Raw genomic sequence first — 57,671 nt, 5'->3', positions numbered from 1 at the left:
CCAATTTTGATTAAAATAATCACATTCACCGTTAGGATTGGTTGTCCATACAAGTTGAGGAATTGCCTCAGCCAAATAACGGTAGCGTTCTTCGCTTTGTCGAAGAATTTCTAAAATACGTTGGCGTTCAAGGATTTCTTGTTGTAATTGCTCGTTAGTCTTGGTAATTTCATTGGTACGAACAGCAACCATTTCTTCGAGATGATTTTGGTATTTTCGTAGTTCTTTTTCTACCCGTAAGCGTTCGCTTATTTGTGTTTGAAGTTCTTGATTTGCTTGTTCTAGTTGAGCAGGGCTAGGAAGTGCTAGTGCTTGGGGAACTAGAGGTATAAGTTGTACTGCTGTAACTACAGATATCATTGCAGTTACTGCTTTGACAAAACCTGATAGCCAATAGGTTGGATGCCAAAGCGTCCAAATCTCTATTAAATGAGTGGTGCCACAAGCTACAATAAAAGCACTAAACAGCAGAAAAATCCAATCAAAAGGCAAATCTTGTCGCTTGCGAACAAAGTAGAAGAGTGTAGCTGGAATCGAGTAATAAGCTAGTGCAATGAATGCATCAGATAATATGTGTAACGATACTAAATTCGTTTGCCATAAATAGCAGTGTCCATGTGGAATAAATGATCCTGATGTAAAAAAATTAGTCCACAATTTTGATATTATGTCTGACATAAAAACTAAGTTTTTTAATCTATAACAATCACTAATAAATTTATTTTTTAATTAGCCCAAGTTGTTTGCATATTTTAAATTTACTATTATCCTGTCTGAAGATAAGAATAAGAGAATGAGTAAACAAGACGCTATGCGATTGCGATAGCCTGTGGTAAGCCACTGACGCTCCTTCTCTGCGAGACGCTACGCGTAGCTTGCTTCTCCGTAGGAGTACGTCGCTACCGCTTCGCTAATGCGTCTACGTTAAAAAATTACTTTAATAAAGAGTTAAGCTGTAACTGAACTGTATTGGAAAATAATTAGGGTAGACACTGGTAAATTGCAAAACAAAAACCATTCTCCCGATTATGAGGGAAATGGTAAAAAATTAGGAGAAAGAACAGAAAATTTTATTCTCCGCAATTCTAACTTAACTTAATATCTACTAGACTTATCATTCATTTTATCTAACAGTTCAGTAATTTTTTTAGCTTTCTCGGGTTGGCGTTGTTTTTGCAATAAATCTTTAGCTTGTTGCAGGTTAATCTTAGCTTCATCTTCTCGCTCTTGTTGCATGAGGATATTTGCCAGACGCAAGTAAGCATCAGGATTTTTGGGACTACGACGAATCACTTCCCGGAATAATTCTGTTGCTTCTTGGATTTGGCCTTGTTGGTTTAAAACATCTCCCAAAAACAAGCGCACCACATCATTAGTAGAGTTGAGGGAAATCACTTTCCGAAATGCTGCTTCTGCACCTTGGTAATCTTTGGCTTGAGAAAGATTGATTCCTTTTTGAAATAAGTCTGAGGTAATTAAAGTTTTCCAAGCAAAATAGCCAAGAATTGACAGACTAAGAACAACTACAACAGTAGCAATAATAGAACTAGTAGGAAGGGTTTCTAGCATTGTCTAAGCCAAAAGACAGGCGATAGGAAAAATTAGGTATTCGATAAAAAATAGTTTCCAGATAAATTGGTAGAATTGAGCGATCGCACTTTTATCTTGTAAGTCTACTGCCGAACTCCGCAACCACATCCAAACTAGCAGGACTAAATGAGTAATTACTAGAAATATGGGGTTAATTGAGTCTACACGTAGCACACCAACTAAAATCATCCCCAGATAGCAGGCAGTTATCACCCAAAGAGCTAGATTAAACACAGCTTGTGAACCGAGTTTGATAGTGAAAGTAGAGATATTATAGAGGCGATCGCCTTCCATATCGGGTATATCTTTAAAGATTGCGATCGCAAAGGTAAACACCAAGATAAATAACGTTAGCACCCACACCACAGGCGGAATCACTTGGCTTTGTTTTAGCACCCAACTATAGTGCAAATACAACCCTAAATTAACAATCGTGCCGCGCACCGAAAAAATGCACAACGCTGCCCAAAATGGAAACTGTTTCAAGCGGATTGGCGGTAAAGAATAAGCAGTACCAATGGCCAAACTAATTGCTACCATGCCAAATAAGAATGGCCCAGTTAGCCACGCCACAACTAGCGCCAAAATCCCAGTCAGAGCAACAATTAATTGCCCCGTCTGTTGAGAAAACTCACCTGATGCCAACGGTAAATGAGGCTTATTAATCTTGTCAATATCAACATCTTCTAATTGATTCAGCCCCACAATGTAGACATTGCCACACAGGCAAGCAATCCATGCACCTAAAATAGGGAATAGGGAAACAGTACTATTACTAATTGCAACAGCAATAAAATACACACCTAACACACTCAGGCTTGTACCAATAATCGTGTGGGGGCGAGAGAATTTCCAGAAAGCGTATAACCAATGGAAATATGATTGAACGGGTTTGCGTGGCAAAGGGCTGTTTGGAAAACTCTGGCTCATGAGTACCTTAGATTCAGTATCCGGCTTATTTGTTAACCCTGACTTTTCACGGGATTTAGAAAACCTTACTTCTGCTCTCTCCTGTTGTTGAGAGGCTTTTAATTCTCCCGATTCCTTATTAGAGAAGGGGAGTTAGGTTCCGTGTTAATTTTTCCACATGACTTGAGTTGTCAGATTGTTAATCATTGTCACAGAATTTGGTCATTAACAAGAGCCAAAGCTTTAGACGTAGTGTATTTGTAGCAGAGGTAGCGGCAGCTTAAACCTTTGCCACAGCCCGCTCTAATGTTACTCAAGAGAACCAATCTACTTTATGAAAGAGGCTTTATCCCGAAAAACCTAACAATCAACTATGAAAATACCTCTTCCCGATTCTCCTCTGCTACTCTCCATAACGGTACAATCTATCAGAAAAGTAAATGAATAGTTAAATTATGACAGCTAATTTGACATCTAAAGCGACATTTGACTTTGTGAATGTGCTATCCCAAACTGCGGCTGCGTATCAAGCACAGGAAGGCACACCCCCTAGTGCTGAAATATTAGTAAATGCGTTGCTACAAGCAGAAAAATCTACCAAGCAGGAACGGTTAACTTATCCGTTTGAGTCTCTTCGAGGCAAATGGCAACTTTGCTTTGCCACTGGTACTAAGAAAGTCAGAGAGCGTGGCGGAATTGTATTAGGCAAGGGTTTATATGTACCCAAGTTTATCAAAATCCATGTTTCCTTTAATGCCACTTTAGAACAGGATTCAGACAGGGGCGAAATTAATAATCAGGTTGAATTTGGCCCAGTTTTGTTGAACCTTACGGGGCCAGTGAAATATTTCAACAAGAAAAATTTATTGGCGTTTGACTTCAACCGAATGCTTATTAGTCTATTTGGTCGTGTTGTTTATAACAGATCAATGGGTTCTGGTATTCAAGTAGAAGATTTCTACAACCAGTCCATAGCTAAACTCCCTTTCTTTGGTTTCTTTTTGGTGACGGAAGATTTTATTGCAGCTCGTGGCCGGGCTGGAGGATTAGCATTTTGGATTCGAGAAACTTAAAGACAGGGGAAGTTGGAGGATTGGCATTTTGGATTCGAGAAACTTAAAGACAGGGGATTTCACATTCACGCGAACCATCAAACTGGACGAAAACTAGACAAAATACTGTGCATATTTACTACTTGCCCAATGACTGCGATCGCAGGCGCACCAAATCCAGTTTGCTCTACCTCAACTGTATTGAAATTAGACCGATAGCCTCTAATAATTTTAGTAACCTATGCCGGAATTTATATTAAATTCAGCAGAGATTGCAAAGAAAGCAATGGATAGTGTTGATCCATCACTTAGCGATAAATTTATAATGGTCATACGATTTCTTTCGGATAACCCTGCTGCGGCTTCACCGCGAAAGGGTAGAAATCAGCCTATCGTCGGGACAGAAGAATATATTATTGCTAGTGCTACAAATTTCAAAACAGGTCGTGACCCAAGAACACCCTTGCCACCTAGTACAATACCGGATGAAATGGTAAGTATCATCCTGAATAAGTATTTTGAAGTTCCGTATGAGGAATTGGGAAAAGCTGAAGAATTGCACCGCCTATCAATGGGGGCTGAGAACATTGTAGGGGATTTGCTAGAAAGGTACGTTGCGACAGTTATTGAACCGCATGGATGGATATGGTGTTCTGGTTCTATAATTACAGCAGTTGATTTTATATATTTTGATAACAAAAATGTCTGGCAATCGCTACAAGTAAAAAATAGAGATAATACTGAAAACTCTTCTTCTGCCGCTATCCGTAAGGGAACCCCAATAAAAAAATGGTTCCGAAGTTTTTCTAAAAAAAAGGGGGACAACTGGGCTAAATTCCCCTCATTGGAAGGAAAAGAAGAGCTTTCAGAAGAAGGCTTCAGATCGTATGTCGAAAAATACCTTGCTGCTTTAAGAGAGATAAAGTCCTAACTCTTATACAGTCTATGCTGTTGCTGTAAAAAGCGAACTTTGGATCGGTTTTATCTCTTCTAACGACTCACTAATTTTAGCTTCCCATAAAACATCATCGTTACCTTTATAACGTGAAAATGGGAAGTTCAAGGGGGGATGTTTTATCTTACCACTCATGTGTGCAAGGATCGCTTTACCTATTGCTTCTCCAAAACCGACAGGTACAGCATTCCCTATCTGCCGATATTGCTCGATGAGGGAACCACATACGACCCAACTATCTGGAAATTGCTGAATACGTTTATATTCCTGAATACTTAACGGGCGCAGATGTTCTGGGTGACAGATATCCGTTGCTGGCATGGCTGGAGATGTCACTAAAGTACAGCTTGGTCTATCCCATGACAAGCGTCTAAAGAAACCAGTTTTCCCTCCACCTGAGTAATAGGATTTACCTAATGCTTCTTTCTGCAATTCTTCAGGTAGATGTTTCCAGTATTGACCCTCTTTTAACATTCTGTAATACTTTAGCCTCCCTTCTGGGAAATCGATATACTCTGCCTCACTTTGGCTTAAATCTGCAATAGATTCACGTAGGGTTATCCACCGATCAAGACCAAAATCACCATTTTCTGAATGTGTGGGGTATAAATAAGGAACCTTTTTCTCTCCACGATGGCAGATCATGACCACTCTTTCCCTAATTTGGGGGACACCATAATTTGCCGTGTTGTATAAGTTAAAACTGATACTGTAACCACCTTGACGAAGTTTATTCACAATATATTTCAAAGCACCACCTGGCATTTCTTCTCTGGATAAGGGAACACAGCCGCTTCCTCTTTCTGAGTGAGGGCGGTGCAGTAATGGTGCTGAAAGAAAACCTCTTACATTCTCGATGACAGCGTATTTTGGGCTTATTTCTAAGATAAGTTCAATGTACTTTAAGAATATATTGCCCCTCTCATCTTTGAAACCACGCCTTGCCCCTGCTGTGGAAAAAGCTTGGCAGGGTGGCCCGCCTAACATAATATCTACATCTTCTTTGGCTAGTTTGGCATGAACCAGGATATCCTGAGCAGTGTAAGACGCTATATTCCCCAAAAGTGCAATATCTGGCTTGTTTGCAACTATGGTCTGTCGGCAGTGCTTATCCACCTCACACGCAAGGGAAATTTCGATACCTGCTTTCTCAAAACCAAGATCCAGTCCCATAGCGCCTGAGAAAAAAGAAATGGCTTTAACTGCTTGGTGATGATTTTCCTTGCTCGTCCTATCTACAGGATAATTTCCCTTGATCCGGTTAATGTAATCTTCAACTGCCTCCGGCTCCATAACCCACACTTTCCCTACCTGCTGTCCCTTGATATCCCCACTACGCAATAGAGTACGAACCCTTTGCTCAGAAATACCTATTTTTGAAGCTGCTTCCTTTGTGGACAAATAGGGACAGTTTTTCATTTCGCACTCGAAACTTTTTTAAACCATAGATACCATTATCAAGCGGTTATGTCAACCGCTATTAAGTATAGAGATTAAGTATTCGCAAAACCGACCGTTTGCGAGAATGATTTTATGTGCAGGTCAAATGTTGGACAACCTTCAAACTAACCATCAAACTGGACGACAACTAGACAAAATACTGTGCATATTTACTACTTGCCCAATGACTGCGATCGCAGGCGCACCAAATCCAGTTTGCTCTACCTGCTCTACAATTGTTTCTATAGTCCCAATCAATTCTTCTTGTTCTGGGCGCGTACCCCAGCGCACCAAAGCAATAGGTGTTTCTAAATTCAACCCAGCTGCACTTAACTGTTCCACAATATAAGGCAGATTGTGGATTCCCATATAAATTACAATGGTTTCGGAACCGTGCGCGATCGCATTCCAATCCACCTTCGGTCTATACTTACCCGCCGCTTCGTGGCCAGTCACAAATGTAACAGAAGAACTATATAGCCGATGAGTCAATGGGATACCTGCATAAGCTGCGGCTGCAATACCCGATGTAATACCAGGCACAACTTCCGTTGATATCCCAGCGTTGACTAATTCTTCCATCTCTTCGCCACCGCGACCAAAAATAAAAGGATCGCCACCCTTTAAGCGCACCACAATTGCATGATCCTGCGCTTTCTCAATCAGCAATTGAGTTGTTTCTTCTTGGAAGAGCGAATGTTTCCCCCTGCGCTTACCAGCGTTAATTTGCTCGGCTTGGGGATTAATCATTGCCAGAATTGCCGGACTCACTAAAGCATCATAGACAACTACATCTGCACATTCCAATAAACCTTTTGCCTTCAAGGTAATTAGTCCTGGATCTCCTGGCCCCGCACCTACTAAATAAACCTTTCCCAAATACTTATTCTCCTGTTTTTCTGTGCGGTTCATCTATCTGTTAAATCCCAAATTAGTTCGGCTAATTCTGCACTTGCTCCCAGTGGTTCTGCCAATTGGAAATTCACCGCAGGAAATTGTAATTTTAGCTCCTCTATTGAGGCCGCGATCGCATCGGTTATTCCACCTGCGAATAAAAAGTATGGCAAAATTGCAATTTCTTTATAACCAGCAGCTACCAACTCTTTCACTCGTGATTCTAAACTAGGAGGATTAGCCCAATAAGCAGCTACTATTCCTAAACTCGCTGCCATTGCTTCCACAGTTTCTTTAGAACCTGGGCGACGGCTACCATGAGCTAAGAGAATCCATGCTTCTGTTTTTATAGCAGCTATTTGTTTTGCCAGCAATTTATCTAAATTGGGATGAGAGCCTAAGTATGGTTGCAACTCAATCATGATATCTTGACCAATAGCCTGTTGTGCTAGTGCTACTTCGCCAGGGATATCTGTCATTACATGGACTCCCGGCAGCAGAAATAACGGTACAATTTTGAGGCGATTCTGGTTTTGAGATGGTTGGCGCTCACAAAAAGCCCTATTCGCAAATTCTTGAATCTGCTGGTGTAAAGGCTGAGGATTCATTTCCAAAGCAGCTATACCAACCTGATGTACACTATTTAATGCGTTGTGGTTTTCTGACAATTTGTTATGTACCAGCTTTGCTAGTTGTTGCATGGCAATTTCTGGGCGGCGATCGCGGCTTCCGTGAGATACTAGCAGATAGGCAGATGACATCGGCAAAGCTTGAACTCTCAGTGACTAATTATCATATCTTACTTAATATTAAGCTGGTGGTAATAAGTACTGTTGTGATTATTGAAACTATTATCAATTAATAAATAGAAGTATTTTTAATTACTTTTATCGGGAACTCCAAAAATTAAATTACTCAATTCCTACATCCAAGACAACTATCAGCTTCTGCTTCCCCTGCTCCCTCATCTTCCCCTGCTTCCTCTGCTCCTTACCTTATTGTTTCTCAGCAGTGTAAGTATAAAATTGATCAAAAGCTCCCACCGTTTCAAATTTGTAAGAAGGTATCCAAGAGTTTATTTTTAAATCTGTACGGTAAATGCTAAAAATAATATAATTTTGTCTTTCTGTAGTCCTGGCAATAATTTCTTGGATTTGCGGGTTAGCCGAGTCAACCAACTTATCACAATTAAAACGAATTAAATTTTCTATAATATTGGTAGTTTTTTTGCATACATCGGTTTTTAAGTATTCTGTCAGCCGTTGCACTGCATATTCTTCATACTCAACCTGACTGGGATTGGTGTTCGCCATTGTCATACCCAAGGCGGCGAGTCCTGCTGCTGCACCAGTATATGCAATGATCGTTAAGGGTTTCATATTTGCCAAAAATTCATTATAATTGTTAGATTTCAGAGACTCTAAATCAACTAAGTCCGTTCCTTAAATAAAAACCCTTGATCGCTTGCCAAATTATTGCTATAATCAAAACTGTTGAATGGCGAGCGTAGCCAAGTGGTTAAGGCAGTGGTTTGTGGTACCACCATTCGTGGGTTCAATTCCCATCGTTCGCCCTAAATAATTTCATATTAATATTTATACTCCTGTAAAAGGTAGGTTGTGTGGTGTTAACACTCATAACCATCACTTTAACAAGGATCTGTCATTTATAGCTTTATAGACTTGGAAAGATTGTAAGGCGACTATAATTCATTAGCTTATCTTATAAAAAATGATGTACGTAAGCAACATCTGTCGTTAGGATAAGACAGGGGGCAGAAGGCAAGAGAGTTTTAGCCTCGTTTCAGCCGATCGAACGAGTCCTCAATCCCTACTGCTCGATTACTTTGGCGAAGCATGAGCGAGGGAATGGATGCTGAATTTTCAAACCTTATTTGAATCGATACCGGGATTGTATATCGTCTACTCACTCGACTTTGTGATTGTCGCGGGAAGTGATGCTTACTTCCGGGCAACGAAGACAAAACGAGAAGAGGTCGTTGGTCGTCATCTATTCGAGGTTTTTCCAGACAATCCCGACGATCCGAATGCAAACGGCGTTCAGAATTTACGTGCCTCGTTGTCTAATGTAATCAAGCATCGCTTGCCTCACACGATGGCAGTGCAGAAGTATGACATTCGCCGCCCGGAATCAGAAGGGAGTGGCTTTGAAGAGCGGTACTGGATGGTAACTAACTCGCCAGTCTTTGGTGAAAACGGTGAGATGACGCACATTATTCACCGAGCCGAAGATGTTACCGAGTTGCTGCGGGTGCAGCAGCAGCAAAATGAACAGCATCAACTCAATCAATCACTCCAAACTCGTAGCGAGCAGATGGAGATGGAAATATATGCCAGAGCGCAGGAGTTAAAGCAGGTCAACGAACAACTGCAAGTCAGTGAACAGCAGCTTCAACTCATCCTTAAGACCAACAAACTCGGCTCCTGGCAATTTGATCTCAAAACAGAGGTTCTGTCTACTTCTGACCAGTGCAAAGTCAACTATGGTTTACCCATTGAGGCTGATTTCTCACACCAAGTTCTGATGGAGCGGATTCATCCAGAGGATCGGACTTGGGTGCAAGCGGCAATTCAAGACTCGATTACCAACCGCACCGATTACAATGTGGAGTACCGCACCCTTTGGAACGATCGCAGCACGCACTGGGTACTCGTTCGGGGTTGTGTAATTGACGATGAGGCGGGCAATCCTGAGCGGATGATCGGGATTTCACTCGATATTAGCGATCGCAAAATTGCCGAAGCTGACCTACGGGAAGCCCATGTGCAATGGGAGTCCGCTTTAGCGGCAGGAGCGATTTACACATGGCGGTGGAAGATTCCCGATAATCTGGTGACCGTGAATGCAGCCTTTGCTCACTTGTTTGGCGTTGACTCAGCAAAGGCGACGACCGGCTTACCAATTGAACTATTTATACAGGCGATACACGAAGAAGACCGCCCACGAGTAGTTGCAGCCATTAACCAAGCGATTGAAACTGGCGAAGAATACATAAGTGAGTACCGCATTTATACGGCGATGAGCGAGGAGCGCTGGGTTGCGGCACGCGGTCGCGTTGAATATGCTGCTGATGGCAAAGCGATCACTTTTCCTGGGGCACTGGCAGACATCACTGAACGCAAACAAGCCGAATCCGCTTGGCAACAGATTTCTGCCGAACTCGAACGACAACTGCGAAAGTTCGATGCGCTCGCCTCTTCTGTACCCGATTTTATTTATACATTCGATCTGTTTGGACGGTTCACTTACATCAATCAGCCATTGCTTGACCTCTTACAGAAAACATCGGCCCAAGTCCTCGGCAAAAACTTTTTTGACCTGGATTATCCAACCGATTTAGCAACCCGACTTCAAAATCAGATTCAGCAAGTCATCAAGACGGGTCAACCGCTCAAAGATGAAACGCCGTACACAAGTGCATTAGGCACGCGGGCTTATGAATACATTTTCGTCCCGCTTTTGGGCATAAATGGCGCAGTAGAAGCGGTGGCAGGTGTGACGCGAGATATTAGCGATCGCAAGCAAATCGAAGCGACTGTGAAAGCCAGCAACGAACGGCTGAAGCTGCTTTCAGAAGTTGCCAACGATCTTTTGCTCAACCAAGATCCCAAGCAGTTTTTAGCCAGTTTGTTTCAAAAGATTTCAACTCATTTGGGACTCGAAGTTTATTTAAATTACTTGTTTGAAGAAGACCAGCAACGCCTTCAGCTAAATACTTATGGGGGCATCTCAGAGGAGATTGCTTTATCTGTTAAATTTTTGCAGTTAGGGCAAGGGGTGTGTGGTTATGCGGTGCAACATCGCCAACCCGCTGTTGTTGAAAATGCGCTCTTAACAAACAATTCCTTCGCCATTCCAGTTCAGTCAATTGGTATCAGAGCTTATGCAAGTCATCCACTGATTGTGGGCGATGCCTGCGGCGGGCAAGGCCAACGCGTCTTGGGCACTCTGGGACTAGGAACTCGTCAGCGCGATCGCTTTACCCGTGACGAACTTGACCTCATGGAAACAGTTGCCAATCAAGTCGCTGCTGCCTTAGAACGATCGCACTTGGTTGCAGAGCTACAGGCACGCGCTGAAGCATTAGATCAAACTAATCGCATTAAAGATGAGTTCCTGGCGGTTCTTTCCCATGAACTGAGAACGCCCATGAATCCAATTCTGGGTTGGTCAAAGCTGTTGCAGCAGGGAAAGCTAAATGCAGAAAAAACGAATATTGCGATCGCCACGATCAAGCGCAACGCCCAGCTTCAGGTGCAACTGATCGATGACTTGCTAGACATTTCCCGGATTCTGCAAGGCAAAATGAGCTTATCAACCTTACCCATTGACCTGAATACAGTGATTCGGGCGGCGCTGGAAACGGTTCGGCTAGCCGCAGAAGCCAAGTCAATCCAAATTCAGATGATCGTCTCACCTGTTCTAGGAGTGGTAGTCGGGGATGCAGGGCGATTGCAGCAGGTCGTGTGGAATCTGCTGTCGAATGCCATTAAGTTTACTCCTATTGGGGGGCAAGTCACGATTGCGCTATCCCAAGTTGAAAATCATGCCCAAATTCAAATCACTGATACCGGAAAAGGAATTAGTGCCGATTTTCTGCCCTACGTGTTTGAACATTTCCGGCAAGAAGATAGCGCAACCACCCGCAAATTTGGCGGGCTAGGGTTGGGACTGGCGATTGTACGCCAAATTGTGGAAATGCACGGTGGAACAGTCACAGTAGACACTCCAGGTGTTAAGCTAGGAGCAATATTCACAGTTCAAATTCCGCTTGCACCTCAATTAACTGAAGCACCAATCTTAAAACAATCACCCGTTAAGGAGAGTGATTTGAGCGGCATTCACATTTTAGTCGTCGATGATGAAACGGACTCGCGGGAGTTCATCGCTTTTGTTTTAGAGCAACATGGCGCGATCGTCACTGCTGTTGCATCTGGGGCTGATGCACTACAAGCATTTACTCAATCCATTCCCAAGCTCATCATCAGTGACATTGGGATGCCAGAGATGGATGGTTATATGCTGATCCGGCAAATTCGCGCCCTTCCACCTCAGCAAGGGGGAAAAATTCCCGCTATTGCCTTAACAGCTTATGCCGGAGAACTCGATCAACTGCAAGCGATCGCCGCCGGATTTCAACGTCACGTTGCCAAACCCATTGATCCAGAAGTTTTGGTGGCGATCGCCGTCAAAATGTAGACTTGTATGCTCTTCCCTTAAATGATATTCTAAAAATTAGATCAAGCAGTTGAGGGCGTGACAGGTTGTGCCCAAATTGTTATAGAGTTACTTAATAACATCTATCAAAAGAAATAAAAATTGTATACCTTTAGTTAGAGCAAAAAATACTGAGTCATAGATACTTTAGGTAAAGAAGAACACGGTTTAAGTGCCTGCTGAAAAGTTGATAATTGTAGGTACACAGATAAATACAATTTATCTGTGTTATTTCGTGTTTATATATGGTCTAACAAAAGGTAGTGGCTTATTTGCCTTGCCTTGAAAGTCAACAATGCAAACATCGTCATCTAATGGAGTTGCCATGTCTGAATTGCTTCAAGCAGTCTTAGATAGTGAAGAAAAAAGTGATTTGCGTTCCTTTCTTAGTGAATTACGCCAACAAGAAAAGAAATACTTGCTGCGGAACGACATACTGAATGTATATAGTGAGTATTGCTCAAAGTCCCAGAAACCCGAGGAATTTTATACTACCTCTGAGTTAGGCAAACTGATTTACTATACTCAAGAAATTATTCAGGAGGACTCAAACTTTTGTTTCATTATCCGTTCTAAGATTGCCAGCCAAGAAGTTTATTGGTTGACATCAGACTTAAGCATTGAGGCGATGACTGTGCAGGATTTGCTCGATCTGCGCGATCGCTTGGTGAACAAATATCATCCCAACGAGGGCGACCTGCTAGAATTGGACTTCGGCCCGTTTTATGACTACACTCCAGTCATTCGCGACCCCAAAAATATTGGTAAGGGGGTACAATTTCTCAACCGCTATCTATCCAGCAAAATATTTCAAGACTCCAAACAATTGCTAGATAGCTTATTGAATTTCTTGCAGCTGCATCACTATAACGGTGTGCAACTGCTGCTTAACGATCGCATTCAATCACAGCAGCAACTTTCCGAGCAAGTTAAGAAAGCTATCAGTTTTGTTAGTAATCGCCCCGAAGAGGAACCTTACGAACAATTCCGGTTTCAATTGCAATCAATGGGTTTTGAACCAGGTTGGGGTAACACCGCAGCGCGAGTCCGGGAAACTTTAAGTATTCTCGATGAATTGATTGATTCTGCCGATCCTCTGACCCTAGAAGCCTTTATTTCTCGTGTCCCGATGATTTTTAGAATCGTTTTGGTGTCAGCTCACGGTTGGTTTGGACAAGAGGGAGTGTTGGGTCGTCCTGATACCGGCGGTCAGGTAGTTTACGTACTTGACCAGGCAAAGAGCCTAGAGAAGCAGCTACAAGAAGATGTTCTGCTTGCGGGTTTAGAGAAATTGAATGTTGAGCCAAAGGTGATTATTCTCACCCGCTTGATTCCCAATAGTGATGGCACCCTTTGTAATCAACGGCTAGAAAAAGTCCTTGGTACCGAAAATGCCTGGATTTTGCGAGTGCCTTTACGGGAATTTAATCCCAACATGACTCAAAACTGGATTTCCCGGTTTGAGTTTTGGCCTTATCTAGAAACTTTTGCCATTGATTCAGAAAGAGAACTACGAGCAGAATTTCACGGCACACCTGACTTAATAGTTGGAAACTATACTGATGGAAATTTAGTAGCATTCTTGCTGGCGCGACGGCTGAAAGTTACCCAATGCAATGTTGCCCATGCTTTAGAAAAATCTAAATACTTATTTAGTAACCTCTACTGGCAAGAATTAGAGGATAAATATCATTTTTCATTACAATTCACAGCTGACTTGATTGCAATGAATGCTGCTAATTTTGTGATCAGTAGCACCTACCAAGAAATTGTGGGAACACCAGATAGTGTGGGACAGTACGAGTCTTATAAGTGCTTCACCATGCCAGAGTTATATCATGTGACTAATGGCATTGAATTATTTAGTCCCAAATTTAATGTCGTACCGCCTGGAGTAAACGAAAATAATTACTTCCCCTACACCCGGACTAAAGACCGAGTAGAGAGCGATCGCCAACGCCTTGCAGAAACACTCTTTACTCTAGAAGACCCCACGCAAATCTTTGGCAAACTCGACGATCCTAACAAGCGCCCTCTCTTCTCAATGGCGCGTCTTGACCACATCAAAAACCTCACAGGTTTAGCTGAATGTTATGGTCAAAGTAAAGAATTACAAGAGCATTGCAATTTAATTTTAGTGGCGGGTAAATTGCGCGTCGAAGAATCAGGCGACAACGAAGAACGTGACGAAATTATCAAACTTTACCAAATCATTGAGGAATACAATCTTCACGGCAAGATTCGTTGGTTGGGTGTGCGCCTGACTAAAACTGATTCTGGTGAAATTTACCGAGTCATTGCCGATCATCAAGGGATTTTTGTACAACCAGCTTTATTTGAAGCTTTTGGTTTGACAATTTTAGAGTCGATGGTTTCAGGATTACCGACTTTTGCTACACAGTTTGGTGGGCCACTGGAGATTATTCAAGATAAGGTTAATGGCTTTTTGATTAACCCTACAAATTTAGACGAGACAGCCACAAAAATTGTGGATTTTCTCACTAAATGCGAACAAAATCCTAATTATTGGAATGAAATTTCGCAGCGAGGAATTGATCGAGTTTATAGCACCTATACTTGGAAAATTCATACTAGCAAGCTGTTATCATTAGCACGGATTTATGGCTTCTGGAACTTTAACTCGAAGGAGAATCGGGAAGATTTATTACGTTATCTTGAGGCTTTGTTCTATTTAATTTACAAGCCAAGAGCGCAACAGCTATTAGAGCAGCATAAATACCGTTAGTTTGTTATTTGTCATTTGTCATTAGCTAAAGACTAAAGACAAATGACTAAATTGTTAACGCCCGCCAAGTTCGTTGACCAACTACTCCATCTGTTGCTAAATTCTGCTGATTTTGAAAGGCTTTGACAGCAGTTTCTGTCAGTGCGCCGTAAATTCCATCCACTCTAACGGCATAACCGTTAGATACTAACAACCGTTGTAAGGCTCTGACAGCAACACCAGAGCTACCGAAAGAAAGAGTCGGCATAGGTTGACTACTAAACTTTTGAAACTGTCCTGTAGCCTTTGTACGGACTTTATCTCCAGACTGGGGATACTTATTAGACTTACCTAAGTTAGAAGAACCTAGTTTCGGATTCTTTTTGCTGATTTTCTTAAGTATATGTTTTTTTTCTGGTGCGATCGCACAGGAATAAGCCTGAGAAATCCAATCCGTCTGCATGAATTCAGGTGGTGTGACTTGAGCAGTTATTTCTAACTGACTCTGTTTTGATTGGTTTACGTCATTCTCCATCTGAACTAATTGATGCTGTGGCAAATTGGCTCCAGATGCTTGTCTTATTGTTAACACGCTCGTCATCATCAGGCCAATTTCAGTCATTGTAGTTCATTTCACTTCAACTAATATTTCTTTTAACCAACAACATTGCTAATGTGCAATATAGTGCATACTGACCAATAAAAAGTCATGTAATAATTTTTTCAGATAATATTTTCATGAGCATATTTGCTCACCTCCTATTCCATCTAATCAGACTAATATGATTAGTTTTGTGCTTTTTTTATCTTTAATCAAACCATGAATGTGGAAAATATGGTATCTAAATCAACGGTTTAGACAATAACATACTATACGATCATCTGGGAATATCATCAAACAAATTTGCCTACTTATCTTGAATCTACCTTGATATGCTGATGTAGCTTTTCTCATATTTATACTGTCAGTAAAAATACTACTGGATTCATGAGTCATTTTTTAAGTATTGATTTATCCAACATTTGGCAATAATTATAAACTCTTAATTCTAAACAATTTCTTTTCCCTCAAAGGGGCTATAAACCTTTTATCAATTACTGTTATTTTGTAAGATACATGCCAATCTTCACAGTATTATCTGGTTTTATCGGCTTTGCTTTAGGAGTATTCAGGGAAAATTTATAAATATTTGCTTTGTCGTATTCTTGGAAGGCCCATACTTTGACCTGAATAAAATAAAACCGTACAACGTTGTTGCACAGTCTTGAATTTTAACTAGAATTTAGATTACTACATGACAAAATTACACAGTAGGATTGGACATTATGTCTGTGCAATTCTTTTACCCAACCTGTGTTAATTTTTGTTAAAATTTTAAATATTGAAAAAGAAGCACCTTAATAAAAAGTGCGTAGACGTAGCCCCTTAGAGATATCGCTTAATACACCCAGTTGTAGATACTGAAATTTTTACCTTTTCTCATCTCGCCACAAAGCAATACCGCCTAACAAACCAGCGACATTAGGGATGAGTTTTACATTTAACGGTAGCTGTAAATTCACTCTCACAGCTTCACCGCCGCCAATGTAAAGGCAATCATAATTGAACAGATGTTGCAAGGATGCGATCGCTTTTTCTAAACGCTTATTCCATCTTTTCTCACCAATTTTTTCTAACTCTGCACGCCCCAACTGCTGCTCGAAAGTTTCTCCTTTACGAAACGGGTGATGTCCCATTTCCATATTCGGCACTAGCTTACCATCTACAAATAAAGCTGAACCAAACCCCGTACCCAGAGTAATCACCAATTCCACACCTTTACCTGCGATCGCACCAAACCCCTGCATGTCTGCATCATTAATTACCCGTACAGGCTTGTTTAAGTGTTTTAATAATGCTGTTTCCAAATCAAATCCGATCCAATCTGGATGTAGGTTTACCGCAGTTTCCGTGACTCCACTCCGCACCACACCGGGAAAACCGACTGAAACGCGATGAAATTCACCTTGAGCGGCTGCTAACACAACAATTGCATTAATTACAACCTCTGGTGTAGCAGGTTGGGGTGTATCTAAACGCGCTCTTTCGGTTACAGGATTCCCCGTAATATCCAAAACCATAGCCTTAACGCCACTACCGCCAATATCAACCGATAGGGTGCGAATCGATCCATTTTCGTTAACCATTGATTTACATCCTTCTTACTGCTTGTTGCCTAGTTATTATCCTCTGCTGCATCTTAATAATATCTGGATATTTGGAGAGTCTTTATATTGGTGGGAAGTGGGGAGGTAGGGGGAGAATAACCAATGACTAATGTCTAATAGATTTGCTAATGTAAGAATAATGGAAATAGTACAGGCGTAGCTGTTTAAAATCTATCGGGCAGCAAATTTCTATTAAAAGGAATATAAGAGAAAGAATTATGACAACATTTGAACCAAAGAGTCTCCGCTTTTATAGCCAAGATGATGTTCAACAAATTTTACAATTAGCGATCGCTCGTCAAGCTGACGATAAAGATACAGAATTTTCTTATGAGCAGATATTAGAAATTGCTGCTGAGTTAGAAATTTCACCTGAGTCTTTAAAATTAGCAGAACGCGATTGGGTAATACAACAGGGACAAGTCCAACGCCGAAAGGCTTTTGACGCTTACCGCATCAGAATGTTTCAGAAGCGGCTAGGGAATTATGCAATTTTCAATGGCTTTTTTATACTCCTAAATTTAATTACTGGTGGCGGAATTTCTTGGTCGCTGTACATTTTGCTATTCTGCGGATTACCTGTAGGACTGGATGTCTGGAATACCTTTCAAATGAAAGGCGAAGAGTATGAAATGGCCTTCCAGAAATGGAATCGTAAGCATGAGATTAAAAAAACCATTAGTACAGTTTTGAATAAGTGGTTTAAGGCATTACAGGCTTAATAGATTTGCTTGGCTTTAGCTTACCCTTACGCAGAGGCAAGCTACGCACAGCATTTAGTAAACTAGCTCGTCGTAAACATCACTAATTCAAAAAAATACCCCGCAGGAGAATTCGGGGTAACATTTAGCGCAATATTGGTTCTGTAATACCACTGAAAGTTAATTTGAATAAACACAGCACTTATTAGGATTAAAATTGATATTTTATCATGTCTGTGTAATTAGTTATGCTAACCACAGTCATTACACGCCACCCCCTCCCCGCTTGCTCTTAGGGGAGACAAAGCGTAGCTTTGGCGGGGTGGGGTTCTTCGGGTTTAATAAGCAATCAAGCGGACATGATATTATTTGATTGCCTAAAGTATTCTTTCTATCTTTCTACGGATATGACACTCTATCAATAGTGTGAAAGTTGTAATACTTGTAATAATTCTAATTCTGGGATTGCTGTTATTTAATGTGATTTTTTATCAACCTTTACCTGTCCCAAAACTAATTTATTTGTACTTGCCCAAGCACTTACTATTTGAATTGTACTTTGGTTAGTACTCTGAGCATAATAACCATATAAAGTTTTTCCGTCAATTGCAATTACTTCCCCAGCCGTGATTCTCTGTATTGATTTCATCCAGTTGAAAAAAACACTCTTGAAATTCAAAGTAACCTGACTTTTTTTTACGATCTTCTGAGCAGAGTGAGCGCTGACTAATGTGTTCTAGCTGTGATATAGTCTGCGATCGCCATTAGAGGTTGTGCTTTATCTCCAAAATCAACAAGTTCAGCTTTGGCTAGGTCAACTAATTCTTGGCTCTTGCGTTTTGATTCCTCAATACCCCATAAACTGGGATACGTTACTTTCTGTGCCTTTTGGTCTTTGCCTGGGGTTTTACCGAGTTCTTCTTGTGTCCCAATTACATCCAAAACATCATCAACAATTTGAAAAGCTAGACCAATGTAGGAAGCATAACAAGAAAGCTTTTGCAGGATTTCGTTGTCAGCTTTCGCTAGCATTGCACCTGAGAGAATGGAAGCTTCTAACAAAGCTCCTGTTTTGTGAGCATGAATAAAGTTGAGGGTTTCGATGTCAATATTCTGCAATCCCTCAGATTGTAAATCAACAACTTGACCGCCAACCAGACCTGTTGCTGCTACTGCATGAGCCAACTTAGCAACAACCTGCAATAACTGCTGGGCAGCAACTCCTTTGGTTTGAAGCACAAGAAACTCAAAAGCGTAGGCTAAAAGCGCATCACCAGCTAGAACGGCAATGTTTTCGCCATAAATTTTATGGTTAGTTAACTTGCCGCGTCGATAGTCATCATTATCCATTGTGGGTAAATCGTCATGGATCAAAGAAAAGGTGTGAATCATTTCCAGCGTACAAGCAGTAGGCATCGCCATCTCGACTGTGCCTCCAACCAGTTCACAACAGGCAAGACATAGAATCGGGCGTAGACGCTTTCCTCCAGCCAGCAGAGAATAGCGCATGGATTCGTAGAGTATTTCTGGATAGACTACAGTGATCGATTGTTCAAGCGCTGCTTCAACTTGCGATCGCCGTTCTGATAAATAAGCTTTAAGGTCAAAGCTAGTTTTTTTAACAGATGACCATTCAAAGACTTGAGTATTCGTCATAAATAATTCATTTTTAAGATTACAGTACTACACCTAACCGATAAAAGCTGGTTGGAGGGAACTATCAAACAACGTTCTGCTTATTTCAAAGACAGCAATTTGTCACGACGACATTTAATTTAATCACTGTAAAAAAAGTCAGGTTTACCCTTCCCTCAGCGCCCAATTTCGACATCTTCCAGGATACCAAGTGCATCGGGAATGAGTATAACTGCACTGTAGTAGGCGGTGACAAGATAAGAAACGATCGCTTTTTCGTTGATACCCGAAAACCGCACAGACAAACTGGGTTGGTATTCATCAGGGATACCCGTTTTGTGTAGACCTATCACCCCTTGGTTTTCTTCTCCAGTCCGGAATATCAAAATAGAGCTAGTGCCCTCTTTAGTGATCGGAATTTTGTTACAAGGAAAAATCGGATAGTTGCGCCATGCAGGTACAATCTTTCCGTTGACTTCCGTGCTTGGAGAATAGATTCCACGACGGTTACACTCCCGGCTAAAAGCAGCGATCGCACGAGGGTGAGCTAGGAAAAAATGAGATTTACGCCGCCTTGAGAGCAATTCATCAAAATCATCTGGAGTTGGTGGCCCGGTGCGGGTAAAGATGCGTTGCTTGAGATCGGCATTGTGCAACAATCCAAAATCAGGATTATTCAGCATTTCGTATTCTTGCCGTTCCCGCAACGCTTCGATAGTCAGCCGTAATTGTTGCTCCGTCTGGTTCATGGGTTCGTTGTAGAGGTCAGCAACTCGTGTATTCACCCGTAAAATGGTTTGAGCGAGGCTTAACTCATATTCCCGTGGTTTCAAGTCGTAATCAACAAATGTCCTGGGTAACTCAGTTTCCTGACTATGACCCGCAGTCATGGCGATCGCCGCTTGATTATGCCTATCTTGAGGTTTGCTCAATATAGCTCTAAAGCGATCAACCTGAGCCTGAAGCGTTGCAGACTGGTTCATCAACTCCCGAAACGCCTGTACTGGCAAAGACAAAACTATGCAGCGCGTAACAGCTCTCAGGCTAACCTCCCAAGTTTCCTGAGATAGAACTATAGCTTCGCCACCAAAACAATCGCCATCAGCTAAGATATCCCGTAAAGCTTCCGCCTCATATTTGCCTGCCTTCAGCTTATTAACTTTACCATGAGCAATTAATAACACCTGGTCGGCTGGTTGACCTTCCTGTACAATTACCTCACCTGGGGCAAATTCTTGTTGTACAAAGCGGTCTGCTAAAGCGTTGAGTACCTCAATATCCTCAAAACCACGCAGTAAAGATAGTTCACAAAGGGCTTGGGGAATGACCCGCACCTGGGCCCCTGTATTGGTAAAGCTGACCCGTCCGTTACCAACATCATAGGTCAAGCGACGGTTAACCCGATAGGCTCCACCCTTAACTTGCACCCAAGGCAACATCTGTAACAACCACCTGGGGGTAATGCCTTGCATCTGGGGCGGAGTTTTCGTGGTTGTGGCTAAATTCCGCGCCCCTTTTGTGCTTAAGCTCATCTGGAGTTGCCTGTTTTCTTGCTCTAAATCAGGCCTAATCAAAGCATCTGTCATAAAGTTAACGTTTCATGCAACTAAATTTACATTCCTAAGAGAGAGCATCAAAGAGTAAGAGCGAACAACCGTTCGCCCCTACTTTGGAGAGGATATCCGACTACTTAAAGACCAATTTCTACATCTTCAAGAATGCCTAGTGCATCAGGAACAAGAACGGCTGTAGAGTAGTAAGCACTAACTAGGTAAGAAATAACGGCCTTTTCGTTAATACCCATAAAGCGGACAGACAAACTAGGCTGATATTCATCAGGAATGCCAGTTTTATGCAGACCAATGACACCCTGGTTGTTTGCTCCCACACGCATTAACATGATCGAGCTAGTACGCTCTTTTGTAACGGGAATCTTATTGCAAGGATAGATGGGAATACCACGCCAAGAGGGAATTGCACTGTTACCCATAGGAATAGGGTTGGGATAAAGTCCAAGGGCGTTGCATTGCCGACCAAACGCGGCAATGGTGCGGGGATGAGCTAAGAAAAAGCTCGGTTCTTTCCAAACAATGGAGATCAATTCATCAAGATCGTCAGGAGTTGGAGGGCCGCTGCGGGTAAAGATGCGTTGTTTGAGATCGGCATTGTGTAACAGTCCGAAGTCACGATTGTTAACCATTTCGTGTTCTTGGCGTTCCCGTAATGCTTCAATAGTGAGGCGTAATTGTTCCTCAGTCTGATTCATGGGTTCGTTGTAGAGGTCAGCAACCCGCGTATTGATTTGCAAAATGGTTTGAGCGACACTTAACTCATATTCTCGTGGATTGATTTCATAATCTGCAAAAGTCCCAGGTAATACTGCCTCTGCGAGGTGGCCGGAGGTAATATCAATCGAGGCTTCTCCGTATTGGTTTTGGGGTTGGCGCAATTTTGCCCTGAATTGATCCACTTGCGTTTGTAAAGCTTCAGACTGGTTAACCAGGTTTTGAAAAGCTGCTTGAGGCAGGGACAAGATGGTACAACGAGTAATGGCTGTGAGAGTCACATCCCAAGTATCCTGGGCTTCTACTAAAGCGTAGTCGCCAAAATGATCGCCATCGGCTAATACACTCAAAACAACGCGATCGTCATACTTGCCTGCACCAATTTTGTTGACTTTACCATGAGCAATTAGCAATACTCTATCGGCTGGTTGACCTTCTTGGATGATCACATCACCCGCAGCAAATTCTTGTTGTACAAATTGACTAGCTAAGGTGTTTAACACCTCAAAATCTTCAAATCCCCGGAATAAAGGTAACTCAGTGAGTTCTTGCGGAATGACCTGTATCAGGGCCCCTGTATTAGAAAAGCTGACCCGTCCATCTCCAACCCTATATGTTAAGCGGCGGTTGACCTGATAGCTACCCCCCACGGTTTCTACCCAAGGTAGTAGTTTTAAAAGCCACCGTGAGGTAATTCCCTCCATCTGGGGTTGGGTTTTGGTAGTGCCTGCCAATTTCCGCGCCGCTTCGGTCTGCAAAGCCATTGGCAGTTGCTCAATTTGATTTTCTAGGGGAGTGTTTGCTGTATTAGTCATAATGAATCTCCATTGGTAATGTTTGTTGACAAGTTATTTGATTGACCGGAATAGGGACTCAGATTGAGCTAACCTTTCCTTCCTAACAGCGTTCCAATTTTGGTCGCTGAAGTACCTAACCCTGTTGGACTACTCAGTAAGTTCTGCACCACTGGCTGAACATTGGTTTGAGTTGTTTCCTGAGCGACACTTGGTCTAATTTTGGTCGCGCCAGTGCCTAAGCCTGTAGGGCCTTGGAGTAACCGCTTTTCTGTCGAGTTATTCCGCAATTCAAATTCCTTATAGCGGTCTACTGCCCTATGCCACTTGAGTACGCCACACATCCACTGTTCCAGTTTCTTGACGTATCCGTACAGTTTCTTACGGGCATTGGTATCCAGGTTGAAATCGTCACACAAGATAGGGAGTTCAGTCGCAACGATATGTTCAAACTGAAGGGCACGAGAGGTCATGAGGTCGTTAACAATGGCGACCGCCTGGGGGATATTGCAGTTAAGGAAATTTTGAACCGCCAGTACACCATTATTAATCTCGCCCTCAAATTCGATTTCTTTCTGATAAGAAAAAATATCGTTTGTCAGACAGGCGAAGTCGGCGGCTGAATTATCGATATTCTGCATGGTTCGGGTGCGGAATATCTCTGGTGGAATCTCATCCCCTTGGGAAAGTCGAGACAGGCTCATGGTTAAATCGGAGCCAAAGGTCTTACGACGCATTTCCACATAGTCTATTGGGTCGGGAATGCGATTTTGGATTTGGTTAGCTAGTTCCCATAACCAACTTTCCGTCATATCCTCGATCGCCCGGCGGAACTGGCGACGAGCATTAGCTGTCATTGGCCCAGCTGTCCGCGCCCAAATATCCGCTAAACCCCGTTCGACTGGGTTGGTTGCTTCGGGAATGGAATCTCCATCAAGGGGCATAAAGGCTGATAACCGAGCGTTAAAGATTTTTGCTCCTGCCATATTTCGGTTATAGCCATACAATGCCGGAAAGTAGTCATCAGCGTATGTTCCCCAAACGAGCCAACAAGCTGTGATATTCAAATCAGGACTAGATCCATTGGGATGAATATAGGCACCGCATAAAGCTACGTCGGCCACATCGAATTTGTGGTCATCCCAGATGTAAATACCTGGCATCCCTGGTAGTACATCCAACATCCCCATTTGACGCGCCCATTCCTTAGAATGTCGCCGAGCTTCTCCTAGATGAGGATTCAAACTGGTGGAGAAGGGCATATAAAACTGTGGCAGAGTTACTGATCCTACAGGCTGATAGAGGACATGAGTGAAGCTTTTGAACCGTTTGAGTCCCAAACTATCGGATAAAGCTCCCAGGCGGGCCGCCGATGTGCCTAGTCCAGTGGGGCCTCCTAAAGACCAGCTTGCTGTCGAAGATTTGTCTGATGTCTGGTTCATGTAGCGGCTCGATCTCATGTGCCACTCATGACCCCCCGACTGCCAGTCCTGAAGTCCTTTGGCATATAGGACTACTTTCAGACGCTCATCGGGACTCAGACTATATTCCTCGAACAAAGAAGGAAGCTCTGTGACAAAGGTGTTCTCGAACTGTTGCACCCGAGATGTTAGTAAGTCGTTAGTGAGGTTGGCTGCCTCTTGGGTACTCACATCCAGAAATCGTTCCAAAACCAAGATACAGTTAGCATTTTCCCCTTCTTCTTCCACTTCTCTTTGGTAAGAGAAGATGTCATTTCGCAGATGTACCCCATCAGAAAAAGTGTCTTTGAGAACACGCATTGGTCGAGTCGGGGCGATCGCAGCCGGAATGTCTGCCCCAACCGCGTGTTCCACTAAGTTAGCTGACCAGGGCGCTCCCCCCACCTTACGGCGCATCTCAATGTACTCAATCGGGTTAGCAACTCGATTTTGGCTGATATTGGCGAGTTCCCACTGAGATTCTTTGAGAAGATTGATCGTACTCTCAGAAAACCGGATTACCCAGTCTTGGGAGGCATTGGGGATGGTGCGATCCCAGAGGTCTACTAGACCCCGTTCTACGGCATTGGTGGGTTCTGACGGCGTTTCTTGGGGCTGTACAGGCATAAACGCTGGCAGTCCATTGAGGTACTTCTTAGCCCCAGCCATATCTTGGCTACGCTTGTAAAGCTCAAGGAAGTGATCGTCGAAGAAAAATACCCAAACATACCAATCAGTTACCAGATTGAGCATGGGTTCATCGGCATCTGGATGGGTATAAGAACACAATAATGCATAGTCATGGGCATCAAACTTGCGCTCATCCCAAATCCCATAGTCTTCTGATCCCTCTACCCCACCCAAAATTCCCATTTCATAAGCCCAGGCTTTAGAATGTACCCGTGCCGCTTCCAGGTTTGGGTTCAGCCGTGCCGGCCAAGGCACATAAAAACTCGGCAACTCAAAAGGTTGCTTGCTAGAAGTCATTGTCCATTTAAACCTATTAGTTTAAGCTCAGTGTCTTGATTGAAGTCGCGTTATAGTGGTTCTAGTTTACGTAAGTTATACATGTAGGGACACGGCACGCCGTGCCTCTACACCTAGCGATATAATGTTGTGCCGTCCCTGAGTAGGAACCGCTATCATTTAACATTCGCTATTAATCTTGAGTAAGTGAAATTATTTCTAGTAATCGAAAAAATTACAACTTACTCTTGCCAGATATGCACTAAGGATTAAGTTACAGCTTATCAACAGCATTATCAAGAGTTATTATAAAACGTCCTACTTTTCCCACTTTTCCCACTTTTCCATTTAACCAAATCAATACTTTTATAACTAAATATATGTATATTATTTTTTTAATAAAATACTATTTCTATGAAGTAATTCGGTGGAAAAATTTATAGGTATGTAACAAACAGTTAAGTAGAAGAATGAGAGTTAAACCTTGCACGTTGTGTAGTGTAGTTTCCTGTTTCTCTTCTAGTTTGGACTCCAGCAATGACGGTATGAAGTTTGCTTCTAAATCTTTCTTTTTTAATGATTATCACTTTCATGCATAGTGAGATTCAATTTCCTGAAAGCCTTATTCGGTTTGAGTCTTGGTGTATTCCACCCTGATTCAGGCTCGTCAATATTTAGATGCGTTTGCCCTGATAATAAGTGCGGGAAAAGCAACAAAAATAGAGCGCCAAAGATATGAAGAAGCAATCTGAGTTCCCTTTCGAGAGGGCGAGGCAAGTCACACTAGAAGAAAGTCAAAAATTCAGAGAAGCAATTGCTGAAGAGTTTGGCATGAAGTTGAGAAAGCGGGGTAGACCACCAAAACATGAAGATGAGAAGTATGAATTAATTTCTCTCAGACTTCACCCAAAAATCTTAGCTTGGGCGAAAGAAGAAGCCCAAAAAAAAGGCATTGGCTATCAAACAGTTATTAATGAGGTACTACTAGAGCGAATTAGCTGATATGCGATCGCCGTCGTAGTTAATAGCGATCGCTGCTGTTGTTAGGAGAGTAGGGATTAGAGGGGCGATCACTTGCTCACCCGAACCCATTGCGATACCTACGGTGTTCTCGTTGCGATCGCCGTATATGATTAACTTTGGAATTCTATTCCGAAGCGGGGATTGTCATATATGGGTAATGACAAGCCTACTTGCACAGGGGAATAAGATTCAAAGTTTCTGAAAACCTACACTATGGTATTTATTTAAGTTTTTCGTGAGCAGCTAAAATAATTTTTTCGGTTTCTTCCCAACCAATACATTTATCAGTTACAGAAATCCCATATTTTAATTCTTCTTTACCAGTAATTGGTTGACTACCCTCATACAAATGCGATTCCAGCATCATGCCAACTATTGATGTATTACCATCTACTATTTGCTGAATAATATTTTCTAAGACAGCACCTTGTAATTTGTAATCTTTATTGGTATTGCCGTGGCTACAGTCAATAACAATCCTCGGTGGTAAATCTGCTTGTTTTAATTTCTCTTCTACCAGTTTCACATTCGCTGCATCAAAGTTAGGTTGACTACCACCCCTTAAAATTACATGACCGTAGCCATTACCTTTAGTTTGAAAAACGCTAACCTGTCCGTTTTGATTAATTCCGATAAAATTATGGGGATTTCTAGCTGATTGTAAGGCATTCAAAGCTACTTGAATATTACCGTCAGTACCGTTTTTAAAACCCACAGGCATGGAAAGCCCACTTGCCATTTCACGGTGAGTTTGTGATTCGGTCGTGCGTGCCCCAATGGCAGACCAAGTAATTAGTTCACTAATATATTGAGGTATGATTGGATCTAATGCTTCTGTGCCAGCAGGTAATCCTAATTCTGTAATTTTTAATAATAGATCCCGGGCAATTAATAATCCATTTTCTACATGGAAAGAATCATCCATATCTGGATCGTTGATTAACCCTTTCCAGCCTACGGTTGTTCTTGGTTTTTCAAAGTACACTCGCATAATTAATAGCAGCTTATCCTGCACTTGCTCGGCCAATCTTTTCAACCGTTCAGAATATTCGAGTGCTGCTTTTGGGTCGTGGATTGAGCATGGGCCAACAACTATAAACTTCCTGCGATCCTGAAAATCTAGAATCTGTTCTATTTCTTGCCTATATGCTAAAACTCTTTGCTCGGCTAATTGTGTTAAAGGTAATTTTGATTTGATTTCATTAGGAGTTAATAAAATGCGATCGTTCTCAATGTTAACGTTGTCGATAATATTAAATAATTCGTTGTGCATGGGGATGCTCTCGCAATTTTATATACGCACTTCAAATAAAAAGTGTAACACAAACCCATGAAATTTTAATATAGCTGATTTTTTGCTTGACAAATTTATCACTAAATTGTAAGTAGATAAGGTAATAACTGAAAAAGGGGAAATATTTTCCCCCTTTTTTACTATTGGACTACTTACTCAGTAGTATTGTATGTGTATATAATTACTGCCATACAAACACTTTGGCTTCGTATGGCCCCAAGTCAGTTATGATGCCATCGTCACCAGCTTCGACATCATAATTGCCTGTCCACTCATGCCATGTACCAGGGCTAGGAAAGTTAGGAACATGATACTCAGCTAGGAAGTTTTCAGAGAAATTTGCAATTACGACTACACGAGAACCTTCATCATTCCAACGAGTATAAGCTAATACTTTTGCCTCTGGATTTTCGTGGATAAAATCAATATTTTCTGTGTAAAGAGCTTGATTGCTTTTACGCAAGTTTGTTAAGCCTTTATATGATTCAAATAAACTACGATTTAAATCATTACCTAACAACGTCCAATCGATTTTCGCTGATTCGGGTTGTTTAGGTTTATACTCGCCAAATTCTTCTCCCATCCAAATTAAAGGTACGCCAACAGCAGTCATTAGGATGGCTACTCCCAATTTAACCCGCCTAAATGCTTCTTCGTCAAAAATCTCACGGTTTCCTAATTCAACCATGACATGGTTATGGTCGTGGTTGGTGAGGTAATTTACTACATTGGTAGCACCCAAGAAGCCTTGACGCTTGCAGTCAATAACATCTTTGAGACGCTCTAAATCAAATGTATCACCGCAGATATGTTCTAGAATGCAGTGATAAAAACTGTCATGCCAGCAACCATCCATTGGCCCATCTACATTGGTAATGCTGGTAGTTTCAGGAATGTGTTCGGCAACGTTATAAAAAGGCTTCATGCTAGCAGTTTTTTTAGCTTCCTGAACAATCCAGTGCATGAAATCGTAGTTAGCAATTTGCCGCGCAGCATCATAGCGAATCCCATCAAGATGATATTCTGATATCCAAAAACGGATTGTTTCACCAATAAACTTCCGCGCTGGATAAACATCTAATTTATCGTCATAATGTTCATAATTAAACTCAGGGCCCCAGTTATTATCAGGGTCACGAGGTTCATGATGATACCAATAATCGTGGTCAATTTGTGTTAAGGGGGCAGATGCTTCTGAGTGGTTATAAATTCCGTCAATAATTACACGAATACCTCTACCATGACACTCATCAATCAAATTTTTTAACTCAGCAGTAGAACCATAACTAGATTCTGTTGCAAAGAAATGGCGGGGGTTATAACCCCAACTATAATCACCAGGATATTCTTTAAGTGGCATCAACTCAATAGCGTTGATTCCTAATTCGCATAAATAATCTAACTTTTCAATGACGTGTTTGTACTTACCTCGTGCATAAGGGTCATCCTCACCACCAGAAAAGTCACCAACATGCAATTCATAAATTACTAATTCGTGGTCAGCAGGTAAAGGTTTATCATCATGTTGCCAAATATAGGTATCGGTAATCCTTTCGCCATTTTTGACCCGGATAACACCATCATCTTTTCCACTCTGTTCATCTATATCAGTTACTTGAGGATCTGTAACATCAACCCATTGTTCTGGTTCAAAAAACCATGAATTTGACTGGACACGGAATTTATATTTATAAACGCCGTCTTCTAGTTCAACACTTGTACGAAAATAACCATCATCACCTCTCTCCATTGGAATTTCCTGCCAATCAGAAAAAGAACCAATTAATGCAGCTCCTTTGTTATAAGGTGCAAATAAACTAAATTCAATTGGCTTTGTCATAGAAATGTTTGTAATATCAAGGGTTGATAAAAGTATTCTCGAATACTTAATTAAATTTACAAATCGCTCTAGAGAAATAATTATATAAATAGTGCTTCTGTCTTGAGGATGAATTTATAAATATTTTATAAAAATAGTCAACAAGTGACTATTTTTGACTGTTTTTATAATTTGTTTTTTAATAATATCCAGATTATATTTAGTACACTTGCTATTTAGAATATTAAATTTTAAAAAATTTTATTAAATTGTTAATTAGCAGATATTAGGTAAAACGGAAATGGTTATTGCTAAATATCTGCTGTATAAGATTACTCAATTTTATCGTTAGTTTGTTGTAGATAACTTAATAACCAACCTGCTGCTGTCGCCCTGCGAGTTTGCCGAGGCCCAAATTCCCCAATTTTGTAACCTTTGAAACCTAGTTTTTCTTTGAGCAGTTGTTTATTTTCAACAGGAATTGAACGAGTTAACTTGACTGTTGCAGGGCGAGATTCAATAAAATTTGGTGGTTGGGGGTAATCATTTAGCCATTCTGGTGCAACTAGGCTAGTGTCCCATTGTGCAGTTGAGGAATCATAGCGATAGCCTAAATAATGCCATAGCAACTCGTTGACTGTGGCATCATCAAGTTTTTCGTCAATAATTGCCCAAATTGTTTCTGTGTTGAGTGGTGGCAAGTTAGACATAAGCAATTTAAAATTTCAAGTTGAAAAACTGACTACTGATTAATTAAATTCACTGTATACACAAACTAGGTAGACTGGAAATCGTAAAGATTATACCAGTCTATGCAGAATTCCACAGCACTGCCAAAGATCATCCGCGCCCATGTATTCATTTCTGGTCGAGTCCAAGGAGTTGGTTATCGGTATTCCACTGTAGATACAGCTAGGCAGTTGGGATTAACCGGCTGGGTGCGAAATCTCCCCGATAATCGAGTAGAGGCAGTCTTTGAAGGGGCGCGAGATGTTGTAGATAACATGGTTCGTTGGTGTCACTCTGGGCCACCTGCTGCTGTAGTTCAAGATGTTGTGGTTGAGTATGAAGAACCGGAAGGGTTGCGGGGATTTGAAGTTAAGCGGGTTGATTAATCATCGGTCATTTGCCTATGGCAACTCCTTCAAGTGTACGCGCAAAATTCCTTGAATTACTTGTTGTACAGCTTCTTTACTCAAACTGCCATCTACCCGCACAATTCTTGAGGGATAGGATGCTGCTAACTCTGCGTATCCTTGCTGAACGCGCCGATGAAAAGCGATTGTTTCTTGTTCAATACGGTCTAAACCTATTCCATCTCCTCGTTTACGAGCTAGTCCTACTTCGGCATCGACATCTAGCCAAATAGTTAAATGACTCTCTAAACCAGCAGTGGCAATATGATTAAGCTGATTGATTAAACTCATGTTAAGACCGCGACCATATCCTTGGTAGGCAATGGTAGAGTCAGTGTAGCGATCGCATAAAATATATTTCCCTGCTGTAAGATTTGGTTTGAGTTCTTGTTCTACGTGTTGCGATCGGTCAGCAGCATACAACAAAAGTTCTGTCACTTGTGCAACTGGTTTATCCTCTGACTTTTCTAGTAGCAAGCGGCGAAGATGTAAGCCTAACTCTGTTCCACCTGGTTCACGAGTAACAACCACAGAAATACCCAGACTTTCCAACCACTCAGAACAAAGTTGCATTTGGCTGGTTTTACCACAGCCTTCCACCCCTTCAAATACAATTAATTTGCCACTCATGCTTTTTAAAGTTCGCTGCAATAAACTTGTTCGCTGACGTTTGATCAAGAATAGCGTGGACTGTTACGGGCAGGCGAGACGCCATTAGTGTCAAGTTAAAATGAAATCACTAGGGTCAACTAGTATAGCTGAAGACACAACGACTGCGCCCTTCGGCTACGCTCAGGACAAGCTCAGTGCATCGCTGGGGACTGAGTGAAAAGTCTTTTTGTGTTTAGATTTTATCCGACTCAAATTAAAATTGAACAAAAATAATAAACGACACCCCGAATTCAATAAACGGCCGCCCGAATTCAATAAACGGCTGCCCGAATTCAATAAACGACACCCCGAATTCAATAAACGGCCGCCCGAATTCAATAAACGACACCCCGAATTCAATAAACGACATCCCGAATTCAATAAACGGCTGCCCGAATTCGATGAACATACTTTTGACATTTGGGCTTTTGCCTTAACTTGACACCAATGGCGAGACGCCCACCCCACAATCAGTAGTTGTAGGACGAATGGCACTGTACAAATGCATCGTGATTTCTCATTTCTTGGACTTTGGAAAAAATTATGCTATCTATATAGCGTTGATGAAACAGAATCATGTTAAAAGTTTTTGCTGACAGAGGTGGTACATTCACAGATATTGTTGCTGTCACTAATAATCAAGCAATTATAGACAGACTCTCAAGACATCCTGAAGGTTTTTTAGTTGTGACTTTGCCTAATCAGCAATGGATTATAGTTTATAAACTACTTTCAGAAAACCCCGAACAATACCAAGATGCAGCTATCCAAGGTATACGGGATATCATGGGTATTTCCAGCAACGAACCCATTCCTAGTGAAGCGATAGAAGTAGTAAAAATGGGGACAACGGTAGCAACAAACGCGCTGTTAGAAAGGAAAGGAGACAGGGTTGTTCTTCTGATCACCAAAGGCTTTAAAGATGCGCTGCAAATTGGCTACCAAAACCGTCCTAACATCTTTGCTCGTCATATCGTCTTACCAACCATGCTTTATGAGCAGGTCATTGAGATTAATGAACGTTATGATGCTTATGGAAATGAATTAATACCGATAAATATTGAACAAGCAAAAAATGACTTACAAGTAGTTTACAACACAGGAGTTCGGAGTTGTGCAATTGTTTTTATGCACAGCGATCGCTATCCTGAACACGAACAACAAATCGCCAAAATCGCCCAAGAAATCGGCTTTACACAAATATCTGTATCTCACCAAGTTAGTCCGTTAATGAAATTAGTCAGCCGAGGAGATACAACAGTAGTCGATGCTTATTTAACTCCAATTTTACGCCGCTATGTCAACCAAGTAGCGAGTCAGTTACCTGGAGTCAAATTAATGTTTATGAAATCTGACGGCGGTTTAGTCGCAGCCGAGCAATTTCAAGGCAAAGATAGTATTTTAAGTGGCCCGGCTGGTGGAATTGTCGGTGCAGTTCAAAGTAGTAAAAGAGCAGGTTTTGAGTTAGTTATTACCTTTGATATGGGAGGGACAAGTACAGATGTTGCCCACTTTAAAGGAGAGTATGAACGACAATTAGATTCAGAAATTGCTGGGGCGCGGATGCGAGTTCCCGTTTTAGCAATTAATACCATTGCGGCTGGAGGCGGTTCAATTCTCTCTTTTGATGGTTCTAGTTATCGTGTTGGCCCTAAATCTGCTGGTTCAAATCCTGGCCCTGCTTGTTACCGACGCGGGGGGCCATTAACGGTTACTGATGCTAATGTGATGTTAGGCAAAATCCACCCACAATATTTTCCCTCGGTTTTTGGAATTGATGGGAATTTACCTTTAGATAAAGATACTGTCATTCAGCAATTTACCCAATTAGCCCAAGATATTCAAGGCGCTACATTAAATCATTCTACTCCTGAACAAGTAGCGGCTGGATTTATTGCGATCGCAGTGGAAAATATGGCAAATGCAATTAAAAAAATCAGTCTACAACGGGGTTATGATGTCAGCCAATACGTGCTTTGTTGTTTTGGCGGTGCAGGCGGGCAAGTTGCTTGTTTAATTGCCGATACCTTGGGAATGAAAAAGATATTTCTACATCCTTATGCTGGTGTTCTTTCTGCTTATGGAATGGGATTAGCTGATGTCCGGGCAATTAGAGAAGGAGGAGTAGAACAGCCTTTAACCCAAGCATTAATTCCTAAATTACACCAGTTAATGGAATATTTGGAAACTCAAGCTATAAGTGAAATCGATGAAGCTAATGCTCAAACAGAAATAGTTCAGAAAATCAACTTAAAATATGAAGGAACTAATTCTACTTTAACCGTTAACTTTGCCGATGATGTGGTATCAATGCGGCAAGAATTTGAGGATGAACATAAATCCCGCTATGGTTTTATTCAATTAGATAAAACTTTAATTGTTGAATCAGTCTCAGTAGAAGTAATTCAGAAAATGGAGACTCCCGAAGAACCCTTAATTATTCGTAATCGTCCTTTAGATAAAACTCCTGCATCTGTTGAGATAGTAAGGATGTTTACTGCTGACAGATGGTATAATACACCTGTTTATCGACGAGAAGATTTACAACCAGAAGATAGTATTAATGGGCCTGCGATCTTTGTGGAAAAAATTAGCACAATTATAGTTGAACCTAATTGGCAAGCAAGGTTAACTGAACGTAATCATTTAATTTTACAGCGTTTATAAACTGCTTATACAAGTATTTGTGGTGTCCAGGTTAAAAAACAGCGATTACCTTTCTGCTCCGTAACCTTTGCACCTAGCCTATCATAAAAACTAAGTCCACGACTGTTGCGAATATCAGCATTCCAAGCAAGATGGGTACAGTCATTGTTCTTTGCTACTTGAGCTAAATAACTCATTAACGCGGCTCCTGCTCCCTGACTTCTCATATCTTCGTTCACATACAAATCATCAAGCCAGATACTCGGTTGCCCTACAAAAGATGAGTATCTGAATCCATATAAAGCAAACCCAACCACACACTCTGAGGTTTCTGCAAATAAAACATAAGAGAAAGGTACTGTTCCAAAAATTGTTTTACGTATTTTCTCCTCAGTAACTTGAAGTACACCAGAATAAGCACCAATTTTTTTATCAAATTCAGACTTTTTTTGAATAAAGGAAAAAATTAGTAATATATCATCAGGTGTAGCCAACCGAATCTTCATTGAACTACTTTTAATCACTTTAATAGATAATTTTAGCAAAGAATAGGAATCAAACATGTATACAACAACTCAACCCGATCCCGTTCGCTTAGAAATATTCAAAAATCTCTATCAATTTATTGCAGAGCAAATGGGAATTGTTCTCCAAAATACGGCAGCATCTATAAATATAAAAGAAAGGCTGGATTTCTCCTGCGCTATTTTTGACTCATCTGGATTATTAGTTGCTAATGCTCCCCATATTCCTGTACATTTAGGCTCAATGAGCGAAAGTGTCCGCAGTTTAATTAACGAAAAACGAGATACCCTAAAACCAGGAAATGTCTATCTATCTAATAACCCGTATAATGGCGGAACTCACCTTCCCGACGTAACTACAATTACCCCTGTTTTTCTAAAGAGTCGTGAAAATACTCCATTCCCCACTCCCCTCTTTTTTGTTGCTTCTCGTGGACACCAAGCAGATATCGGTGGAATTACGCCCGGTTCAATGCCTCCCCACAGTACGACAGTAGAAGAGGAAGGAATTATTTTTGATAATTTTCTCTTGGTTGAAGAAGGTAATTTTCGAGAAACCGCAGTAAGACAGCACCTTTCAAATCATACTTATCCTGCTCGTAACCCTAATCAAAATATCGCTGATTTTAAAGCACAAATTGCAGCAAATGAGCGGGGAGTACAAGAACTTCGTAAAATGGTTTCACAATACAAGCTCGATACTGTTCAAGCTTACATGAAGTTTGTGCAAGCTAATGCTGAGGAGTCGGTGAGAAAAGCTATCAATCTTCTCAAGGATGGCTCGTTTGTTTATGAAATGGATAATGGGGCAAGAATTGAAGTTAAAGTGACGATTTACCCAGAAACTCGTAGTGCTACTATTGATTTTACTGGAACTTCTCGGCAACTAAATAGTAGTTTTAATGCTCCCAAAGCTGTAACTCAAGCCGCAGTTTTATATGTCTTTCGGACTTTGGTTGATGATAATATTCCTCTGAATGCCGGGTGTCTTAACCCTCTAGAAATTATCATTCCGGTTGGCTGTATGCTGAATCCAACTTATCCAGCAGCAGTGGTAGCGGGTAATGTCGAAACTTCTCAAACCATTGTTGATGCTTTATATGGCGCTTTAGGTATCATGGCTGCTTCTCAAGGAACGATGAATAATTTTACTTTTGGTAATGAGCAGTATCAATATTATGAAACTATTTGCGGCGGCTCTGGGGCAGGAATTGATTTTGATGGAACTGATGGTGTTCATTCTCACATGACTAACTCCCGTTTGACCGACCCAGAAGTTTTAGAAACCCGTTATCCTGTACTTTTAGAAAGCTTTAGTATTCGTCACGATAGCGGTGGTAAAGGGCAATATTCTGGTGGTAATGGAGTTGTCCGCCGCATCCGTTTTTTAGAACCCATGACAGCTAATATTCTTTCTGGACATCGGGTTGTCCCTCCCTTTGGATTAAATGGCGGAGAAGCTGGGATTATCGGACGCAACTGGGTACAACGTGAAAATGGAATTGAAGAGAATTTAGACAGCACAGCAACAGTAGAGATGAAACCTGGGGATGTTTTTGTGATAGAAACTCCTGGCGGCGGCGGATTTGGTGAAGTCTCCTAGTACCAGTATTTTCCTGAATTGAAAGTTTCTAAATGTCATCGCCTGTTCTGAACTGTCTATGTCTCACATTTATTGGCAAAATATTTTATTTGTAATAACACTTATCAATCCAAATTCGCATTTCTTCTTCAGAACCAAAACAGGCAGAACGTCCTGTCATTGGATCGTAGGCACGCCAATAAGAAATTTGACCACGCCAGTCTGATTCTTGCCATACTTGGAGGTCAGAAGCACTAGCCATCCAGATGGTAAAATGCTGCCAATATTTTCGTAAATTTGACAGTAAATTAAACTTATTCATAGTGAAAGCACCTAATAAATAATGAACTATTACTTTTACTTTCACCTAAGAATTTTCAACTGAGAAGGTACAGTTTTTGTAGATTTGATCTAGTACAGTTAAGCGCCATCCCAACTGGTATAGTAAAAAATCTCTCAACTGTACTAGGTAAACTTGGCAAAAATAGTTTATATTGCCAGTATTGATGATTTTTTAGTCATTGACGAGTGCGCCAAAATGAAAATTTTGTTAGAACGACAGTCACACAAACCGATTTATTTACAGATCCGCGATCGCATTAGTCATCTGATTAAATCTGGCGCACTCAAAAGTGGCGATCGCCTCCCTTCTATCCGCTCTTTGGCAGAAAGTTTACAAGTTAACAAACTCACGATTATTGAAGCATATAACGTTTTAGAAGCAGATGGTATTGTTTCTGCTCGTCAAGGTTCAGGATATTTTGTCAGCAGGGTTTCTCCAAGAAGCACTAACCTAGAATCTAAATTTGCTCCAGCCCAAAATGTCATAATTACAAAACCAGGAAAGTGTTCTTTTTATGAAATGTATACTCCATTAGTGCAAGCACAAACGCAGCCAGGAATAATTAATTTTGGCTACGGTTATCCTCGTCCACCAAAAGATATTAACCTCATTGCCAGACGAGCATTAAAGCAAGATGATACTGATATTTTCTTTCCTCATGAGATGCCTCAAGGACAACTAACTCTGTGCAGACAAATTGCCCAGATGCTAGTGCAGCAAGGATTAGAGGTTTTTCCAGAGGATTTAATTATTACTAATGGCTCTCAGCAAGGGTTGTCATTAGCGATGAATTATTATGTACAACCTGGTGATTGGGTGATTGTCGAAGCTCCTACCTATTATGGTGCAATCTCAATCTTAGAAAACTTAGGAGCTAAGATTATTGGCATTCCCATGACTGCGGAAGGAATGAATTTAGATTTATTAGAGCAATATCTACATAGCCACCGCCCGAAATTAATTTATACAATTAGTACCTTTCACAATCCAACTGGATTGACGACAACACAAGCTCATCGTCAGCAATTATTAGCATTAGCCGAAAAATATGAGTGTCCCATTTTAGAAGATAATGCTTATGAAGGAATAAATTTTGATACAGTACCAGCGCCAATTAAAGCTTTAGATAAAAATAATTTGGTGACTTACTTAAGTACATTTTCTAAAACTTTAATGCCTGGTTTACGAGTGGGCTATATGGTAGTTACAGGTAAGCATTATCAAGCAATTATTGAGCGGAAGTTGCTCCATGATTTGCACACATCCAGTATTTCGCAAACAATTGTTAGCGAATATCTCGCTTCAGGACATTACCGCCGTCACCTCAGCCGACTTCGCACAGATAATCTGCAAAGTCGTAATACCATGCTGCAAGCTTTAGAGCGTTATTTTCCCGAAGAAATCCGGTGGACAGTTCCGACGGGTGGATTATTTCTCTGGGTACAATTACCAGATAATATTCCGATTGGGGCAATTCGGAATGAAGCCTTTGCACAAAATGTTTACCTGGCGTGTGGTTCAGCATTTTTCCCCGATAAGCAAGGTTATCCAGCGATGCGTCTGACTTTCTGTATGCCGCCAGAGGAGATTGAGCAAGGTATTTCGATTGTGGGTAGGTTGCTGAAAAAGTATATTTCCAAAGGATGTGTAGATACAGAGGGGCTTGTCGTTAAACATCGCATATTTAAAAGCTTAGAACTCGAAAGGTCTAGCTCTTATCTCAATACGGTTTAGTTAAAGCTTAACTCTTTGTCAAATTCAATTTTTTTAACGAACCGCAAAGGACGCAAAGAACGCAAAGGAAGAGGAGGAAGAAATACTTAACTGAACTGTATTGGCTCTTATCTCGGAAGTTCGTGTTTAGAACTCGAAAGCCCAAGCTTTTATCTCAATCCGTCGAGTTAGGAGGCTGGGAAATCTAAATTTTGCACAAAAAAGATTAGTATTTCATTCAATGCATCCATGTCAATTAAAAATGCATCATGTCCGTGGGTTGACTTCAGCCAAGCCAGTTGAGCATTAGGGATTAAATTTGCCAATTCTTGTTGTTCTACAGGAGGATAGAGGATGTCAGAATCAATGGCGACAACTAAAGTCGGTTGCTGAATGCTTCGCAGCACAGATTCATAATCTGATAAATTAGGAACTGTGCGATCGCGTGCAACATCATGGCGATCCATTACATGGGTGAGGGTGATGTAAGTGTTGGCATCAAATCGTTCTGTCAGCTTTTGACCTTGATGCTGTAAGTAACTGGCTATAGCAAACTGCTCAGATGCATCATACTGCCGCCCAAAGCGGATTGTAAAACTATCCCAAGAACGGTAAGTAGACATTGCCATCATCCGCGCCACTGCTAGTCCTTGGTTCGGGGGCGCATCCAGAGTGTAGTTCCCTCCTTGCCAGTTTACATCAGCATAAATTGCCTGTCTTTGGGTTTCACTTAACCCAATACACCAAGCTGAATGTCTGCCAGAAACAGCAATAGGTGCGATCGCTTTTACTTTTTCTGGATATAATAACGCCCACTCCAGTGCTTGCATCCCACCAAGCGAACCGCCAATTACTAATTGCAGAGATTGAACACCCAGGTATTCTAGTAGTACAGCTTGCAGGTGAACCATATCTCGGATTGTAATCTCAGGGAAGGATACACCATAAGGCTTTCCCGTTATTGGGTTGATAGTAGTTGGCCCAGTTGTACCGTAACAACTTCCCAAGATATTGCTGCACACAATAAAATCGCGTTCTGGATTGAAAGCTTTCCCTGAACCAAACAAAGGTTCCCACCAATCATCAGCATCAGCCGAACCAGTTAAGGCATGACAAATCAGTACCCCATTATCGGCTTGAGCATTTAACTGTCCCCAAGTGCGATAAGCAACCTGAACCCCAGTTAATGTTTCGCCACCTTCAAGTTGAAATGGCACCGTCAGCTGGTAAAAATGGGTTTGCGGTGAGATGAAGTCTGAGTAAATCATGGGGAGTGGGGGGTGGGGAGATGAGGGAGCAGGGGAAGCAGGGGGAGAAGAATTAATAACCAATGCCCAATGTCCCATTCCCCATTCCCCATTTATTAATTCCTAACTTGCCAGAATGCTTGCTCAAAATCCTCTTTGATATCATCGATATGTTCAATTCCCACTGATACTCGCACCAAATCGGGTGTCACACCTGCTGAAAGCTGTTCGTCATCACTTAGCTGTTGATGGGTTGTGGAAGCGGGATGAATAACGAGGGTTTTAGCGTCACCAACATTTGCTAAATTACTCGCTAATTTTACATGATTAATAAAAGCTTTACCTGCCTCCAATCCGCCTTTGATGCCAAAGTTTAAAACTCCTCCAAAGCCATGCCGGAGATATTTCTTCGCTCGTTCATGATATGGGTGATTAGGAAGTCCGGGGTAATTAACCCATAATACTTGCTCTTGCTGCTCTAACCACCGAGCCAATTCTAGGGCATTGCTGACATGCCGATCTACACGTAAAGAAAGAGTCTCTAATCCTTGCAGCAAAAGAAAGGCATTAAATGGACTCAAGGACGGGCCAAAATCCCGTAACCCTTCGACTCTGGCGCGGATAATAAAGGCGATGTTACCAAATGTTCCACTAGGGCCAAACACTTCTTGAAAATTCAGCCCATGATAACCGGGTGCTGGCTCAGTAAACAAAGGAAACTTGCCGTTACCCCAGTCAAATTTACCGGAATCGACAATTACACCACCAATGGACGTACCATGTCCACCAATCCATTTAGTTGCAGATTCCACTACAATGTCTGCACCATGTTCAATGGGCCGAGCTAAATACCCACCAGCACCAAAGGTATTGTCCACAATTAAAGGTATGCCGTTTTCGTGGGCAATGTGAGCTAATGCTGCAAAGTCGGGAATGTTAAATTGAGGATTACCAATGGTTTCAACATATAACGCTTTGGTGCGATCGTCGATCGTCTGACGGAAACTTTCTGGATCATCTCCCTCGACAAACTTGACGTTAATACCTAAGCGTGGTAAAGATACTTTAAACTGGTTATATGTTCCTCCATACAAAAAACTAGTGGAAACAATATTATCCCCAGCCTGAGCGATCGTAGTGATTGCTAAAAATTGCGCCGCCAGCCCACTCGCTGTTGCTAATGCTGCTACACCTCCTTCTAAAGCAGCAATTCGCTTTTCAAATACATCCGTCGTCGGGTTCATGATCCGGGTGTAAATGTTGCCAAATTCCTGGAGAGCAAACAACCGCGCTCCGTGATCGGCATCGTCAAAAACGTAGGAAGTCGTTTGGTAAATTGGTACAGCACGAGCATTAGTTCCCGGAGCCGGTTCTTGTCCAGCATGAACTTGCAAGGTTTCAAAACGATATTTTTCAGACATAAGTAGTTATTAAGAGAAGGCAGGAGGCAGAAGGAAAGAATTATATAAGAAAGTAATACACTATTTGAGCGTTGTGTTAGAGAAATCTACGGTAATTCTTAAAGCTTACCGTATTTTATAGTTATTTTGAGTTCAAACATACTGTAGGGGCGCATAGCTAGCTATGCGCCCCTACCAAGAATTGTGGTTCAATTAAATTAAAAACGTTGTAATCGAAAGCATTTTTAAGCGGATACGAATTTTATCTCTGTAAAAACTGTTCAATTAAATTAGGGAACCAACATTGAACGAGGATTAGTCATCCCTGCTTGTTGAATTGTTGAAAAAGCAGTTTCCCCGATGATGCGATGAGCCGCAGTCGTCGGATGAATGCCATCCCAGAACAAAAACTGGTCTGGTTTACCGCAGATGTTAGAACCAGACAAACATGAACTGATGACATTAGTAAAGTTAAAGGCTGCGGGATTTGCGATCGCATCTCGATACAGCGCGTTAGCATCTAATTGCACAATCTCCACATCAGAATGCTGTTGATTTAGTACCTTGAGCGATCGCCTCAAGCCTTGATTATGCGATTGTGTTAATGCACTGAGGTTCATAGAATTTGCACTGTTTCTAGTGGCAGGTAACTGCCCTAAATCTGGTAAATTTGCAACCAGAATCTTTTTAGCACCCACATCAGTTAGAGAGTTGATTGCCGTTGTCACATTTTTAACAGGAACATTTGCACTGTTTACCCCTTGCAAATAATCATTTGCGCCTGCCCACAGCACATACAAAGCATCTGGATTCGTATGTTGATGTGTCTGCGTAAACGTCTGCACTTGATTTAGCAAGCTAGGTACATAGCTGTTGCCAACATTGCCAGTAGTTGCTCCTCCATAAGCAAAATTATGAGTTTGTTTAGAGGAGAGATGGAGGCTTTCGCCAAGATACTCAATCCAAACCCGACCATTCGAGTAACGCCCCTGAAAGTAAGTTGGATTAGGTGGGTACATTCCTCCTGTCGCCCGGAATACCATCCCTGTATCCGAAAGACTATCCCCAAATACATAAAGTTCTGAGATGGGATGAGTTTTATCCATAAATTTTGCCGCTACAACCATAATAAAAATAAGGAGAGCAAGTCCTGTTCTTAAAAACCACTTTTTTCTTTGCATTAAACTTTTCTGCAAACCCTAAAGACAATAGTTTTTACAACTGTTGATGATTATTGGTGTGAGTAAAGATTGAGCTTGCAATTGAGCACTTCTCTAACTTAACAAGCTAGCTTCAGAGCTAATGAGTAAAACCGGATACTTTCAGGTGTGGATTTTGCTAATTGTCTTAATGTAATACTGTTGTGTTTTATAACATCTCACCACTAAACGTTATCGCCGATAGTAGGAAACCAAAACCTTTATGTGGTGCGTTAATACGTATATCAACAAATGTAAAATTTATACAAACTCATACGTCTGTGTTACTAAATTTGCAGATATTCAGGCATTCTTGCCCATTAAAGGAACTCAAGGGCGAATTGAAAATTGCATAAATGTTCAACTCGCCTCAGTTAAGTAATTGGGAATTTCAACCAATCTCTATTGTGTATGGACTTAAAGGAGTGTTTATTGCTCTTTGTATTCTTCAATTAGCTCACCCTTTTGGGTGAGTCATATATCAACCGATCAGGTGACCTGAGTGAAGGAAGCTGAGATTAATAATAAAGAGGAAAGTATTACTAAATAAGACTAATTGCATTTTACTTAAGAAAAACGTTATGAAACTTGTTACCTTAATCAATTCTGGACTGATGATTGCTTTTATTACTCTTGTACCTGGAATTGCTGGCGCTCAAACAGCGACTCACAACAATAGCGAGATAGCTATTAACTCTAATAATTTATCCAAAAATTCTACTTCTGTTAGCTACCTTCAGCCTTTCAATCTAGTTGCTTTCGCTTATCAGGGAGGTTTGAAGCAGCACGGGATTCCTAGTGGAGAAACATTAATATTTAAAACTCAGAACAGAAATATTATTGCAAAAGATTTGGTGAAGGCTGCTGTTAATGCAGATAAATTACCATCACAAGTTTTAAATGACCAAAATTATCTAAGTGCTGTTACTTCACAACTCAACGCATTGCCTGATTATGCTGCTGCTGATTAATTTGCTTTTTCTGATATCTTTTTAAAAAGCGAAATTTTTATTATAGTATATTCGTGCGTTTGTTACCAATATAAATAAAAGCCTTTTCTACGCAGAAAATACTGTGTATAAAAGAAAATTTTATCTTGAAAAATAAGTTCTAAATTTTGAGATAATTTGCAATTATAGTGGGCGAAAGACACAGAAAATTGTATAATCGACAGCTTATCGACCACAAATTTCCTTTTCTATAGAGAATGACAGAAGTAATTAAATCTGGGGGCCTAAATAACATTGAGTCCATTGAGTTTGAAAAGCGGTGCTTGCACAAAGCCAGAGAAACAGGCGATCGCAATCGGGAAGTCGTTTGTCTAGCAAGTTTGGGCAATGCTTACCACTCACTCGGCGAGTATCACCTAGCAATTGAGTTTTATCAGCAGTGGTTGGATATAGCGAAAGAAATAGGCGATCGCTTAGGGGAAGCCAAATCTTTATCTGGGTTGGGCAACGCTTATCAATCATTGGGAAAATACCAACGAGCGATTGAATTTTATCACCAGTGGTTGAGCATCACCAGAAAAATAGGCGATCGCACTGGCGAGGGGATTTGCTTAGGAAGCTTGGGCAATACTTATGAATACCTGGGCAAGTATGAGCAAGCGATTGAATTTTATCAGCAATGGTTGAGTATCAGCAAGAAAATAGGCGATTGGACTGGGGAATGCATTTGTCTGGGAAGTTTGGGCAATACTTATGAATCGTTGGGGCAGTACCAACTGGCAATTGAGTACTACCAGCAATGGTTAGAATTAGCAAGACTCATCTGCGATGCCTATGGCGGGCAGTGCCAACGCAATGGGGAGGCCATGGCCTTAAGTGCGTTGGGCAATGCTTATAATGCTTTGGGACAGTATCAAAAGGCGGTTGAATTTCATCAATATTCATTAGATATCAGAAGGAATCTTGATGACCAAAATGCAGAAGCAAACGCCTGGTTTAATTTGGGTCTGGTATTAGAAAAAATCAATCGAGCATCAGAAGCGATGGATGCCTTTTGCCATGCGCGTGAAATATATCACACAATGGGACTTGATGCAAGTCTGCAAGATTGTAACCATGCCATTAAGCTTCTTTCTCAAAATATTGCAAGTGCAGCATCTCCATTTTGGTTAAGGAGATGGTTAAGTCATTTGTCGCAGTTCATTAAAGCTGATTCTAACCAGTAATATCTCTCACCACTGATTCAGATAATGTGAGGATGTTTTAAAAAGCTTTGGTGATTAGCAATCGCTAAAATACATGAAAATATGCTTTTAAAACATCCTCGGAATACAGTGAGATTACATCAAGATGATGGATATTCATTGAATACCGCAACTGAATCCTTGCTATCAAAAGAAAGCACAGAAAACGGGTCTTTTCGATCACCCATCTCCATCCCAGGAGTGCCTACGGGCATTTGAGGAACAGATAAACCAGTAACATTTGGCTTTTCTTGCAGCAAACGTTTAATGTCGTCTGCTGGAACGTGTCCTTCGATAACATATCCATTCACAATTGCTGTGTGGCAAGATGACAAGTTATCTGGCACGTTAAACTTTTGTTTGACTGTTTCGATGTCAGGCGTGGAAAAATCTGTGATTTGAAAACCTTGTGCCTTTAAGTGGTTAATCCACCCGCCACAACAATTACAATCAGGACTATGATATACAGTAGCATTTAGGGCTGTTGATTTTAATGGTATCTGTTTATCTTGGATACCCTTAGTAGTACTTACCAATTGAGCATTACTCATAGAAGCAGTGCTTCCCAAGATGCCCAATACCCCTACTGTAAGACAAATTATTACCACTGCACGTATAGCAACACGTACCAACATGGAAGGTAAGGATTTTTGCCACCAATGAATAAATTGTTTGTACGACATTAAAACTTCCTAAGTAAAAGATTACATAAATTTGTTGTAACAAATTTCCTTCAAAAAAACTCTGCGTATCTATGCGCCTATTTTGCTTTTAAAAAGGCTACAATTCTTATGCGGTAAAAATCATTGCAACAGTGCTAGTATGTCAAATATTGGCATTTTGTAGCTTTTAAGTTGTGCTTATATAAGACAACAACTTTACTACATCAGCCTTCTATTTTATATATTCTTGTTTTGGCGAAGGTACTGAATTATTAATCCATTTGCACCACTTGTAGGACAACAGCAAGCCATAGAATTACTCACTCAGGCTGCCCTTCAAAATCGGGTTGCTCCAGCGTATCTATTTGTGGGGTCAGATGGTGTAGGAAGAAGTTTAGCAGCTAGGTGTTTTGTGGAATTGCTATTTTCTAGTGAGATGGGAGTCACTGCGGCTTTACAAAACCGTTTGCGTCAAGGGAACCATCCAGCTTTGTTGTGGGTGCAACCGACGTACCAATACCAGGGACAACGATTAACAGCAGCAGAAGCGGCTGAAAAAGGACTTAAGCGGAAAGCACCACCTGTAATTCGCCTAGAGCAAATTCGGGAAATTACCGAGTTTCTCAGTCGTCCACCCTTGGAAGCCCCCAGAAATGTAGTGGTGCTAGAAGAAGCCCAAACAATGGCAGAAGCAGCAGCGAATGCTTTACTTAAAACCTTAGAAGAACCGGGACAGGCGACGTTAATTTTAATTGCACCAACCTTAGAGTCTGTTTTGCCAACTTTGGTGTCACGCTGTCAACGCATTCCTTTTTATCGCTTAGATGCACAGTCTTTGGCTGTTGTACTCACACAAACTGGTCATCAAGAAATTTTGTCAAATCAGGCAGTATTGAGCATAGCAGCTGGCAGTGCCGGAAGTGCGATCGCATCTTACGAGCAATTACAAGCTATTCCCTCTGAGTTACTCAAAGACTTAAAAAAAGCTCCTGCTTCTTACCGCCAAGCCTTGGAATTAGCCAAGAAAATTGATAAGGATTTAGATGCAGAAGCCCAACTGTGGTTAGTTGATTATCTTCAGCAATTCTACTGGCAGCAGTGGCATCAACCCAGCATCATCAACCAGCTAGAACAATCTCGTAAATACTTACTTTCTTACGCTCAACCACGGCTAGTTTGGGAATGTCTACTTTTATCTATATGTCAAAAATAAAATTCCATCTACTAACTTTTACATAAAAACCTTAAGCCTTTTAACAATATTAAATGATATTACTTAAGTAGCCGTAACTATTAATACTTGTGTATTATTAATAGTAAGCTACACAAAGCGTCTCATAGAGGATGCGGCGAGTTAAGAGATTGCCCCAAAAACTTGAATTTGCTAAATTGTCAAAGCTTCATAGCAAACAAAAGTCTTGCGGGGGATGACAAATAAAGACTGTCCGATTATTCTTTTTGAAGATTGTACCCCTGACTAATGATGAACTTACCGCAGACAATTCCAGTTCTTTTTTTAGGGACTATCTTGGCTGTACTTTCACCTCAAGTTTGTCCTGCTTTTACTGTTCAAAAGGTAGCTAGCCTTGCCAAAGCATCAAGTGATTTACCAGTAGTCAAATCAGCAGGACTGTCCCCCGATATGGATGTGCCTTGGTCGAAAGCCGTGAGAATTGTTGACCCTTTTGAAGGGGAGTTTCTTGGAGTTTTTGACCGCAATTCATTAGGTGGCTATTTGTTTCATGAGGGTTCAACACAAGTTATTAGTTTGTGGACTCCTTCGAGTATTCGAGTTCTCGTAACTGTCAATTCAGGTGAAGCAAGCTCTCCTTTCTACACCGCAGGCCGTGTGTATCCTAGACCTGAACTTCTTAGGTTTGTCACTACCAAGAAAGTTGATAAACTTTTACTCAAGATCAGAGAAAAAGTTTTTCAATTAGACGGTTCAACTGGCACATTTGCTATCAGTCAAGAATTAGCCACTGCTTTGAAAAATGCTCCAGATGAAAACTTAAACATCAGACTAATCTTGGAAGGAGGTCAAACTGTTGATAGCGAAATTGGCAAAGGAACAGTGAAAGCTTGGCGAAACATTTATTAAGCGATGTCCCCAACGACTATGCCTACGCATTTTAATCCAAGGATTATCTATTCTTAAGTAAGGATAAATTTTCTCTGATAAAACTTATTTATAAATTTAGGAAGAACGAACATTATTAGAAGCTAGCCTAATTAATTCTTCAACATTGTTTGAGATGGTATTGCAAATCGTATTTAAAGGTAAATCATTGGGATCAAACCCAAAAGGTTCTTCAATTTCTGAACCAATTTGTTCAATACTTAATAAGGTAAAACTTACAAAAGCCATTACTATACCAGTCCACCAATTCAACAAGCTAACAATTTCCAAAGGTAATATCAGACAAAAAATTAATAATAATTGTCTGAGTTTAATAGTATATATCAAAGGTAGTGGCGTTTTTAAAATACGTTCACAACCACCTAAAATATCTACTAAATCATCTACACAGTTATGTAGAGTAGTCAGTTGATAGACATTGAGACAATTTCGGTCATGTTGATACTGCAAATAATCTCCTATCCAGTAAGCAATTTGTAGCGGAGGATGATTAGTATTTTGTAGTTGAAAATATTGTTTTTTAGATATTAACGATGCTAACTGAGTGTCTAAAGGTGATGATCTTAGATGTAACTTCATTGCAAATGCAAAAGCAGTTACTAACCGAAGTATTGCCTCTTTTTCTACTTTATCTTGCGGTGTCTTTTCTTTAACTATTATCCAAACTCCACGAGTTAAGTTACGAGATGTATTAACTAAAGATCCCCATAGCTGACGACCTTCCCAAAATCTATCATGGGCTGTATTTGTCCGAAAAACTAATAGTAATGTGAAACCAATATTAAAACTTAAAACAGCATTAGTAATAATACTGTTTGAATCTGCGAATGCTATTGGTAATCCTAAATGATATAAAAATGATATAAAAATACCATAAACAGTACACAAAATTACCCAAGGAAGAATGATAGAGATAATTGACCTTTCAAGGCGAAGAGTTACTTGAAACCAATTTAATTTTTCGCCTTTGTAAAGGTGATATTTTTCTATTAAAGTGTTTTTAGAATTAATTTGAAAATAGTTAAGTCGTTTCATATTTGTAAGATTTTATGATAGATAAATTAGCAAACTAATTTTTTTTAGCTAAAATCTTGCTTAAGCAACATAGGTGAAAAATGTATGTTTCCAGATAGCGACAGTTATGTAACTATAATTAACATAAATTAACATTTAAATTTATTTCTGTGAACCATCTTTAGATAGGGAAATTTATAACTGTATTTTAATTCTTCACCATAAACTTGTTTTTATGGCTATATTGGTTAAGATTCGTGGTATTTAGCTGTTTTGTGCAATAATTAGGCTAAATTTAGCTTTATTTAAGTAAATACTCACTTTTTCTCATTTACAGGGCATCAAGTAAGGAAATATTCTAAAAATTGTTATGTCTAAAATCTTTCACAAATAGAGCATTGACGATTCAGTTGTTAATTTATGCTTTATTTGTCTTGAACTTGAGAGGCCACAACTTCAATCAAGAATTAAGTTCTATTATGGTAGAAATAGCATTATAAATTGAGAGGCAAATTAAAAGATTGCATCAAGATGCAGTGATGGAGATTTAGAGATTAAAATACGAGATTCATCAAATTTCTGACAACAATCTTTAATTACTAGATAAGTAGGTATGGTGGCGATCGCTAACCTTCATGAGAATATTAGTCTAAAACGTCCAACTGCGATACCAAACAGATTGGATATTTTTTTACACACCTCTTCACCGACTACTTAAGAAAGCGATCGCCACAACTGAAAACCGACTTGTTTGATGTAGTCATGTTAATAACTTATCTGCACCGCAATTTCCGCATAGGTGCTTCTTAGCAAACTTTCTAACCAAACTACAGATTGAACGTCATTGACTCTTTGCCAAAAAGTAGAGCATAAAAGAGTATCGGCTAGATTCAGTGACTTTTGTGCCGTCATGGGTTAGCCTGGTTTATTTATAGGTTGAACTTATGAGATTTCTGTTTTTAATGGGATTTTTGCGTCAAATATTACATTTTTTTACATTAACAACTCATTTTATGTCACTGACAGAGCGATGTCTACGACGGTCACTGAGCGCAGCCGTTCTCGTAGAGAAGTGCAGGCTACCCCTACGCACTTGGGCTAATAATTAATACAGTATAGTTAAGTTAAACCGTACCTCTCAGTTATAAAAAGGACATCAACTCTATGAAATTTGGTATTGATATGGGGCATAATTGCCCTCCAGATACAGGGGCAACAGGTATAAAACAAGAAGATGCTTTAACTAAAGCAGTTGGGACACAATTGATACAAAAACTCAAAGCAGTAGGCCATAGCGCTATTGATTGCACTCCTACAAGCGCTAGCAGTGTAACCGATTCTCTGAGACAACGAACTAGTAAGGCGAATGCCAATAACGTTAATGTCTATATTTCGATTCATTTTAATAAATTTAACGGTATAGCCAATGGCACAGAAGTTTTTGCCATTAGTAATGCATCACAAGGTATTGCTCAATCAGTTCTTAAAGAGATTGTTAAACTTGGTTTTCATAGTAGAGGGGTAAAAAATACAGGTTTCTTTGTTCTAAAGAATACACAAATGCCAGCCATTTTAATTGAGTGCTGCTTCTGTGATTCTAAAACAGATATGGATCGCTTTGATGCCGAAAAAATGGCTGAAGCAATTAAAGATGGATTAATTGGTGAGTCAAAAGATGAAGTTAAATCTGATAAAAGTTACATTTTGGAAGTTACAACAAAAACAGTTCTAAAGCCCTCTACAGAACAGGCATCAGAGCTACCAAAAGAAGCTTTATTCGATATTGAGCCAGGGAGTTACCCTGTTTTAGATGTCCGTTTTGAGGAAAATCATTATTGGGTTAAGTGGCCTGATAAAACTAAAGTCAATCGAACTGAGCATTTTGTTTTTGCTGGATATAGCAAAGTTATAGAAAAAGATTAGTTATAAATAGCTAATTTCTTCGCCAACACCTAAATCCCCGATTTTTTGTATAAAAAATCGGGGATGTAAAAATTTTAAGAGGCAAATATATGTCATTAATAGATGATTTAGTCAGCAATTATTCCAAGAAAAATTTATCAACAATATTTATCCAAGTTGAGATTAAAAGTGAAAAAATAACCGAGATTAGTCGGCAAATTTTAAAAGAAGTTACCCTGGCACAATGGTTATTAGAGTCTGCGAGAGGCAAAAGTTATCTTGCTGTCAATGCAAATAATTTTGCCGGATTAAAATGGCGATTTCCTGACATGAAGGGGTTTGCTGAACCTTTGAAAATCAGAGTTCCTTCTGAGCCAGAAGAAGTTGAGTTCTGTAAATTTACAGATATAGATGCTTTTATTATTGGTTATTGGAAGTTTTTAACTCGTACCCCCTATAAAGGCTTAGAAGATTATACGAACACGCCAGAAAACTTCCTTGGCTTTCTCAAGGCTAAAGGCTATTCGTCTGATCCTAAATATGTGAGTAAAGTTGTGGATTTACTTTCAGAGGCGCAAAAGTTACTGGCTAATGCAGGTGGAGTTACCATTTCCGCTTCAGTTGAACAATTACAGTTAATTCGTGCGCCAAAAGAAGTTGAATTAGGGCAAAATTTCAGGGTTGAAGGCGTAGCACGTTTAGTTGATGGTGGCAAAGTTTTGTCGATTATGATCGACAATCAATTTCCAGTCGCAAGTGTAACAATTAATCAGGACGGCAAATGGCAATTTGATTTTGCCTTTAAACAAGCAGGCGATCGCCGCATGATAATTGCTATTGATGAGCAAACTTTAGAGATCCGCATTAAAGTTGTTGTTCCTTTCGATCACAAGGACGATGAAAATACTCAACAACCTACAGCATCGAGTTTACCAGGAGCAAAGGTAATTAAACTCGCTGGTAGTGTGGGAATTGGCGGAGTCAATAAAGCTGATGATGTTAAAGCTATTAAAGCGCGATTGCATGAGCTAGGCTACACATGGGTAGGTAATCCTAACAGTGCAGACAGAGACAGAGGACTATTTGACGCAATCAAACTATTTCAGTCAATTATTGCTGGTAGCAGTACTGTTAACGGTGATGGTCGAGTTGATGTTGGAGAAATCACTCATCGATGGTTGCAAGCAGCTAACGCACCACGATGGGAGTTGATGCCAAAAAGCGATCGCGATAATGGTTTTGTTAACGGTGAATTAGAAGACATCCAAGATAACCACGATTTTGGAACACACTGGTTAGCTGATGTTATTAAAAAAATTGCCCAAGATTATCAAAACAGTTATCGTAACCCTCACCCTACAGCTGCTCCGTTCGCAATTAACGATGTTAGTCTTCCTCATGGAGGCGACACTCCCGACCATCATGGACATGAAACTGGTATGATGTGCGATGTTTACTTACCTCAAAAAAATGGAAATTTTGGTGGCATCGTTTGGTCGAGTTCTGAATACGATCAAGATGCTGCACGAGCTATTCTCAAGTCCATTGGTAAGCAAAAGTTGGTACGAACAGTGTTTTTCAACGATCAACAGCTAATTAGAGAAAGACTTTGTGTTCCTCTGAGTGGTCACGATAATCATATTCATTTTGAAATTAACCCACCAGTGAAAAGCTAATTTTTAGTAAACTGATGCATTAAATCACAAAACTCTTATCTACCAGGTATTTCAGATTGATTCATATTTTTTTCCGCAAAATGTTAGTTTGCCAGAATTTTAGGGAACTCTATAAATAAGCATGGGAATTATCAAACCTAATGGCTGTAATACAAAGACAATACGGTAGCTTTTGCTACCGTTTACTCATTTTTAGCTAAAACAAATAGATATCATTATCTTCACCAAAAGAGACATTTACCAAGAGGACATAGTGAATTAATATTGTCCATTGGTGATATTTAAGACTTAAAGAAGCGTAGAGGCAGAGGGAATGGGTTAGTTTTAATATTCCATTCTCCATTCCCATTTAATGAACAGTCTGCGCTAGGGTAGGAATTGAAACTCAATTTGTGATTTCCTGTGCTTCCCTGCAAACGTCCAGCTGTATTTCTAATTTGGGCCGTTCTACTGACTTCGTTAACAGCCTGTGCTAACAGTCCAGTTGCCAAAAACCTTGAGGAATCTTTGGCGGCAGATCCGAAACTGCAAAGCAATCCAGTTGTCTTTGGAGAATCTCAGAGTAACCAATCACAAGCACAGCAGAACGAATCAACAGTTCAGTTACCACCTGATTTTCCCAAAGATATCCCCTTATATTCCAATGCCAAACTACAGGAAGTGACACCTGCTAGCGGTTCAGAAAATAGAATCTCAACTCGTTGGCTGAGTTCTGACCCCAGTAACTTTATTGCTAGCTTTTATAGTAGCCAGTTTAAAACAAATAACTGGCAGATTTTACAACAGCCAATAGATGATGCAGGAGGTGTGTTTGAGGCACGTCGTAACGATTTGCTGTTGAAGGTTTCCATTCAACCTAAATCAGTTACTAACGCTACACCTGATCAACCCCAAACAGCCACCGAATTACTAATTGACTACGTACCGAATAGTACTGCAACGGCACAATCTACCACAACTACAAATCCTACCGAAACAACTAACGCCGTCCCTCAATCAGGAGATTCCCAGTTCATTGGCCCCGTACCACCTACCAACTTGGCAGCACAGTCACAAAGTACGGCTAATAACCAAACAACTTCTACAGCCACAGCTGAATCTCAGGAATTCAACGATCTAAATAAAGTCCCGCAAGAATGGCGGCAACATATCCAAGACTTGGCTGCATTAGGTGTTTTGTCTATAGAACCAGAAGCAACTAAGAGCAATACTACTACAAGTAAACAGTTTGAACCCGCTAAAATCATTACACACCGGGAATATGCTCGTTGGCTCATTGCTGCTAATAATGCTATGTATGCCAGCAATCCAGCTAAACAAATTCGCTTGGCATCAGAAACTACTCAACCAGTTTTTAGTGATGTGTCTGCAAAAGACCCTGATTTTCCAGCTATTCAGGGATTAGCCGAGGCTGGGTTAATTCCCAGTCCTTTGTCTGGAGATTCTACAGTAGTCTTGTTTCGTCCTGATGCACCTCTGACGCGAGAACAGTTGCTGCTGTGGAAATTACCTCTGGATACTCGCCAAGCTTTACCCTCTGCTAACTTAGATGCAGTCAAACAGACCTGGGGTTTTCAAGATGCGGCGCGAATTGACCCCAAGGCTTTAAAAGCAGTGTTGGCTGATTACCAAAATGCCGAACAATCAAATATTCGGCGGGTGTTTGGTTATACAACTCTGTTTCAACCCAAAAAACCAGTAACTCGTGCTGAGGCTGCTATGGCTTTGTGGTATTTCGGTAGTCAGAGTGAGGGTGTATCGGCTGCTGAGGTTTTGAAATTAAAGCGAAGTTAAAGCGATGCCTACGATGAGCTAGACTATTCTGTTGCGATTATGCTGTACATATCATACAAGTGGGAAATTCTCACCTTTGAATGTAAATTTTGCCATTTCTTTATAATACAGCTATTTTTTATCAATAAAATGTAAATCTAAGTATTTTCAGCGTTTTTACCCGGGTTTGATGAAATTTTGAGGCATAGTTAAGTAAAATAACGTAAATTACTTAATAGACGTACTTAGTTTTGAAGTAAGTCAAATGACAAGTTGTCAGAATATTGCCTTTTCATTACTTTTAAACAAATTAAAAATACCACTGGTAAAACGAAGATGAAAAAACAAGCTGTAGCGGTAGGATTTGTTCTCTTATCTTTCATGTTACCGCTCAAAGCAAGTGCTGCGAGTTTTACCAAATTTTATGTATTTGGCGACAGTCTTTCTGATACTGGCAATGTTTTCACTGCTACTAATGGTTTAGTCGCTCCAAAAACAGCCATTCCCCAAAATCCACCGTACTTTCAAGGGCGTTTTTCTAACGATCAGGTGTGGGTAGACTACCTGGGAAATCAGCTAGGATTAAATCCTACCCCATATTTAATTTCAAATCCTACTATTCCCAATCAAGGTATTAATTTTGCTGTGGGCGGCGCTAGTTCTGGCCAGGGTAATGCTGTTGTTCCTAGTGCGCCGTTACCAGGAGTATTAGAGCAAGTTGGCTTATTAACGCAACCGATTCTACAAGCTAATCAGAAGCTTGATCCAAATGCTCTTTATGCTGTATGGGGAGGTGCAAATGATTATGTGTTTGGTCAAGCTACCAATGCGGCTCAAACAGTCCAGAATTTATCAGATGCAGTAGGGTTACTTGCTTCATCTGGCGCAAAAAATATTTTAGTCTTTAACTTGCCTGATTTAGGCAAGATTCCACTTGCACTCGCTACAGGTTTATCTAGCAACTTGACTGGTTTGACAAATGACCATAACAAGAGATTAGCAGAGGAACTAAGCAAATTTAGCAGTAACTCGGATTTGAATCTGATCTCTGTAGATGTGTTTTCCCTATTTAATCAAGTAGAAGCAAATCCTGGGAAATTTGGGTTTCAAAATGTGACTGCCCCTTGTGTAGTAGGGAATTTTCAGACAATTATCAGTGTATGCCCTCAACCAAACGATTATTTGTTCTTTGACTCTGTACATCCAACAACAAATGCTCATAAGTTAGTAGCGGATACTGCACTGGCGGCGATTGAGGCTAAGTCTGTCCCGGAACCTGCGATAAATTTGGGGATTTTAGCCCTTGGTGCTTTTGGTGCGGTAGGAGTGCTGAAGCGTCAACAAAAAAGAGCAGCATTGATGACAGCAGAGCGGGTTTTTGATGCACAATTGTCTCATATAACAGTTGAAAATTGAACTAACTGTATTGATGTGGGATCACGATCGCTTATTTCAAGTTATTGAAGAATTAGTCATGCACCATTCTCCTAGTGGTGCAGAAGCTGAAATTAACCAGTTGTTGATGCAACGATTTACGGCGCTGGGTGTGGAAGTTTGGTGCGATCGCGCCGATAATATTATTGCCAAGATTCCAGGAAAAAATCCAGACCGAGCGATCGCTATCACCGCACATAAAGACGAAATTGGCGCAATTGTCAAGAATATCGGTGATGAAGGTCGTGTCAAAGTCAGCAAACTCGGCGGTTCTTTCCCGTGGGTTTACGGCGAAGGCGTTGTCGATTTACTCGGAGATAATGAAACCATTAACGGTATTCTCAGCTTTGGTTCCCGCCATGTTTCTCACGAATCGCCCCAAAAAGTGCAGCAGGAAGATACTACTGTTAAGTGGGAAAATGCCTGGATTGAAACGAAACTCACATCTGCTGGATTAGAAGCAGCTGGCATTCGACCTGGAACTAGAATGGTAATCGGCAAACATCGCAAGCGTCCAATTCGGTTAAAGAATCATATTGCTGGTTACACTTTGGACAACAAAGCCTCTGTGGCAATTTTGCTAGCTTTGGCTGAAAACCTGAAGCAGCCAGTAGTTGATGTTTATTTAGTAGCTTCGGCAAAAGAAGAAGTGGGGGCAATTGGGGCACTATTTTTCACCCAAAATCAGCCTTTGGATGCTTTAATTGCTTTAGAAATTTGTCCATTATCTGAAGAATATCCTGTTAAAGATGGCGAAAGCCCTGTACTTTTATCTCAAGATGCTTATGGGATATATGATGAAGGGTTAAATGGACAACTGCGCCATAGTGCCAAGCAACTCAATATGCCAGTACAGTTAACAACTCTAAGTGGGTTTGGTAGTGATGCTTCAATTGCCATGAAATTTGGACATGTTGGACGTGCTGCGTGTTTGGCATTTCCTACACAAAATACACATGGATATGAAATTGCTCATTTAGGAGCGATCGCTAATTGTATTGATTTGTTAAAAGCTTTCTGCGAAACTGAGTTTGAGTGAATTTTTCTGATTGTCGAAAAAATTTGTGCGATCGCACAGCAAGACTATTCCTACTGTTGATATCGTGTAAGCGCGTAGGCGAGCTTGTCGTAGACATCGCCACATCTCTAGATTAGACGTTAGATGTATAATCACTGAATGCTTAGTGTCTTTATTTAAATGATTACTGTTACACCAGAGGAAATTAGTCAGTTTCGCAGCCAATTCGAGTATAATCCAGAAGTCCGTGCTGTTCTTGATCTGATTGAGCAGCGTAATGGAAATTTGGAGACAGCAGCTAAAATATTAGCAATTAGGGCTGGTTATGAACCATCCAGAAAATCAAATATTTTGGACGAGTTGTTAGAAAAATCCCGCAAGATAATCTGCCAACAAGAGTTTAGAGACGAATTGGCAGCAGGGATAATACCTCTTGTTATAGAACCCTTGGCAATGAGTGCTGCTATTCCTCCAGGATTAGCAAGTGTAGTTGCCATTTATGCGTTTAAAATTGGGGTGAAAAAATTTTGCCAGGTTCCCGATTCTGAATCTTAAACTCCTGTGGCGGTGAAAGCTGCCCAATAAAAAGGATTTTTAAAAGGATATGGCTGACGATGCCTAGTTTGCAATAAATGTTCCTCAGCAAGTATTTGGTCATCTTCTTCAAGTTGAGCAAAAATTTCTTCAATTTGTGGCTGATATTTAACTAATAGTGCTTCAAATTCTTCTGTTGTTAAATTTCGCAACCACTGCTGTGCTTGATTGAGTGCTAATGAGACACTATTTATTATTTGTAGGTTTTCATAAAATTTCATCATCAAAAACGCTGTAGATAAATCACTGACAGTCCACAAACTACTGACTACAGCTTTACTCCCAGCTAACAGAAAACCGCTAGGTAAACCAATATATTCATCGCTGGTATTGCGAAAATCAATCAATCCTGTTTCGCAAGCGGAAAGGATGACGAGGCGACATTTTTCTAATTTGAGACTGAAGATTTTATCTAGGGTAAGACATTTGTCTAAATCGTGAGTTTCCCCTGCCCGTAAATTCAGGTAACGTTCAGAGTCAGGTTTTATTGGTGTGTCTGTGATAGGTGCATCTGCCAAAATTAGGGCTGATTTACCGGGATTTGTTAAGTTAAAATACCCGTGGCAGCTAAAGTGGGCGCAATGGTAAGTATTTAAGTTGGAATTATCGATTGCTGTGAGTGTCGCTGCTGTTTTTTTCAGGACATTAGCAGTATTAAAGTAGCTTTGAATAACTTGTACTTCTAAATCTGTATAGTTTAAATCGCCTGTAGGGTTTTGAATCGCAAACAGGGATTTAAAATCAGGACGTTTGCGCTGTTGTACCTGTTGCAGTAGTTGACAACTGGGTGCATAGCTCACACCACCAACAAATAAATCCAGAAGACAAGACGAATTTTCAGAATTTTGATTTACTGGTAGTGCATGAAGGGAGAATAAATGCAGGACTTGATGAGGAATTAGGATGAGTTTATCGCAGTGTTTTGGTATTTGGTTTAATATTTCATCAATGTGTAGAATGGAGGCTAATTGTTTAAGTTCTTCCTCTAAGTTATTCAGCCATTGATCTTTTTGTATGTAGTAATTCTGCAAATATTGAATTATCCAATCAGTCAAAGCTTTTCTATCTTCTGGTTGGGATTGCCAAACTGTTACCTCTCCCTTTTTTGTGACAATAAACGCCAGAATTTTATCATTGAGAATATACCACTCGATAATGGCTGTACGCTCATCCAAAGAACCTTGGAAGGAGTCGAATTTAAAACCATAACCAACAGGTAAGTATTGGTTTTGCAATTCATTACGCTGGTTTCGCAACTGTTGGAGATGTTGTGCAAGGACTTTGGGATTTTCAGCTTTGCCATTTTGGATTTGATATTGTCCTACAGCTATTTCATCCCTGTATTTTTCTAGTTGAGTGAATACTTCTGGAGGAAAGATGGTTTTAGAGTCACGTTCAAGAATTTGTTCAACTAAATTACGGGTTTTACTACGTTCAACATATTCAATTGCTTCGGTAGTCTTATTTAATTCTCTGCAAACTTCTACGATGCGGCTATAAACTTCGTTAAACTGTTCCGCTTGTTTGCGTTTGCTTTCTTCTCCAGATACTATTTCTTCCCGTAAAAATTCTATAGTGGCAATGGCAGACTTAAAAGTATTGTAAGCTTTGGGAAACTGGTTTGCGTTTTGGTAAGTAATCCCCAGTTCCCACAAAGTTTCTACCCATTCAATAGGCAAAGCTTCAGAAGTTCTGACAGTTAAAGCAGCAGTAAAAGCAGCGATCGCATTTTCAATGTTATCTGCCCTGTCTCCTTTAATTCTATCCCTGTAGGCAATTCCGAGATTATTTTGCGTTATTGCCCATTCAAAAGGCAAAGCTTCTGGAGTGAAGAC

The 57,671-nt window shown here is 40.6% G+C and carries 46 protein-coding genes, 1 tRNA gene and 2 pseudogenes (1 of these 49 running past the window's edge); 21 read left to right on the top strand and 28 right to left on the bottom strand.

Features of this window, described 5'->3' with window-relative positions; genetic code table 11:
- The 3 genes from RMY00_RS32880 to RMY00_RS32870 form a co-directional block, all read right to left on the bottom strand.
- Positions 1–678: the beginning of an ATP-binding protein gene (locus RMY00_RS32880; RefSeq protein WP_322651552.1), read on the bottom strand. 1,482 nt of this gene lie to the left of the window's left edge; the window shows 678 of its 2,160 coding nt (coding positions 1–678); the start codon lies at positions 676–678; the stop codon falls past the left edge of the window.
- A gap of 417 nt (positions 679–1,095) precedes the next feature.
- Entirely contained in the window at positions 1,096–1,569 is a 474-nt protein-coding gene (locus RMY00_RS32875) for a tetratricopeptide repeat protein (protein ID WP_322651551.1), read from the bottom strand.
- A gap of 3 nt (positions 1,570–1,572) precedes the next feature.
- Positions 1,573–2,520: a homogentisate phytyltransferase gene (locus tag RMY00_RS32870; RefSeq protein ID WP_322651550.1), complete on the bottom strand. Its 948-nt coding sequence runs from the start codon at positions 2,518–2,520 to the stop codon at positions 1,573–1,575.
- 434 nt (positions 2,521–2,954) lie between these two features.
- On the opposite strand from RMY00_RS32870, the gene RMY00_RS32865 reads away from it, so the two are divergent.
- The gene (locus RMY00_RS32865; protein ID WP_322651549.1) at positions 2,955–3,572 is read left to right on the top strand and encodes a hypothetical protein; all 618 of its coding nucleotides are present in this window, start codon (positions 2,955–2,957) and stop codon (positions 3,570–3,572) included.
- Positions 3,573–3,649: 77 nt separating this feature from the next.
- Here RMY00_RS32865 and RMY00_RS32860 read toward each other — a convergent pair.
- Positions 3,650–3,745, bottom strand: a pseudogene (locus RMY00_RS32860) (uroporphyrin-III C-methyltransferase); the annotation flags it as partial.
- A 47-nt stretch (positions 3,746–3,792) separates the two neighbouring features.
- On the opposite strand from RMY00_RS32860, the gene RMY00_RS32855 reads away from it, so the two are divergent.
- Positions 3,793–4,482: a SinI family restriction endonuclease gene (locus tag RMY00_RS32855; RefSeq protein ID WP_322651548.1), complete on the top strand. Its 690-nt coding sequence runs from the start codon at positions 3,793–3,795 to the stop codon at positions 4,480–4,482.
- Positions 4,483–4,494: 12 nt separating this feature from the next.
- Here the strand turns inward: RMY00_RS32855 and RMY00_RS32850 are convergent, their stop codons facing one another.
- The 4 genes from RMY00_RS32850 to RMY00_RS32835 form a co-directional block, all read right to left on the bottom strand.
- Positions 4,495–5,925, bottom strand: a complete 1,431-nt coding sequence (locus RMY00_RS32850) for a DNA cytosine methyltransferase (protein ID WP_322651547.1) — start codon at positions 5,923–5,925, stop codon at positions 4,495–4,497.
- 153 nt (positions 5,926–6,078) lie between these two features.
- A complete protein-coding gene (cobA, locus tag RMY00_RS32845; RefSeq protein WP_322651546.1) occupies positions 6,079–6,858 on the bottom strand; it encodes a uroporphyrinogen-III C-methyltransferase in 780 nt (259 codons plus the stop codon).
- Positions 6,855–7,601 (bottom strand): sirohydrochlorin chelatase, encoded by a 747-nt coding sequence (locus RMY00_RS32840; RefSeq protein WP_322651545.1) that lies wholly within the window; start codon positions 7,599–7,601, stop codon positions 6,855–6,857. The genes cobA and RMY00_RS32840 overlap by 4 nt, the downstream gene beginning before the upstream one ends.
- Positions 7,602–7,835: 234 nt before the next feature.
- Positions 7,836–8,219 (bottom strand): DUF4359 domain-containing protein, encoded by a 384-nt coding sequence (locus RMY00_RS32835; RefSeq protein ID WP_322651544.1) that lies wholly within the window; start codon positions 8,217–8,219, stop codon positions 7,836–7,838.
- Positions 8,220–8,340: 121 nt separating this feature from the next.
- Between RMY00_RS32835 and RMY00_RS32830 the strand changes: the two genes are divergently transcribed.
- The 3 genes from RMY00_RS32830 (at position 8,341) to RMY00_RS32820 (ending at position 14,824) form a co-directional block, all read left to right on the top strand.
- A tRNA-His gene (locus RMY00_RS32830) sits at positions 8,341–8,413 on the top strand.
- Positions 8,414–8,712: 299 nt separating this feature from the next.
- Positions 8,713–12,060, top strand: a complete 3,348-nt coding sequence (locus RMY00_RS32825) for a PAS domain S-box protein (protein ID WP_322651543.1) — start codon at positions 8,713–8,715, stop codon at positions 12,058–12,060.
- 343 nt (positions 12,061–12,403) lie between these two features.
- Positions 12,404–14,824, top strand: a complete 2,421-nt coding sequence (locus RMY00_RS32820) for a sucrose synthase (RefSeq protein ID WP_322651559.1) — start codon at positions 12,404–12,406, stop codon at positions 14,822–14,824.
- 46 nt (positions 14,825–14,870) lie between these two features.
- Here the strand turns inward: RMY00_RS32820 and RMY00_RS32815 are convergent, their stop codons facing one another.
- Together RMY00_RS32815 and RMY00_RS32810 are read right to left on the bottom strand one after the other, a co-directional pair.
- Complete coding sequence (locus tag RMY00_RS32815) at positions 14,871–15,425, bottom strand: peptidoglycan-binding domain-containing protein (protein WP_322651542.1); 555 nt, start codon at positions 15,423–15,425, stop codon at positions 14,871–14,873.
- An 848-nt stretch (positions 15,426–16,273) separates the two neighbouring features.
- Positions 16,274–16,990: an ROK family protein gene (locus tag RMY00_RS32810; RefSeq protein ID WP_322651541.1), complete on the bottom strand. Its 717-nt coding sequence runs from the start codon at positions 16,988–16,990 to the stop codon at positions 16,274–16,276.
- A gap of 239 nt (positions 16,991–17,229) precedes the next feature.
- Between RMY00_RS32810 and RMY00_RS32805 the strand changes: the two genes are divergently transcribed.
- Positions 17,230–17,733, top strand: a complete 504-nt coding sequence (locus RMY00_RS32805) for a 2TM domain-containing protein (protein WP_322651540.1) — start codon at positions 17,230–17,232, stop codon at positions 17,731–17,733.
- Positions 17,734–18,190: 457 nt separating this feature from the next.
- Here the strand turns inward: RMY00_RS32805 and RMY00_RS32800 are convergent.
- The 5 genes and pseudogenes from RMY00_RS32800 to RMY00_RS32780 all read right to left on the bottom strand — a co-directional run.
- A pseudogene (locus RMY00_RS32800) lies at positions 18,191–18,385 on the bottom strand (ISAs1 family transposase); the annotation flags it as partial.
- Between the two features lie 53 nt (positions 18,386–18,438).
- Entirely contained in the window at positions 18,439–19,368 is a 930-nt protein-coding gene (crtE, locus tag RMY00_RS32795) for a geranylgeranyl diphosphate synthase CrtE (protein ID WP_322651539.1), read from the bottom strand.
- 155 nt (positions 19,369–19,523) lie between these two features.
- On the bottom strand, positions 19,524–20,933 hold the full coding sequence (locus RMY00_RS32790) for a family 2B encapsulin nanocompartment shell protein (protein ID WP_322651538.1): 1,410 nt from the start codon (positions 20,931–20,933) through the stop codon (positions 19,524–19,526).
- Between the two features lie 104 nt (positions 20,934–21,037).
- Positions 21,038–22,447: a family 2B encapsulin nanocompartment shell protein gene (locus RMY00_RS32785; protein ID WP_322651537.1), complete on the bottom strand. Its 1,410-nt coding sequence runs from the start codon at positions 22,445–22,447 to the stop codon at positions 21,038–21,040.
- Between the two features lie 68 nt (positions 22,448–22,515).
- Complete coding sequence (locus tag RMY00_RS32780; RefSeq protein WP_322651536.1) at positions 22,516–24,873, bottom strand: family 2 encapsulin nanocompartment cargo protein terpene cyclase; 2,358 nt, start codon at positions 24,871–24,873, stop codon at positions 22,516–22,518.
- A 714-nt stretch (positions 24,874–25,587) separates the two neighbouring features.
- On the opposite strand from RMY00_RS32780, the gene RMY00_RS32775 reads away from it, so the two are divergent.
- Complete coding sequence (locus tag RMY00_RS32775; protein ID WP_322651535.1) at positions 25,588–25,854, top strand: BrnA antitoxin family protein; 267 nt, start codon at positions 25,588–25,590, stop codon at positions 25,852–25,854.
- A 241-nt stretch (positions 25,855–26,095) separates the two neighbouring features.
- Here RMY00_RS32775 and RMY00_RS32770 read toward each other — a convergent pair whose 3' ends face one another.
- The 3 genes from RMY00_RS32770 to RMY00_RS32760 all read right to left on the bottom strand — a co-directional run bounded on the left by RMY00_RS32770 (position 26,096) and on the right by RMY00_RS32760 (position 29,698).
- Positions 26,096–27,148, bottom strand: a complete 1,053-nt coding sequence (locus tag RMY00_RS32770; protein WP_322651534.1) for a 3-deoxy-7-phosphoheptulonate synthase — start codon at positions 27,146–27,148, stop codon at positions 26,096–26,098.
- Between the two features lie 202 nt (positions 27,149–27,350).
- Complete coding sequence (locus tag RMY00_RS32765; protein WP_322651533.1) at positions 27,351–29,009, bottom strand: alpha-amylase family glycosyl hydrolase; 1,659 nt, start codon at positions 29,007–29,009, stop codon at positions 27,351–27,353.
- Between the two features lie 311 nt (positions 29,010–29,320).
- Positions 29,321–29,698, bottom strand: a complete 378-nt coding sequence (locus tag RMY00_RS32760) for a DUF1823 family protein (RefSeq protein ID WP_322651532.1) — start codon at positions 29,696–29,698, stop codon at positions 29,321–29,323.
- Between the two features lie 102 nt (positions 29,699–29,800).
- On the opposite strand from RMY00_RS32760, the gene RMY00_RS32755 reads away from it, so the two are divergent.
- Positions 29,801–30,103: an acylphosphatase gene (locus tag RMY00_RS32755; protein WP_322651531.1), complete on the top strand. Its 303-nt coding sequence runs from the start codon at positions 29,801–29,803 to the stop codon at positions 30,101–30,103.
- Between the two features lie 15 nt (positions 30,104–30,118).
- Here the strand turns inward: RMY00_RS32755 and tmk are convergent, their stop codons facing one another.
- Both tmk and RMY00_RS32745 read right to left on the bottom strand, forming a co-directional pair.
- Entirely contained in the window at positions 30,119–30,754 is a 636-nt protein-coding gene (gene tmk, locus RMY00_RS32750) for a dTMP kinase (RefSeq protein WP_322651530.1), read from the bottom strand.
- Between the two features lie 235 nt (positions 30,755–30,989).
- On the bottom strand, positions 30,990–31,184 hold the full coding sequence (locus RMY00_RS32745) for a hypothetical protein (RefSeq protein WP_322651529.1): 195 nt from the start codon (positions 31,182–31,184) through the stop codon (positions 30,990–30,992).
- 167 nt (positions 31,185–31,351) lie between these two features.
- On the opposite strand from RMY00_RS32745, the gene RMY00_RS32740 reads away from it, so the two are divergent.
- Positions 31,352–33,442: a hydantoinase/oxoprolinase family protein gene (locus RMY00_RS32740; RefSeq protein ID WP_322651528.1), complete on the top strand. Its 2,091-nt coding sequence runs from the start codon at positions 31,352–31,354 to the stop codon at positions 33,440–33,442.
- 5 nt (positions 33,443–33,447) lie between these two features.
- Here the strand turns inward: RMY00_RS32740 and RMY00_RS32735 are convergent, their stop codons facing one another.
- Positions 33,448–33,915 carry a GNAT family N-acetyltransferase gene (locus tag RMY00_RS32735; protein WP_322651527.1) on the bottom strand — a complete coding sequence of 156 codons (468 nt, stop codon included), beginning with the start codon at positions 33,913–33,915 and terminating at the stop codon, positions 33,448–33,450.
- A gap of 67 nt (positions 33,916–33,982) precedes the next feature.
- On the opposite strand from RMY00_RS32735, the gene RMY00_RS32730 reads away from it, so the two are divergent.
- The gene (locus tag RMY00_RS32730; RefSeq protein ID WP_322651526.1) at positions 33,983–35,548 is read left to right on the top strand and encodes a hydantoinase B/oxoprolinase family protein; all 1,566 of its coding nucleotides are present in this window, start codon (positions 33,983–33,985) and stop codon (positions 35,546–35,548) included.
- 85 nt (positions 35,549–35,633) lie between these two features.
- Here the strand turns inward: RMY00_RS32730 and RMY00_RS32725 are convergent, their stop codons facing one another.
- Positions 35,634–35,849 carry a hypothetical protein gene (locus RMY00_RS32725; RefSeq protein ID WP_322651525.1) on the bottom strand — a complete coding sequence of 72 codons (216 nt, stop codon included), beginning with the start codon at positions 35,847–35,849 and terminating at the stop codon, positions 35,634–35,636.
- A gap of 216 nt (positions 35,850–36,065) precedes the next feature.
- Here RMY00_RS32725 and RMY00_RS32720 point away from each other — a divergent pair, with 216 nt between their 5' ends.
- Positions 36,066–37,604, top strand: a complete 1,539-nt coding sequence (locus tag RMY00_RS32720) for a PLP-dependent aminotransferase family protein (protein WP_322651524.1) — start codon at positions 36,066–36,068, stop codon at positions 37,602–37,604.
- 167 nt (positions 37,605–37,771) lie between these two features.
- Here the strand turns inward: RMY00_RS32720 and metX are convergent, their stop codons facing one another.
- The 3 genes from metX to RMY00_RS32705 all read right to left on the bottom strand — a co-directional run bounded on the left by metX (position 37,772) and on the right by RMY00_RS32705 (position 41,336).
- A complete protein-coding gene (gene metX / locus RMY00_RS32715; protein ID WP_416212122.1) occupies positions 37,772–38,929 on the bottom strand; it encodes a homoserine O-acetyltransferase MetX in 1,158 nt (385 codons plus the stop codon).
- A gap of 17 nt (positions 38,930–38,946) precedes the next feature.
- Complete coding sequence (locus RMY00_RS32710) at positions 38,947–40,251, bottom strand: O-acetylhomoserine aminocarboxypropyltransferase/cysteine synthase (RefSeq protein WP_322651523.1); 1,305 nt, start codon at positions 40,249–40,251, stop codon at positions 38,947–38,949.
- Between the two features lie 269 nt (positions 40,252–40,520).
- A complete protein-coding gene (locus tag RMY00_RS32705; RefSeq protein ID WP_322651522.1) occupies positions 40,521–41,336 on the bottom strand; it encodes an SGNH/GDSL hydrolase family protein in 816 nt (271 codons plus the stop codon).
- A gap of 674 nt (positions 41,337–42,010) precedes the next feature.
- On the opposite strand from RMY00_RS32705, the gene RMY00_RS32700 reads away from it, so the two are divergent.
- Positions 42,011–42,400, top strand: coding sequence for a hypothetical protein (locus RMY00_RS32700; protein WP_322651521.1), 390 nt, complete (start codon positions 42,011–42,013; stop codon positions 42,398–42,400).
- Positions 42,401–42,636: 236 nt separating this feature from the next.
- On the top strand, positions 42,637–43,605 hold the full coding sequence (locus RMY00_RS32695) for a tetratricopeptide repeat protein (RefSeq protein ID WP_322651520.1): 969 nt from the start codon (positions 42,637–42,639) through the stop codon (positions 43,603–43,605).
- A 119-nt stretch (positions 43,606–43,724) separates the two neighbouring features.
- On the opposite strand, the gene RMY00_RS32690 is transcribed toward RMY00_RS32695, so the two are convergent.
- The gene (locus RMY00_RS32690; RefSeq protein WP_322651519.1) at positions 43,725–44,306 is read right to left on the bottom strand and encodes a DUF411 domain-containing protein; all 582 of its coding nucleotides are present in this window, start codon (positions 44,304–44,306) and stop codon (positions 43,725–43,727) included.
- A gap of 247 nt (positions 44,307–44,553) precedes the next feature.
- Between RMY00_RS32690 and RMY00_RS32685 the strand changes: the two genes are divergently transcribed.
- Entirely contained in the window at positions 44,554–45,498 is a 945-nt protein-coding gene (locus tag RMY00_RS32685) for a DNA polymerase III subunit delta' (protein ID WP_322651557.1), read from the top strand.
- Between the two features lie 267 nt (positions 45,499–45,765).
- Positions 45,766–46,386: a hypothetical protein gene (locus RMY00_RS32680; protein ID WP_322651518.1), complete on the top strand. Its 621-nt coding sequence runs from the start codon at positions 45,766–45,768 to the stop codon at positions 46,384–46,386.
- A 96-nt stretch (positions 46,387–46,482) separates the two neighbouring features.
- On the opposite strand, the gene RMY00_RS32675 is transcribed toward RMY00_RS32680, so the two are convergent.
- Positions 46,483–47,460 (bottom strand): bestrophin family protein, encoded by a 978-nt coding sequence (locus RMY00_RS32675; protein WP_322651517.1) that lies wholly within the window; start codon positions 47,458–47,460, stop codon positions 46,483–46,485.
- A gap of 1,143 nt (positions 47,461–48,603) precedes the next feature.
- On the opposite strand from RMY00_RS32675, the gene RMY00_RS32670 reads away from it, so the two are divergent.
- The 6 genes from RMY00_RS32670 to RMY00_RS32645 all read left to right on the top strand — a co-directional run bounded on the left by RMY00_RS32670 (position 48,604) and on the right by RMY00_RS32645 (position 55,797).
- Positions 48,604–49,362, top strand: a complete 759-nt coding sequence (locus tag RMY00_RS32670) for an N-acetylmuramoyl-L-alanine amidase (RefSeq protein WP_322651516.1) — start codon at positions 48,604–48,606, stop codon at positions 49,360–49,362.
- Positions 49,363–49,451: 89 nt separating this feature from the next.
- On the top strand, positions 49,452–51,017 hold the full coding sequence (locus tag RMY00_RS32665; RefSeq protein WP_322651515.1) for a glucosaminidase domain-containing protein: 1,566 nt from the start codon (positions 49,452–49,454) through the stop codon (positions 51,015–51,017).
- Positions 51,018–51,419: 402 nt separating this feature from the next.
- Complete coding sequence (locus tag RMY00_RS32660; RefSeq protein WP_322651514.1) at positions 51,420–52,811, top strand: S-layer homology domain-containing protein; 1,392 nt, start codon at positions 51,420–51,422, stop codon at positions 52,809–52,811.
- Between the two features lie 315 nt (positions 52,812–53,126).
- The gene (locus tag RMY00_RS32655) at positions 53,127–54,206 is read left to right on the top strand and encodes an SGNH/GDSL hydrolase family protein (protein WP_322651513.1); all 1,080 of its coding nucleotides are present in this window, start codon (positions 53,127–53,129) and stop codon (positions 54,204–54,206) included.
- Between the two features lie 13 nt (positions 54,207–54,219).
- Positions 54,220–55,263 (top strand): M42 family metallopeptidase, encoded by a 1,044-nt coding sequence (locus RMY00_RS32650; protein ID WP_322651556.1) that lies wholly within the window; start codon positions 54,220–54,222, stop codon positions 55,261–55,263.
- A 159-nt stretch (positions 55,264–55,422) separates the two neighbouring features.
- Positions 55,423–55,797: a hypothetical protein gene (locus RMY00_RS32645; RefSeq protein WP_322651512.1), complete on the top strand. Its 375-nt coding sequence runs from the start codon at positions 55,423–55,425 to the stop codon at positions 55,795–55,797.
- Here RMY00_RS32645 and RMY00_RS32640 read toward each other — a convergent pair.
- Positions 55,794–57,671 (bottom strand): CHAT domain-containing protein (locus RMY00_RS32640; protein WP_322651511.1); only part of this gene is annotated, 1,878 nt, incomplete at its 5' end. The two genes, RMY00_RS32645 and RMY00_RS32640, sit on opposite strands and share 4 nt — an antisense overlap.

The sequence above is a fragment of the Nostoc sp. ChiVER01 genome (assembly GCF_034531155.1).
Taxonomy (GTDB): domain Bacteria; phylum Cyanobacteriota; class Cyanobacteriia; order Cyanobacteriales; family Nostocaceae; genus Nostoc.
This window is presented reverse-complemented; position numbering and strand designations above follow the sequence as displayed.

What these genes read in the sequence shown, in the direction of transcription:
- RMY00_RS32875 (WP_322651551.1), bottom strand. Translation starts at nt 1,569, where the DNA reads ATGCTAGAAACCCTTCCTACTAGTTCTATTATTGCTACTGTTGTAGTT.
- RMY00_RS32870 (WP_322651550.1), bottom strand. Translation starts at nt 2,520, where the DNA reads ATGAGCCAGAGTTTTCCAAACAGCCCTTTGCCACGCAAACCCGTTCAA.
- RMY00_RS32865 (WP_322651549.1), top strand. Translation starts at nt 2,955, where the DNA reads ATGACAGCTAATTTGACATCTAAAGCGACATTTGACTTTGTGAATGTG.
- RMY00_RS32855 (WP_322651548.1), top strand. Translation starts at nt 3,793, where the DNA reads ATGCCGGAATTTATATTAAATTCAGCAGAGATTGCAAAGAAAGCAATG.
- RMY00_RS32850 (WP_322651547.1), bottom strand. Translation starts at nt 5,925, where the DNA reads ATGAAAAACTGTCCCTATTTGTCCACAAAGGAAGCAGCTTCAAAAATA.
- cobA (WP_322651546.1), bottom strand. Translation starts at nt 6,858, where the DNA reads ATGAACCGCACAGAAAAACAGGAGAATAAGTATTTGGGAAAGGTTTAT.
- RMY00_RS32840 (WP_322651545.1), bottom strand. Translation starts at nt 7,601, where the DNA reads ATGTCATCTGCCTATCTGCTAGTATCTCACGGAAGCCGCGATCGCCGC.
- RMY00_RS32835 (WP_322651544.1), bottom strand. Translation starts at nt 8,219, where the DNA reads ATGAAACCCTTAACGATCATTGCATATACTGGTGCAGCAGCAGGACTC.
- RMY00_RS32825 (WP_322651543.1), top strand. Translation starts at nt 8,713, where the DNA reads ATGCTGAATTTTCAAACCTTATTTGAATCGATACCGGGATTGTATATC.
- RMY00_RS32820 (WP_322651559.1), top strand. Translation starts at nt 12,404, where the DNA reads ATGTCTGAATTGCTTCAAGCAGTCTTAGATAGTGAAGAAAAAAGTGAT.
- RMY00_RS32815 (WP_322651542.1), bottom strand. Translation starts at nt 15,425, where the DNA reads ATGACTGAAATTGGCCTGATGATGACGAGCGTGTTAACAATAAGACAA.
- RMY00_RS32810 (WP_322651541.1), bottom strand. Translation starts at nt 16,990, where the DNA reads ATGGTTAACGAAAATGGATCGATTCGCACCCTATCGGTTGATATTGGC.
- RMY00_RS32805 (WP_322651540.1), top strand. Translation starts at nt 17,230, where the DNA reads ATGACAACATTTGAACCAAAGAGTCTCCGCTTTTATAGCCAAGATGAT.
- crtE (WP_322651539.1), bottom strand. Translation starts at nt 19,368, where the DNA reads ATGACGAATACTCAAGTCTTTGAATGGTCATCTGTTAAAAAAACTAGC.
- RMY00_RS32790 (WP_322651538.1), bottom strand. Translation starts at nt 20,933, where the DNA reads ATGACAGATGCTTTGATTAGGCCTGATTTAGAGCAAGAAAACAGGCAA.
- RMY00_RS32785 (WP_322651537.1), bottom strand. Translation starts at nt 22,447, where the DNA reads ATGACTAATACAGCAAACACTCCCCTAGAAAATCAAATTGAGCAACTG.
- RMY00_RS32780 (WP_322651536.1), bottom strand. Translation starts at nt 24,873, where the DNA reads ATGACTTCTAGCAAGCAACCTTTTGAGTTGCCGAGTTTTTATGTGCCT.
- RMY00_RS32775 (WP_322651535.1), top strand. Translation starts at nt 25,588, where the DNA reads ATGAAGAAGCAATCTGAGTTCCCTTTCGAGAGGGCGAGGCAAGTCACA.
- RMY00_RS32770 (WP_322651534.1), bottom strand. Translation starts at nt 27,148, where the DNA reads ATGCACAACGAATTATTTAATATTATCGACAACGTTAACATTGAGAAC.
- RMY00_RS32765 (WP_322651533.1), bottom strand. Translation starts at nt 29,009, where the DNA reads ATGACAAAGCCAATTGAATTTAGTTTATTTGCACCTTATAACAAAGGA.
- RMY00_RS32760 (WP_322651532.1), bottom strand. Translation starts at nt 29,698, where the DNA reads ATGTCTAACTTGCCACCACTCAACACAGAAACAATTTGGGCAATTATT.
- RMY00_RS32755 (WP_322651531.1), top strand. Translation starts at nt 29,801, where the DNA reads ATGCAGAATTCCACAGCACTGCCAAAGATCATCCGCGCCCATGTATTC.
- tmk (WP_322651530.1), bottom strand. Translation starts at nt 30,754, where the DNA reads ATGAGTGGCAAATTAATTGTATTTGAAGGGGTGGAAGGCTGTGGTAAA.
- RMY00_RS32745 (WP_322651529.1), bottom strand. Translation starts at nt 31,184, where the DNA reads ATGTTCATCGAATTCGGGCAGCCGTTTATTGAATTCGGGATGTCGTTT.
- RMY00_RS32740 (WP_322651528.1), top strand. Translation starts at nt 31,352, where the DNA reads ATGTTAAAAGTTTTTGCTGACAGAGGTGGTACATTCACAGATATTGTT.
- RMY00_RS32730 (WP_322651526.1), top strand. Translation starts at nt 33,983, where the DNA reads ATGTATACAACAACTCAACCCGATCCCGTTCGCTTAGAAATATTCAAA.
- RMY00_RS32725 (WP_322651525.1), bottom strand. Translation starts at nt 35,849, where the DNA reads ATGAATAAGTTTAATTTACTGTCAAATTTACGAAAATATTGGCAGCAT.
- RMY00_RS32720 (WP_322651524.1), top strand. Translation starts at nt 36,066, where the DNA reads ATGAAAATTTTGTTAGAACGACAGTCACACAAACCGATTTATTTACAG.
- metX (WP_416212122.1), bottom strand. Translation starts at nt 38,929, where the DNA reads ATGGGACATTGGGCATTGGTTATTAATTCTTCTCCCCCTGCTTCCCCT.
- RMY00_RS32710 (WP_322651523.1), bottom strand. Translation starts at nt 40,251, where the DNA reads ATGTCTGAAAAATATCGTTTTGAAACCTTGCAAGTTCATGCTGGACAA.
- RMY00_RS32705 (WP_322651522.1), bottom strand. Translation starts at nt 41,336, where the DNA reads ATGGATAAAACTCATCCCATCTCAGAACTTTATGTATTTGGGGATAGT.
- RMY00_RS32700 (WP_322651521.1), top strand. Translation starts at nt 42,011, where the DNA reads ATGAAACTTGTTACCTTAATCAATTCTGGACTGATGATTGCTTTTATT.
- RMY00_RS32695 (WP_322651520.1), top strand. Translation starts at nt 42,637, where the DNA reads ATGACAGAAGTAATTAAATCTGGGGGCCTAAATAACATTGAGTCCATT.
- RMY00_RS32690 (WP_322651519.1), bottom strand. Translation starts at nt 44,306, where the DNA reads ATGTCGTACAAACAATTTATTCATTGGTGGCAAAAATCCTTACCTTCC.
- RMY00_RS32680 (WP_322651518.1), top strand. Translation starts at nt 45,766, where the DNA reads ATGATGAACTTACCGCAGACAATTCCAGTTCTTTTTTTAGGGACTATC.
- RMY00_RS32675 (WP_322651517.1), bottom strand. Translation starts at nt 47,460, where the DNA reads ATGAAACGACTTAACTATTTTCAAATTAATTCTAAAAACACTTTAATA.
- RMY00_RS32670 (WP_322651516.1), top strand. Translation starts at nt 48,604, where the DNA reads ATGAAATTTGGTATTGATATGGGGCATAATTGCCCTCCAGATACAGGG.
- RMY00_RS32665 (WP_322651515.1), top strand. Translation starts at nt 49,452, where the DNA reads ATGTCATTAATAGATGATTTAGTCAGCAATTATTCCAAGAAAAATTTA.
- RMY00_RS32655 (WP_322651513.1), top strand. Translation starts at nt 53,127, where the DNA reads ATGAAAAAACAAGCTGTAGCGGTAGGATTTGTTCTCTTATCTTTCATG.
- RMY00_RS32650 (WP_322651556.1), top strand. Translation starts at nt 54,220, where the DNA reads ATGTGGGATCACGATCGCTTATTTCAAGTTATTGAAGAATTAGTCATG.
- RMY00_RS32645 (WP_322651512.1), top strand. Translation starts at nt 55,423, where the DNA reads ATGATTACTGTTACACCAGAGGAAATTAGTCAGTTTCGCAGCCAATTC.